This is a genomic window from Methylobacterium sp. UNCCL125, assembly GCF_900116795.1.
Taxonomy (GTDB): Bacteria; Pseudomonadota; Alphaproteobacteria; order Rhizobiales; family Beijerinckiaceae; genus Methylobacterium; species Methylobacterium fujisawaense.
The window spans coordinates 1-56,531 of the sequence record NZ_FPBW01000023.1 but is presented as its reverse complement, the minus strand read 5'-3'; the positions used below and the strand labels follow the sequence as shown (position 1 = coordinate 56,531).

The following is a 56,531-nucleotide window of genomic DNA, read 5'->3' as shown; positions in this document are numbered from 1 at the left end:
ACATCCAGATCACTGGATGCCTCTTTATGCCCCGGAAACCTTAATCGGCAGTTAATACAAATCTTCGGCCGGTGATCTCAGGCCGCCAGACTGTCGAACAGGCCACGCCCGTCGGTTCCGCCGATCAGGTCTTCGACGAAGTTCTCCGGGTGCGGCATCATCCCGAGCACGTTCCCGGTCTCCGACAGGACGCCCGCGATGGCGTTGAGGGAGCCGTTGCGGTTGGCCTCCACGGTGATGGCGCCGGTGGCGTCGCAGTACCGGAAGGCGACCCGGCCCTCGCCTTCGATCCGCGCCAGCGTCTCGGGATCGGCGAAGTAATTGCCTTCCCCGTGGGCGACGCAGACGTCGATGACCTGACCCGGGGCGTAGGCGCTGGTGAAGCGGGTGTCGGTGCGCTCGACCCGGAGCGTCTGGCGGTGGCAGATGAAACGCCGGTCGACGTTGCGCATCAGCACGCCCGGCAGGAGGCCGGATTCGCACAGGATCTGGAAGCCGTTGCAGATGCCGAGCACGAGTCCGCCGCGCGCCGCGTGGGCCCGCACCGCATCCATGGCGGCGGCCCGGCCGGCGATGGCGCCGCAGCGCAGGTAGTCGCCGTACGAGAAGCCGCCGGGCAGCACGGCGAGGTCGGTGCCGGCGGGCAGTTCGTGGTCCGCGTGCCAGACGAGGCTCACCTGCGCGCCGGATCGCCGCAGGGCCCGGACGACGTCCGATTCGCGGTTGGAACCCGGGAAGACGACGATCGCGGCGTGCATCAGAGGATCTCGATCGCGTAATTCTCGACGACGGTGTTGGCCAGGAGCTTCTCGCAGGCCGTGCGCAACGTCGCCTCCGCGGCGGCGCTGTCGACCGCCGAGACCTCGATGTCGAAGACCTTGCCCTGCCGGACGCCGTCGACGCCCTCGATGCCGAGGGATCTGAGTGCGGCCTCGATCGCCTTACCCTGCGGGTCCAGCACACCGGTCTTCAGGGTGACGATGATACGGGCTTTCATGGATCTTCGGGTCTCACGCGTGTCCGGGACGGGAGTGTGACCTGCGACATCGTCACACAGACCGCCGCGGACCGCTTCTAGCAGGAAGGCCGCCGAACTGTCGAACACCCCGCACGCATGGGGATAATTCCGGTATTCGGTGCAACTTGACGAATATTTCTAGAGCAGGCGCGCTCGCTCAGCGATGCGTGGCCGGGCTCCGCAGCGGCTCGATGCTGGTGGCCCGGCGCCAGAGCTGGAGCATGACCCAGGCCGCGAACAGGCTGAACACGCCCATCAGGACATGTCCCACCCGCTCGCCGAGATCGAAGATGCCCGCGATGGCCCAGCCCGCCGCGATGGCCACGGCGAACACCTCGGTGCCGACGAGGACCATCATGCTGATGATGGTGATGGCGTTGCGCCCGTTCACGAGATCCGCCCTCGAATCGATTTCGCGTCCCGGACGCGCCGTCCGGGACGCGCGCAGCTAGCCCGGAGCGGCCGCGTGATGCAACCGACGGGACGGATCCCGCGTCAGCGCGGCGCGCGCTTGGCCAGGATCCGCTGCAGGGTCCGCCGGTGCATGTTGAGGCGCCGGGCGGTCTCGCTCACGTTGCGGCTGCACAGCTCGTAGACGCGCTGGATGTGCTCCCAGCGGACCCGGTCCGCCGACATCGGGTTCTCCGGCGGGTCGGCCCGCTCGCCCGGCTGCGCCATCAGCGTGCCGTGGATCTCGTCGGCATCGGCGGGCTTGGCGAGGTAGTCGAAGGCGCCGAGCTTTACCGCGGTCACCGCCGTGGCGATGTTGCCGTAGCCGGTCAGGATCACGCCCCGGGCCTCGGGACGGCGCTCCTTGAGGCGGGCGATCACGTCCAGGCCGTTGCCGTCGCCCAGGCGCATGTCGATCACCGCGAAGGCGGGGGCGCGCGCCTCGACGGCCGAGACGCCGTCCGCGACGCTGTCGGCCACCTGCACGTGGTAGCCGCGGCTCTCCATGGCGCGGGCGAGGCGGGTCTGGAAGGGCTTGTCGTCGTCAACGATCAACAGGCTGCGGTCGGAGAAGGCGGCCAGCGGATCGGCATCGTCGATCACGGCGGGGTTGGTCGCCGCCACAGTCCCGGGCTGCGTGAGCATCCGACACTCCTTTTGGGTTTTCGTCGTCGGGTTCTTGGTCTGTGCCTCATATAGGTACGGCATCGCGCGGTGGCAGGGGGGCGCGGATACTGAGTTCCGGAGAATGTCGCGGCGCCGCCCCCCGCTCGAAGATGTGGCGGGCCCAGGAGACCCGCACGATCGCCCCATGGGCGTCCGGCGCGGCGACGTTCATCAGGGCGAGCTGCGCCCCCGAGCGCTCGATCAGGGTCTTGGCGATGAACAGGCCCAGGCCGAGCCCGGCCCCCACGGTCTCGCCGGATTGCGGCCGGTCGTGGCTGCGGGTCGTGACGTAGGGCTCGCCGGCCCGCAGCAGCACCTCGCTGGAGAAGCCCGGCCCGTCGTCGCGGATCTCGATCCAGACCCGGTCGGGCGTCCAGCGCCCCTCGACGGAGACGCGGGCCTCGGCGAAGTCCACGGCGTTGTCGAGGATGTTGGCGAGGCCGAACATGACGCCCGGGTTGCGGCGGCAGGCCGGCTCCGGGCCGTCGCCGGCGCTGGTGACGTCGAGGGCGGCGCCCAGCGCCCGCTGGGGCGCCACCAGCTCCTCCACGAGGTGGCTGAACGTGACCGTCTCCAGGAAGCCGACCCCGTCCCCGTCGAGGGAGGTCAGCTTGCCGAGGATGCCGCGGCAGCGGTCGACCTGCTCGCGCAGAAGGTTGAGATCCTCCGCCACCGCCGGCGAGGCGGTGGGGCCGAGCTGGCGGATCAGCTCCTTGGTCACCACCATGATGGTGCCCAGCGGCGTGCCCAATTCATGGGCAGCGGCGGCCGCCAGCCCGTCGAGCTGCGACAGGTGCTGCTCGCGGGCGAGCACGAGTTCGGTGGCGGCGAGCGCCTGGGCGAGGAGCCGCGTCTCCTCCGCCACCCGCCACGCGTAGACGCCCGTGAAGGCGGTGCCGAGCAGGATCGCGGTCCAGACGCCGGAGACGTACAGGAACGGCAGCTCGATCCGCCCGTCGGCGAACCAGGGCAGGGGCCGGTGCACCAGGGCGAGCAGGGTCGCGAGCCCCACCGCCAGGAGCCCCAGCGCCAGCGTCCGCTCGGGCGGGAGGGCGGTCGCGGAGATCAGCACGGGGGCGAGGAACAGCAGCGAGAACGGATTCTGAAGGCCGCCGGTGAGGAACAGCAGAGCCGCGAGCTGCACGATGTCGAAGGCGAGCAGCAGCGCGGCCGAATCGTCGCTGAGACGGTAGCTCGCGGGGAATCGGATCCGCAGGGCGAGGTTCAGCCAGGACGAGGTGGCGATCACCAGGAAGCACCAGCCGAAGGGGAGCGGCAGGCCGAGGCCGAACTGCGCCCCGACCACCGCCGCGCTTTGGCCCGTGACGGCGAGCCAGCGGAGGCGGACGAAGGTGTCGAGCCGCAGGTGTCGGGCGTCGCGGCCGAGGCCGCTGAGATCGGTATCGGGCATGCTGTGTTTCGATGCGTCGCCGGACGGACCCAACCGGCCCGGCTTCTCGCGGATCCCCACCGCATGACGCGGTGGCGGGGATCCCGGCAAGCCGACCCGGACAAGTCGTCGCTGGTGAACGTGGTCACAGGCAAGTCGCCGCGGCTCCGGGATGTTCCACCGGCGTTCAGGGTGGAGCATTATCCTACCGATTCGGGTTGCAGGGGACGGGCCGTGCGGCGCAATGCCGGCGGCCGGACCGAGACCGCGAGGTGACGATGCTGCTGGCCTATTCGATGTACGAGGGCGCCCGCGCCCTGATGGCGCCCGCCCGCGTTGCCGCCGATCTGACGCGCTACGGGCTGCAGCTGCCGGGCAACCCCCTGGCCTACGGCCCCTATGCCCGCGCGGTGAGCGCCGGCTGCGAGATGTTCGAGCGCGTCACCCGCCAGTACGGCAAGCCCGCCTTCGGCTTCACCGAGACGGTCGTCGACGGCGCGCCGGTCCCGGTCACCGAGCGGGTGGTCTGGGAGCGGCCGTTCTGCCGCCTGATCGCCTTCGACCGCGCCTTCCCGACGCCCCCCGCCGAGGCGCAGCCCAAGCTGCTGATCGTCGCGCCGATGTCGGGCCACTACGCCACGCTCCTGCGCGGCACCGTCGAGGCGATGCTGCCGAACCACCGGGTGTTCGTCACCGACTGGACCGATGCCCGGATGGTGCCGCTGTTCGCGGGCCAGTTCGACCTCGACGATTACATCGACTACCTGCAGGAGATGTTCGCGGTCCTCGGGCCGGACCTGCACGTCATGGCGGTGTGCCAGCCGGCGGTGCCGGTCTTCGCCGCGGTGGCGCTGATGGAGGCGGCCGACGAGCCGGCGGTGCCGACCTCCATGACCCTGATGGGTGGCCCGATCGACACCCGCCGCTCGCCCACCGCGGTGAACTGCCTCGCGCAGGAGCGCGGCCAGGCGTGGTTCGAGCAGAACACGATCAGCCTCGTGCCGCCGATCTACCCGGGGGCGTGGCGCCGGGTCTATCCGGGCTTCCTGCAGCTGTCGGGCTTCATGGCGATGAACCTCGACCGGCACGTCACCGCCCATTCGGACATGTTCGACCACCTGGTGAAGGGCGACGGCGATTCGGCCGAGAAGCACCGCGAATTCTACGACGAGTACCTCGCCGTGATGGACCTGACGGCCGAGTACTACCTCCAGACCGTGCAGACCGTGTTCGTCGACCACGCCCTGCCCACGGGCCGGATGCGCCACCGGGACACACTGGTCGATCTCGGAGCCATCCGCCGCTGCGCGATCCTCGCGGTCGAGGGCGAGAACGACGACATCTCCGGCGTCGGCCAGACCAAGGCGGCCCTGGACCTCACGCCGAACCTGCCCGACGCCCGCAAGGCCTACCATCTCCAGGCCGGCGTCGGCCATTACGGCGTGTTCAACGGCTCCCGCTACCGGGCGGTGATCGCCCCCCGCATCGCCGCCTTCATCCGCGCCATGCAGGCGGTGCCCGGCACGCGGGGCAGCCACCTGCGGCAGGTGGGCTGAGGCGTTACGTCCAGCCTCCGCCCGCCGCGCCCGGGACAGGCGCGACGGGCCCCGTCCCCTGCGGACGACGATGCTCACACGGCTCCGACCGCTGCGCGCCGCGCAGTGAGGCCGCACCGGCTCCGGCGAAGTCTCGCCCTGCGCCCGCGCGCGAAAAAATCCCCCGCCGATCCTGAATACATAACGCAGTGATGGCCGGACTGGCGCGGGGCTTGCGAGATGCGCCCCGTGACCTGGATCCGCGCAAGCACCGCCCGCGCACGCACCGCCTGCGCCCAGCCCGACTCCGTCCCCAGACCGGTGGTCGCGCGGGCGCTTGCCCGAGCTCCATTGTCACGCCGGGCCATTGCGCCCCTGCTTAAGAATTGTTCAAACTCGCCCGCAAGGTGTGGGCCGGCGCTTCGGGCCTGAGACCCGCACCGCCAGGGAGAAGACGATGGACCGCAGGACGTTCCTGAAGGGCTCGGCCGCGCTCGGGCTGGCGGCACCGCAGATCGCGCGGCCGGCCCTGGCGCAGGGCGCGAAGGTGCTGCGCTTCGTGCCGCAGGCGAACCTCGCCAATTTCGACCCGATCTGGGGGACCCAGTACGTGGTGCGCAACGCCGGCACCCTCGTCTGGGACATGCTCTACGGCGTCGACGCGCAGCTGAAGCCGCAGCGCCAGATGGTCGAGTCCGAGGAGGTCTCGGGCGACAAGCTGACCTGGACCTTCCGGCTGCGCCCCGGCCTCAAGTGGCATGACGGCGAGCCGGTTCTCGCCAAGGACGTGGTGGCGAGCCTCACCCGCTGGATGGCCCGGGACCCGATCGGCCTGATGATCCGCGGGATCCAGGACGACCTCGCGGCGACCGACGACAAGACCTTCCAGTGGCGCCTGAAGAAGCCCTTCCCGAAGCTGCTCTACGCGCTCGGCAAGACCAACGCGCCGATGGCCCTGATGATGCCGGAGCGGATCGCCAAGACCGACCCGTTCACGCAGATCTCCGAATATGTCGGCTCGGGCCCGATGAAGTTCGTCCGCAACGAGTGGGTGCCGGGCGCCCGGGCGGTGTTCGAGACCTTCACCGACTACAAGCCCCGCGACGAGCCGAATTCCTGGCTCGCGGGCGGCAAGCGCATGCTGGTCGACCGGGTCGAGTGGGTGATCATGCCGGACGCCGCCACCGCCTCGGCGGCCCTGCAGAACGGCGAGGTCGACTGGTGGGAGAACCCGATCTCCGACCTCGTCCCGCTGCTGCGCAAGAACGGCAACCTCAACGTCGATATCGCCGACCCGCTGGGCAATGTCGGCTCGTTCCGGATGAACCACCTGCACCCGCCCTTCGACAATCCGAAGATCCGGCAGGCGGTCATGACCGCGATGAGCCAGGAGGATTACATGCGGGCGATCGTCGGCGACGACGACAGCCTGTGGAAGAAGCTGCCGGGTTTCTTCACGCCGGGGACGCCCCTCTACAGCGAGGCGGGCGGCGGCAACGTCGGCAAGGGCGACATCAAGCTCGGCCAGAAGCTGCTCAAGGAAGCCGGCTACAAGGGCGAGCCGGTGGTCTGCATCGTGGCGCAGGACCAGGGAATCACCAAGGCGCAGGGCGATATCACCGCCGACCTGCTGAAGCAGATGGGCTTCAACGTCGACTTCGTCGCCACCGACTGGGGCACCACCGGCACCCGCCGGGCCTCCAAGGCGCCGCCGTCCCAGGGCGGCTGGAACATGTTCCACACGTGGCACGCGGGCGCCGACTGCATCAACCCGGCGGGCTACCCGGCGGTGCGGGCGAGCGGCGACAAGGCGTGGTTCGGCTGGCCGAACATCCCGCCGGTGGAGACGGCCATCGCCGAATGGTTCGACGCCGCCGACCCGGCCGCCGAGAAGGCCGCCATCGACAAGGTCAACGCCGCCGCCTGCGAGGGCGTGGTCTACGTCCCGACCGGGTTCTTCCTCGGCTACCAGGCGTGGCGGAAGAACGTCTCGGGCATCGTGAAGGGGCCGATCCCGTTCACCTGGGGCGTGTCGAAGGCGTGATGGGGCGGGTGGTGATCATGCCGGCGAACGCGACGCGTTCTCCCTCCCCCCTCTGCGGGGGAGGGTGGCCCTCGCGTCAGCGAGGGTCGGGAGAGGGGAGCGACGATGCAGGATCGGGCTTCGCCCTTCATGCAGGCCGCGCCCCTTCCGGAAGCCGGGTTCCCCTCTCCCGACCCCCTTCGGCTGCCACCCTCCCCCGCAGAGGGGGGAGGGGGTGCGGCGGCGCCCGCCGCGCCCTTCGTCCCACGGCCTAGCGAGGACCCATGCTCGGCTATATCGGCAGGCGCATCCTCGCCACCATCCCGGTCATGGCGGTGGTCGGGCTGTTCGTCTTCAGCCTCCTCTACTTCGCCCCCGGCGATCCGGCGGCGATCATCGCGGGCGACCAGGCGACGCCCGACGACGTCGCCCGGATCCGCGCCACGCTGGGCCTCGACCGGCCGTTCCTGGTGCGGTTCTGGGAATGGTCCTGGCAGATCCTCCACGGGGATCTCGGCACCTCGATCTTCACCAACCTGCCGGTCACCACCATGATCGGCCAGCGGGTGCAGCCCACCGTCTCGCTGATGCTGGTCACCCTGGTCTTCGCCATCGTGGTGGCGGTGCCGCTCGGCGTCGTCGCCGCCTGGAAGGCCGGCAGCCTGATCGACCGCCTCGTGATGGGCCTCGCCGTGACGGGCTTCTCGGTCCCGGTCTTCGTGGTCGGCTACGTGCTCGCCTACGTCTTCGCCCTCGAACTCGGCTGGCTGCCCGTGCAGGGCTACACGCCGATCGAGCAGGGCCTGTGGCCCTGGCTGTCCAACCTGATCCTGCCGGCGGTGACGCTCGGCCTCGTCTACATCGCGCTGATCGCCCGGGTGACCCGGGCGACCATGCTCGACGTGCTCCAGCAGGATTACGTCCGCACCGCCCGGGCCAAGGGGCTGGGGCAGGGGCCGGTCCTGTTCGTCCACGCCCTCAAGAACGCCGCGGTGCCGATCGTCACCGTCATCGGCATCGGCATCGCCCTGCTGATCGGCGGCGCGGTGGTGACCGAGACGGTCTTCGCGATTCCCGGCCTCGGGCGCCTCACCGTCGATGCGATCCTGCGGCGCGACTACCCGGTCATCCAGGGCGTCGTCCTGCTGTTCAGCTTCGTCTACGTGCTGGTGAACCTCGCCATCGACCTCTTCTACACCGTGCTCGACCCGAGGATCCGCTATTGACCGCGACCGTCGCGCCCTTCCCCAGCAGCGCCCCGCAGGCGGGGACCCCGTCCGAGGCGACCGCCCCCAAGGCGCCCCCGCCGCCGGGCCTCGCCATCGCGGCGCCGCTGCCCGACGTGTTCCCGGCCCGCAAGCGCCGGGGCCCGGTCTGGACCTATATCCGCCGCAACCCGACCATCGTGGTCGGGGGCGTGCTGCTCCTCGTCGTCTTCCTGATGGCTTTGCTGGCGCCGTATCTCGGCACCGTCGACCCGACCGCCCTGGCGCCCGCCAAGCGCACCCGGGCTCCGTCCGCGCAATACTGGTTCGGCACCGACATGCTCGGCCGCGACGTCTACTCGCGGGTGGTCTACGGCGCCCGGGTCTCGCTGCTGGTCGGCTTCTCGGTGGCGTTCCTCGCCTCGATCGCCGGGCTCGCGGTCGGCCTCGTCTCCGGCATGGTGCGCTGGCTCGACGGGATCGTCATGCGGATCGTCGACGGCATGATGTCGATCCCGCCGATCCTGCTCGCGGTGGCGCTGATGGCGCTGACCCGCGGCTCGGTCCAGAACGTCATCGTGGCGATCACCATCGCGGAGATCCCGCGCGTCGCCCGCCTCGTGCGCGGCGTGGTCCTGTCCCTGCGCGAGCAGCCCTATGTCGAGGCGGCGGTGACCACGGGCACGCGGATGCCGGCGATCATCTGGCGCCACATCCTGCCCAACACGCTGGCGCCCATGACCGTGCAGGCGACCTACATCTGCGCCTCCGCGATGATCACCGAGGCGATCCTGTCGTTCATCGGCGCGGGCGTGCCGCCCTCGACGCCGTCCTGGGGCAACATCATGGCCGAGGGCCGGGCCCTCTGGCAGGTGAAGTTCTACATCATCCTGTTCCCGGCGATCTTCCTCTCGATGACGGTGCTCGCCGTGAACCTCGTCGGCGACGGCCTGCGCGACGCCCTCGATCCCCGCATGGCGAAAGACGTCTGATGAGGACCGGCAGCATGAGCGGCGCACCCCTCCTGTCGATCGAGAACCTGCAGGTCCATTTCCGCACCCCCGACGGGGTGAACCGGGCGGTGGACGGGGTCTCGTTCGCGATCCAGTCGGGGGAGACCCTGGCGATCGTCGGCGAATCCGGCTGCGGCAAGTCCGTGACGTCCATGTCGATCCTGCGGCTCCTGCCCGAGCCGCCGGCCCGCATCGCCGGCGCCATCAAGTTCGAGGGGACCAACCTCCTCGACCTGCCCAACAGTGCCATGCGCAAGATCCGCGGCAACGACATCAGCGTGATCTTCCAGGAGCCGATGACCTCGCTGAACCCGGTCCTGACGGTCGGCCGCCAGATCGGCGAGACCCTGCGCCTGCACCAGGGCCTCGGCCGCCGGGAGGCCGAGGAGCGGGCAATCGAGATGCTGACGCTGGTCGGTATCCCCGAGCCCCGGCGCCGGGTGCGGGAATACCCGCACCAGCTCTCCGGCGGCATGCGCCAGCGGGTGATGATCGCCATCGCGCTCGCCTGCTCGCCCAAGCTCCTGATCGCCGACGAGCCGACCACGGCGCTCGACGTGACCATCCAGGCCCAGATCCTCGACCTGATGCGCGACCTGAAGGCCCGGGTCGGGGCCGCGATCATGCTGATCACGCACGATCTCGGGGTGGTGGCCGAGGTCGCCGACCGGGTGGTGGTGATGTATGCCGGCCGCAAGGTCGAGGAGGCGCCGGTCCGCGACCTGTTCCGGGCGCCGCGCCATCCCTACACGCGGGGCCTGATGGGGGCGGTGCCGAAGCTCGGCGCCGTCGAGCACGGGGCCGACGCGCGGCTCGCCGAGATCCCCGGCATGGTCCCGAGCCTGAAGGGCCGGATCGAGGGCTGCGTCTTCGCCGGGCGCTGCCCGGACGTCACCGACCTGTGCCGCGCCTACGCGCCGGCCCTGGAGCCGAAGGCGCCGGGCCACCTCGCCGCCTGCCACTACGCGCCGAAGGACGCCCTCGCGGCATGAGCGCCACGCCCGCACCCCCCGCCCGCACCCTGCTGGAGGTCAACGACCTCAAGAAGCACTTTTCCCTCGGCGGCGGCCTGTTCGGCCGGTCGACCCGCGTGCTGAAGGCCGTGGACGGCCTGTCCTTCACGGTGGCCCGGGGCGAGACCCTCTCCCTCGTCGGCGAATCCGGTTGCGGCAAATCCACCGTCGCCAAGGCGCTGATGCGTCTCTACGCGCCCACCGCCGGACAGGTGGTGCTCGACGGGCGGCGCATCGACGACCTCTCGGCCGGAGCGCTCCGGCCCCTGCGGCGCCACATCCAGATGGTGTTCCAGGACCCGTTCTCGTCCCTCAACCCGCGGATGCGGGTGCGGGCGATCCTGGCCGAGCCGATCCGCAATTTCGGCCTCGCCCGCAACGCCGCCGACCTCGAGGCGAAGCTCGCCAGCCTGATGGAGCGGGTCGGCCTGCCCCGCGAGGCGCTGGGCCGGTTCCCACACGAGTTCTCGGGGGGCCAGCGCCAGCGCATCGGCATCGCCCGGGCGCTCGCCGCCGAGCCGGACCTGATCATCTGCGACGAGGCGGTCTCGGCGCTCGACGTCTCCGTGAAGGCGCAGATCGTCAACCTGCTGCGGGATCTTCAGCGCGAGCTCGACCTCGCCATGCTGTTCATCTCCCACGACCTCGCCATCGTCGAGCACATGACCCACCGGGTGGCGGTGATGTATCTCGGCAAGATCGTCGAGATCGGGCCCCGCCGCGATCTGTTCCTGGCCCCGAAGCACCCCTACACGCAGGCCCTGCTCTCGGCGGTGCCGATCCCCGAGCCCGGGGCCGGGCGCACCCGCATCGTGCTCAAGGGCGACGTGCCGAGCCCGATCAACCCGCCCTCCGGCTGCCGCTTCCACACCCGCTGCCCGCACGCCTTCGACCGCTGCCGGACCGAGGTGCCCGGCCTCGACGCGGTGGGCACCGGCCATTTCGCCGCCTGCCACCTCAACGACGCGGCCGCGCCGGCCCGGGCGGCCTGACGGAGCCGTCTTTGCGAGCGCAGCGAAGCAACCCGGTGCGGCGCGCGATCCCCGATCGTGGCGGATCCTGGGTTGCTTCGCTGCGCGCGCGATGACGGATCGGATTCCTGCAGACGGCTTTTGGAGACAACCGTGCAGCACGACCTCATCCTGAAGGGCGCGCGGGTCATCGACCCGTCGCAGAACCACGACGGGATCTGCGACGTCGCCTTCGCGGACGGACGGGTCTCGGGCTTCGGCCGCGACCTGCCGGCCGGCCCGGGCACGCAGGTCCGCGACATGGAAGGCGCGATCGTCACGCCGGGCCTGATCGACCTGCACACCCATGTCTATTGGGGCGGCACGTCGCTGGGCATCGACGCCGACGACTTCTGCCGCACCTCCGGGGTGACCACCTCGGTCGATACCGGCAGCGCGGGACCCGGCAACTTCGCGGGCTTCCGCAGCCACGTGATCGAGCGGTCGCAGGCGCGGATCCTCGCCTACCTGCACGTCTCCTTCGCGGGCATCTTCGGGTTCTCGAAGACCATCATGGTCGGCGAGAGCGAGGATCCGCGGCTGATGGCGCCCCGGGAGGCCGTGGAGGTCGCCGAAGCCAACCGGGACGTGATCGTGGGCATCAAGGTCCGGGTCGGGCGCCACGCCTCCGGCGACCAGGGCACCGCGCCGCTGGACATCGCCCTGCAGGTCGCCGAGGAGACCGGCCTGCCGCTGATGGCCCATATCGACGAGCCGCCGCCGAGCTACGAGGCCGTGCTCGCCATGCTCCGCCCCGGCGACGTGCTGACCCACGCGTTCCGGCCCTTCCCGAACTCGCCCGTGACCGCGCAGGGGGCCGTGAAGCCGGCGCTGCGCGAGGCCCGGGCGCGGGGGGTGCTGTTCGACATCGGCCACGGCAAGGGCTCCTTCGCCTTCCGGACGGCGCGGGCCATGCTGGCGGGGGGCTTCCTGCCGGACACGATCTCGTCGGACGTGCACCAGCTCTGCATCGAGGGGCCGGCCTTCGACCAGGTCACCACCATGTCGAAGATGCTCTGCCTCGGCATGAGCCTCACCGACGTCATCGCCGCCTCCACGGTGAACGCCGCCGTGGCGCTGAAGCGCATGGAATACGGGACCTTGAAGGTCGGGGCGCTGGGCGACGCCACCGTGCTGGCGGTGCGGGACGGGGCCTTCGACTACGTCGACACGCGGGGGGAGACCATGACCGGCGCCCAGCGGATCACCGCCGAGGGCGTGGTGCTGAAGGGCCGGTGGTGGCATCCGGCCTGACCGCGCCGGGGCCGGACCTGCAGGTCCTCGGTCCGATCGCATACAGAATATCGACCTTTACAGCCTCTTCGGCGGCCCGATACACTTTCCCGTGAGGGGCGGGCCATCGCCGGCCCTCTGCGACACGCGGTCGAAGCTGCGGCGCCAGGGAGGATGGATGGACACGGGTCAGCCTCTGCTGGAGGTCGACGGCGTCACACTCCGCTACAAGACGCCCGAGCACCTCGTCACCGCCACCTACCGGGTGAGCTTCCGGGTCTGGCCCGGGGACCGGTTCGTCCTGCTCGGGCCCTCCGGCTGCGGGAAGTCGACCCTGCTCAAGGCGGTGGGCGGCTACATGGCCCCCACCGAGGGCGAGATCCGCCTGAAGGGCCGCCCGGTCACCGAGCCCGGCCCCGACCGGATGATGGTGTTCCAGGAATTCGACCAGCTCCTGCCCTGGAAGACCGTGCGGCAGAACGTGGTCTTCGCGCTGGAAGCCTCGGGCCGGCTCAAGGGCCGGGAGGCCCTGGACCGGGCCAACCTCTACATCGACAAGGTCAACCTCACGAAGTTCGCCGACAGCTATCCCCACACCCTGTCGGGCGGGATGAAGCAGCGCGTCGCCATCGCCCGCGGCATGGCCATGGAGCCCGACATCCTGCTGATGGACGAGCCCTTCGCGGCGCTCGACGCGCTCACCCGGCGGCGCATGCAGGACGAGCTGCTGATGCTGTGGGAGGGCACGCGCTTCACCGTGCTGTTCGTCACCCACTCGATCCCCGAGGCGATCAAGGTCGGCTCCCGCATCCTGCTGCTCTCGCCCCATCCCGGCGAGGTGAAGGCCGAACTCAACAGCGCCGAATCCCCGGAGGCGGCGCTGCAGCTGGAGAGCCGGATCCAGCACATGCTGTTCTCGGAAGAGATCGAGGAGGCCGAGAATGTCTAGCGCGCAAGCCCTGACCGGCGCCCCGCTGACCGGCGTCGCGCCGCGCCTGACGCCCGTGGAATCCGGCCGCCCCGAGATCGTGCGCGAGACCGGCCACGCCCATGGCGCCACGGTGGTGGAGAAGCCCCTGTCGCTCGCCGAGCGGCTCTACAACCAGGCCTGGCTGCGCAAGATCGTGATCCTCGTCCTCCTGGCCGGGATCTGGGAGGCCTACGGGCGCTACCTCGACAACGACCTGCTGTTCCCGACCTTCTCGGCCACCGTGGAGGCCTTCTTTCGGGGTATCGCGGACGGCACGCTGCCGGCCCGCGCCTGGTCGTCGCTCAAGGTGCTGCTCATGGGCTACGCCGCCGGCATCGCCCTGGCGACCGTGCTCACGGGCCTCGCCATCGCGTCGCGGATCGGGACCGATCTGCTCGAGACCCTGACGTCGATGTTCAACCCGCTGCCGGCCATCGCGCTGCTGCCCCTGGCGCTGATCTGGTTCGGCCTGGGCAACGGCAGCCTGATCTTCGTGCTCGTCCACTCGGTGACCTGGGCGATCGCGCTGAACACCCATTCCGGCTTCCTGTCGGTGAGCCGGACGCTGAAGATGGTCGGGCGCAATTACGGGCTGTCGGGACCGCGGCTGATCGGCAAGATCCTGATCCCGGCGGCCTTTCCCGCGATCCTCACCGGGCTGAAGGTCGGCTGGGCCTTCGCGTGGCGCACCCTGATCGCCGCCGAGCTGGTCTTCGGCGTGTCGTCCGGGGCGGGCGGGCTCGGCTGGTTCATCTTCGAGAACAAGAACATGCTCGACATCCCGAACGTGTTCGCCGGTCTGCTCACCGTCATCCTGATCGGCCTCGTGGTCGAGAACCTGATCTTCCAGACGATCGAGCGGCGCACCGTCCAGCGCTGGGGCATGCAGGCCTGAGGCGCCGCGGCGCCCGACGACCGGGAGCGTCCCGGCGCGCGGTCGGGTCCACCGTGTCCTTAGATGCGTCTTCTCGAACGATGCCTGAATAGAGAAGTAAATTCTCTTTTGCGTGGGTGCGACGAACGTTTTCTTCCTATAAGCTCCGTCGACGACCGCGGAGTCCGATCCTGTGAGCCTCGAATCCTCTTCCCAGGCAGCCCCGACGCCGGCGCTTCCCGAGCGGGGCGGCCGGTCGGATACGGCCGCCTCGGTCCTGCCCGGCATCGGCCTGTGCGCGGCGATCACCGCGGTGGCGATGGCCGCGCAGGCGCTGGAGGAGCGGGTCGCCGGCCATCCCTATATCGAGGCCCTGGTCCTGGCGATCCTGGTCGGCATCGCGGTGCGCACCGCCTGGACGCCCCCGGCCCGGTTCCGAACCGGCATCGCCTTCTCGGCCAAGCAGCTCCTCGAAGTCGCCGTCGTGCTGCTCGGCGCCTCCCTGAGCCTCGGGGCGATCCTCGCCTCCGGCCCGGCGCTGCTGGCCGGCATCGTCGGGACCGTGGTCCTCGGCATCGCCGCCAGCGTGGCGATCTGCCGGGTGCTGGGCCTGCCGGCCCGGATGGCGATCCTCGTCGCCTGCGGCAACGCCATCTGCGGCAACTCGGCCATCGCCGCGGTGGCGCCGGTGATCGGAGCGGAGCCGAAGGACATCGCCGCCGCCATCGCCTTCACGGCGGTGCTCGGGGTGCTGATGGTGCTCGGCCTGCCGCTGTTCGTGCCGCTCGCCGGCATGACCGACAACCAGTACGGCGTGCTGGCGGGGCTCACCGTCTACGCGGTGCCGCAGGTGCTGGCCGCGACCGTGCCGGTGAGCCTGCTGTCGACCCAGGTCGGAACCCTGGTGAAGCTCGTCCGCGTGCTGATGCTCGGCCCGGTCGTGGTGGCGTTCTCGCTGATCGCGCCCCGGCTGCCGCAGGCGGCGGGGGCGCCGGGCGCGCCGGCCCGTCCCGGCCTCACCAAGCTCGTGCCCTGGTTCATTGTCGGCTTCCTGGCCCTGGCCACCCTGCGCTCCCTGGGCCTCGTCCCGGATGCCGCGGTGAAGCCGCTGACCCAGCTCGCCGGCGTGCTCACGGTCCTGTCCATGGCCGCCCTGGGGCTCGGGGTCGACGTGCGGGTTCTCGCCCGGGTCGGCGGCCGGGTCACCCTCGCGGTCATCGCCTCCCTCGCCGTCCTGATCGTCCTCAGCCTCACGCTGATCCGCGTCCTCGGGATCGGCTGACGCCGCGCCGTCCTGCGCTCCGGCCGGATGTGGCGCGGTATTTCCCGGCCTGTGCGCGTCCGGCGGCTGTAACCGGGGCGGGATCGGCATCTTTGTGCAGGTGACGGATCCTTTTCGCGGGCGATCGCGCCCGTTCGGATCGAAAAGCCCTTTCGGTGATCGACTGTCTTTCAAGACCGTCTTGACACATCCGTGATTTTTGCTTTGGAACCACGTCCATCGTCGTCGAAAGCTTCGGATGGACTCGCGCAGTGCCTGAACAGAATCCCGAGAGCCGCCTCCGGTTGGTCACGTTGGTCGGCGAGATCGTCGCCGCCTACGTCTCGAACAATTCCGTTCCGCCGACGGCGCTGCCGGAGCTGATGGCGAGCGTGCATGGAGCGCTGGCGGCCCTCGACGGGCAACCGGCTGCCCCGGCGGAACCGGCCGTGGAGCGGCCGACGCCGGCACAGATCCGGAAGTCGGTCCAAGAGGACGGCATCGTCAGCTTCATCGACGGCCGGACCTACAAGACCCTGAAGCGCCATCTCACCGCCCACGGCCTCACGCCGGAGCGGTATCGCGAGCGCTACGGCCTGCCGGAGGATTACCCGATGACCGCGCCCGGTTACGCCGCGCAGCGTTCCGCGCTCGCCAAGGCGATCGGCCTCGGCGTGCCCGGCGGGCGCAGCGATCAGCGCAGGACCGGCACCGGCGGCTGATCGGCGGCGCGGCGGGAGCCCGGTGGCGGCGCGCTCTCGGCCTTGCGGCTCTGGAACGGAAGCACCTGCGCGGGGCCCGGGACGGACCTACCGAGCGCAGCGCGGTCCGGACGCCCGAACGTGTCGGCCCAGCTCAGCTTGATCACATGGCAATCCGGAGCCGCGGACGTGGTCTCCTCCGCGGGGGGCGATGCCTTGCGGTTGCTGGCGCTGATCCAGCGCACGATCCGGTGCTCGCGCCCGCGGCGCAGCGCCGGCGGTCCATCCGGCGCGCTGCGCCGGCGGATCGCTTGCCTGTCGTCGGTCCTGTCTGAGATCGACACGCTGAATCACCCCGTCCGCAGTCGGGGCGGGAGCGAGGACGGATAGCGGGTGCAGCCGTGGATCCGTCGGGGTGCTCCACCCGCGACAACGGCGCTATCCTACTGAACTTGCAGGGGCCGGACAGGGCGGTCCCGTCCAAAAAACTTGTCTCTGCGTCCCAGATTGGCCCGGTCCCGGCCCCGGCGGGCTCAGGAGGCGTGCGCGCCCGGCACCGCCGCGAGGAGGCTGCGGGTGTAGGCGTGCTCCGGCGCGGCGAACAGCTCCGCGGTGCCCCGCATCTCCACGATCGCGCCGCGGTGCATCACGGCGATCCGGTCGCAGATCGTGGCGGCCACCCGCAGGTCGTGGGTGATGAACAGCATCGCCAGGGACAGGCGCTGCTTCAGATCCTCCAGCAGGTCCAGCACCTGCCGCTGGACGGAGACGTCGAGCGCCGAGACCGCCTCGTCGGCCACCAGTACGTCCGGCTCCATGGCGAGCGCCCGGGCGATGCCGATGCGCTGGCGTTGGCCGCCCGAGAAGGCGTTCGGGTAGCGGGCGGCGGCCTTCGGATCGAGGCCGACGAGGTCGAGGAGGTTTCGGGCCCGCTCCCGGGCTTCGGCGGCCGGGACCCCATGGGCGATCGGCCCCGCCGTGATGATCTGCTCCACGGTGCGCCGCGGGTTCAGCGACGCGAACGGGTCCTGGAAGATCATCTGGATGCGGCTGCGCTTGTCGCGCAGGGCCGTCTTGCCGAGGGCCGTGTAGTCGAGGTCCCCCAGCCGGACCGTGCCGCCGTCGGGCTCGATCAGGCGGATCGCGAGCCGCGCCGTGGTCGACTTGCCCGAGCCCGACTCGCCCACGATCCCAAGGGTCTCGCCGCGGCGAACGTCGAACGAGACCTCCTTCACGGCGGCCACGACCCGCGGCTTGCCGAACAGGCCGGAGCGCCCGGAATAGGTCTTGGACAGCCCGGTCACCGAGAGGGCGACCGGGGCCGCCGCGAGGGGCGCGCGCGGCGGCGGCGTGAGGCTCGGGACGGCGGCGAGCAACGCCCGGGTGTAGGGCGCCTGCGGATTGCGCAGCACCGCCTCGGCCGTGCCGGATTCTACTAGTCGGCCGCGCTGGAGCACCGCCACGTAGTCGGCGATCTCCGCGACCACGCCGAAATCGTGGGTGATGAACAGGACGCTCATCCCGCGCTTCCGCTGCAGGTCGCGGATCAGCCGGAGGATCTGGGCCTGGGTGGTGACGTCGAGGGCCGTGGTCGGCTCGTCGGCGACCAGCACCGAGGGCTCCAGCGCCAGCGCCATGGCGATCATCGCCCGCTGCCGCTGGCCGCCGGAGAGCTGGTGCGGGTAGGCCCGCACCGCCTCTTCCGGGTTCGGCAGGCCGACCTCGGTGGCGAGCGCCACTGCCCGGGCCCAGCGCTCGCTCCGGCTGAGCAGGTTGTGCGCCTCGAACATCTCGGCGATCTGGTCGCCGACCCGCATCACCGGGTTCAGCGCCGTCATCGGCTCCTGGAACACCATGGCGATGCGCCGGCCGCGCAAACCGCGCCACGCTGGCTCGTCGAGGGTCAGGAGGTCCCGGCCCTCGAACAGGATCGTGCCGGCCGTCGGCTTCAGGGCCCGGGGCAGGAGGCCGGTCAGCGCGTAGGCGCTCATCGACTTGCCCGAGCCCGATTCCCCGACCACGCACAGGATCTTTCCGGCCTCGAGGTCGAGGTTCAAGCTCTCGACCGCGTGCGGGCGGTCGGCGCCCTTGGGGAGCGCGATCGTCAGATCGCGGATGCGGACGACCGGCGCGCTCATGGTTCAGGCCCTCGCTTTGCGGCGACGGAGGATGTCGGGTCCGGCCTCGCCCAGATCCCAGAACAGGCCGGCCATGATCGCCAGGCCCTCGCGGGTGCTGGAGGCGAGCATGTGCTCGTCGGGCCCGTGCTGGCGGCAGGCCGGGTAGGAATGCGGCACCCAGAGGGTCGGCAGGCCCAAAATCTCCGAGAAGGCGTCGTTCGGCAACGAGCCGCCGAGATTGGGCAGCAGCGCCGGTTTTTTGCCCGAGCTCGCCTCGATCGACTGGAGCGCCCACTCGACCCAGGGGTCCTCCACGGGGAGACGTGTCGCCTGAAAAACCTCCGCGGCGCGGGCCGGACGGACCTCGATCATCCGGAAGCCGTGGGCATCGAGATGGGCGCGGACGTTCGGGATCAGGTTCTGCCAATCGGTGCCGACCACGAAGCGCAGCTGCAGGGTCGCCTTGGCGTGGGGCGGGACGGCGTTGAGCGGGCCGTCCGGATCGCCGGTCTTGAAGGCCAGCACCTCCAGGGTGTTCCAGGCGAAGACCCGCTCGGCCGGACTCAGGCCCGGTTCGCCCCAGTCGGCATCGATCGTGGGCGCGGTCGGGTCCTCGCCGACGCGGATGTCGGCGAGCGCCGCGCGCACGCCCTCGGGGATCGGCGGCGGCCGCAGGGCGTCCACCAGGATGCTGCCCCGCGCGTCGACCATCGAGGCGATCGCCGAGGCCAGCACCGTGCCGGGGTTGCGCAGCAGGCCGCCCCAGTTGCCGGAATGGTGCGGGCCCTCGCGCAGGTTGAGGCTCAGCTCGAAATTGTAGGCGCCGCGGGAGCCCAGGAAGAGGGTCGGGCGCTCGCCGTTGAGGCGCGGCCCGTCCGAGGCGATCAGCACGTCCGAGCGGAGGGAATCGGCCTGTTCCCGGCAGAACGGCCGCAGGCCCGGGGAGCCGGATTCCTCGCCCATCTCGATCAAGAGCTTCACGTTGAAGCCGAGATGGCCCTCGCGGGCCGCGATCACCTGCTCCAGGGCGGCGAGGTTGAGGACGTGCTGGCCCTTGTTGTCGGCGGTGCCGCGCCCGTACCAGCGGTCACCCTCGACCACGATCTCCCAGGGGCCGAGGCCCGCGCGCCACTGCTCGGGATAGCCCCGCACCGTGTCGCCGTGGCCGTAGATCAGCACGGTCGGCAGCTCCGCGCCCTCGCGCCGCTCGGCGATCAGGAACGGTCCGTGCACCCCGTCCGGGTTCGGAAAGATCTTCGGCGTCTCGAAGCCGAGCCGGGCGACGAGCGGCACGATGAAGGCGTCGAGATAGGCGCGGAGCGCCGCCTCCTGGCCGGGGGCCTGGCTCTCGGTGGGCATCGCCACCGCCTCCCGCAGGAGGGCGAGGAACGCGCCCGAATCGAAAGCCTCCGTGGCGCGCGCGATGGCGGCGTCTCGCGTCATGGTGTGTTTCCCGTGAAACATTTTGGTAACCTGTCGACGGGCCCTGGCCCGGCGAAGCCGTCAGTTGCGCGCCTCGGGGGCGGTGATGTCGCGCAGGCCGTCGCCCAGGAGGTTGATCGCCAGCACGAGGAGGAGGAGCGCCACGCCCGGGATGGTGATCACCCAGGGCTGGAAGAACATGTACTGCTTGCCCTCGGCGATCATCAGGCCCCAGGAGGGCAGGGGCGGCTGGACGCCGAGGCCGAGGAACGACAGGGCGGCCTCCAGCAGGATCGCGTGGGCCATCTCCAGGGTCGCCACGACGATCAGGGCGTTCATGATGTTGGGCAGGATCTCCTGGCGGAGGATCCGCAGGTCGGTCAGCCCCGCGGCGCGGGCGGCCGAGACGAAATCCTGGTTGCGGATCTGCTGGGTCGCGGCCCGCGTCACGACGGCGAAGCGGTCCCAGAGCAGGAAGCCCAGTACCAGCACCACCACCTTCAGGGAGCCGCCGACCAGGGCCGCCATGGCGAGCGCCACCAGCACCACCGGCATGGCGAGCCGCGTGGTCACCACGTAGCTGACCACGGAGTCGACCCAGCCGCCGAAATAGCCGGCGCACAGGCCGAGCACCGTGCCGATCAGCCCCGAGATCAGCGCCGCCGAGATCCCGATCAGGAGGGAGATCTGGCCGCCGTAGAGCAGGCGGCTCAGGTAGTCGCGGCCGAGCTTGTCGGTGCCGAGCACGTGCTCCCAGGAGCCCTTGGCCTGCCAGACCGGCGGGATCAGGCGGCGGGACACGTCCTGCGCGTAGGGGTCGTGCGGCGCGATGAGCGGGGCGGCGAGCGCCGCCAGCACGATCAGCCCGAGGATTCCGGCCCCGATCAGGAAGCCGGTGTGGCGCAGGCCCCGCCGCAGGATCAGGCGGGTGGGGGAGGGCACCGCCGCCAGCGCGACCGGCGCGTCCGGGGGCAGGGCGGGAGCGGCGAGCGCCGCCGTGTCGGGGGGGAGGCTCATGGCGATCTCCGTCCTCAGGCCTGGCGCAGGCGCGGATCGAGGAAGGCGTTCAGGAGGTCGGCGGCGAGCGTCAGGCCGATGTAGATCATGGCCAGAACCAGCACGATCGCCTGGACGACCGGGAAGTCGTTGCGGGCGATCGACTCCCAGGCGAGCTGCCCGAGCCCCTGGAGCGAGAACACCGCCTCGATCACGATCGAGCCGCCGAGCATGAAGCCGAACTGCACCGCCGACAGGGCGATCACCGGGATCACGGCGTTGCGCAGCGCGTGCCGCACCAGGATTTTTCTGGGCGGCAGCCCCTTGGCGCGGGCGGTGCGGACGTAGTCGGAGGCCAGCACCTCCAGCATGCCGTTGCGGGTGAGGCGCATCACGGCGGGCATCGCGTAGTAGCCGAGCGCGATTGCCGGCAGGACGAAGTTCTTCCACGTGGCGTTGCCCGAGACCGGCAGCCAGCGGAGGTTGACGGAGAAGATCAGGATCAGCGTCAGGCCGAACCAGAAGCTCGGCATCGCCTGGCCGAGCACCGAGACGGCGAGCGCCGTCCGGTCGATCCAGGTGTCCCGCTTCACGGCGGCGACGACGCCCAGCGGGATCGCCACGAACAGGGCCACGCCGAGCGCAATGATGCCGAGATAGAGGGTGATCGGCAGGCGGGCGGCCAGCAGGTCGATCACGCTCTCGCGGAAATAGAAGGAGTTGCCGAAGTCGAGGTGCAAAGCCCGCCAGCCCCAGGTGAGGAACTGGGTCAGCAGCGGCTGGTCCAGTCCGTAATCCTGGCGGATCTGGGCGATCTGCGGCCCGGTGGCCTCCGGGCCGGCGATGGCGGTCGCGAGGTCGCCCGAGAGGTGGAGGAGCAGGAAGCTCGCCACCGAGACCGTGAAGGCCACCGCCAGGGCGACCAGCACGCGCCGGAACGTGAAGGCCAGCATGGGCTCAGGCTCCCTTTCGCCGATACGGACCGGATCGGCTCCCGCCGTCGGAACCGGGGCGGATCGCGGGTCCCCTCTCCCGTGCGGGAGAGGGACAGGGTGAGGGGTGCGATCTCTCCGGGAAGACCTGATCCCTCACCCCAACCCTCTCCCGCACGGGAGAGGGAGCCGGTCGCGCCACGACCACCATCCTCACTTCCACGACGCCGCGTAGAAGCGCGGCACTTCGTCGGGCTGGGCGGTGAAGTTCAGGTCCGACGTGAAGGCGTAGTTGGTGGAGTAGGAGAACATCGGCAGGGCATAGGCCTCTCCGGCGATCCGCTGCAGCGCCTTGGCGTAGGCGGCCTTGCGGGTCTCCGGATCGGTGGAGCCGTCGCCCTTCTGGAGATCGGCGATCACCTGCGGATCCTTGGTCAGATCCTCCTCGCCGCCGCGGAAATACACCCCGTCGAAGGCCGAGACGTCGTTGACCGAGAACGACCCCCAGGTCTGGTAGCCGATCGAGGTCTTTCCGGCCCGCAGCGCATCCCGGAACGCCGCGTAGCGCAGGTAGTTGAGCCGCGCCTTGATGCCGACGGCGCCGAGATAGCCGATCACCGCCTCGGCGTAGTCGCGCTCGCGATAGGCGCCGAGGTCGATCTCGAACCCGTTCGGGTAGCCGGCGTCCTTGAGCAGCGCCTTGGCCTTGGCGGGGTCGTAGGCGTAGCGCGGCACGCCCTGGTCGGTGCAGCCGAACTGGTCGACGAAGCACAGCGCGTTCATCACCCGCGAGGCGCCGCGCACGAGGTTGTCGACCATCGCCTTGCGGTCGATGGCGTAGGAAATCGCCTGCCGGACGCGCACGTCCTTGAGCGGCGAGTTCTCCTTGGCGCGGCCCAGCGTGTCGAATTGCAGGAAGCCGACCCGCATCGTCTCGGAGTTGAGGACCGTGATGTTGGGCGCGGCGCGCAGCTGCTCGGCCTGGTCGCTCGGCACCCGCCAGATCCAGTCGACGCCGCCGGTCATCAGCTCGGCCATCCGGCTCTCGCCGTCCGGGATGACGCGGAACTGCAGCTTGCCGATCTTCGGCTTACCCAGCGGACTGCCGGCCCAGTACTTGTCGAACCGCTCCATGGAGACGCCGCGGCCGCTGTCGACCTTGGTGATCCGGTACGGACCGCTGCCGATCGGCGCCTTGGCGAAGCCGTCGAGCCCGACCTTCTTGAAGTAATTGGCCGGGAAGATCGGGGTCGGGCCGGCGAGGTATTCCAGCGCTGCCGGGAACGGCGCCTTGAGGTGGATGCGGACCGTATGCGGGCCCGTGACCTCCACCGACTTCATCCAGTCGACGTTCTGGCGGGTGACCGTGCGCGCCTCGGGCGTCAGCACGTAGTTGAACGTGAAGGCCACGTCCTCCGGCCCGAGCGGGTCACCGTTGTGGAAGACCACGCCCTCGCGGATCGTGAGGTCGAGGGTCGTGTCGTCCGCCCAGGTCCAGGCGGTCGCCAGCATCGGCTTGTAGGTGCCGTCCTTCTGGTCGCGGTACAGCAGGGTGTCCCAGCAGTTCCGGGCCAGGATCACGCCCTCGCGGGCGCTGTTGTGATACGGGCTGACATTCTCCGGCTCGCTGTCCGAGGCGTAGACCAGCGTGTCGTCGGCCTTCCCGGCCAGTGCCGGATGCGCGGCGATCAGGGTCGCGAACGAGGCGGCGAGGGTCGCGGCCCGGGTGAGAATCCGTAGCGGCATGCGGTCTCCGACGGCGCGGCGGGCAGGTCCGGCGGATCGATCCGCGGCTGCCGCGTTTTTCACCCTGCCATGGTGTTGTGCATCTGGGATCGCAACAAGTAGAATTTGGCGAGTGCTGCGTTGCCGTATTGGCAATGTGCATGGCAGCATACAGCGTATCGAGCACGATAATGCAGACGACGGGCCTGCGCTACTTCCTGGCCGTGGCCCGCACCGGCTCGATTGCTGCGGCCTCGGCCCAGCTCAACGTGGCGGCCTCGGCGATCAGCCGGCAGATCGCCAACCTCGAAGCCGAGCTCGACTGCGTGCTGTTCGAGCGGCGCCCGCGCGGCATGGTGCCGAGCCCGGCCGGGGAGCTGCTGGCGCAGCACGCCCATCAGGTGCTGATCCGCTCCGAGCAGGTGGTCACCGAGATCCGGGAGCTGGAAGGGCTCGCCCGCGGGCTGATCCGGGTCGCCTGCTCCGAGGGCTTCTCCCTCGACATCGTGCCGAACGCGATCGCGGCCTTCCACGCGGCCCATCCCGGCATCCGCTTCGAGGTCACGGTCCAGCCCCCGGCCCAGGTCACCCAGACGGTGGCAGTGGGGGATGCCGATCTCGGGATCACCTTCGCGCTGACACCCACCGCGCAGGTCGAGGTGCTCTACGACGGGCAGGTCGATATGCTGGCGCTGGCCGCGCCCGACCATCCCCTCGCGCGGGCGCCCGCCCTGCGCCTCGCCGACCTGCTGGACTATCCCGTCGCCCTGCCGACCCGGGACACGACCCTGCGGCAGGTCTTCGACGCCGCCTGCGCGCACGAGGGCATCGCGGTGGAGCCGGTGCTGACCTCCAACAATCTCTCGGCGCTGCTGCCCTTCGTGCGGCGCTCCCGCGGCATCGCCCTGATGTCGGCGCTGTCGGTGCAGACGCCCCTGCGGCTCAACGAGCTTGTCAGCCTGCCGATCCAGTCCCGGACGAGCCTCGCCCGGGGCGTGAAGATCCAGGCGATGCGCGACCGGCGGCTGCCGAAGGCGGTGCGGGCATTCCTGCGCCAGCTGCTCGACGCGCTGCCGCCGCCGCGATCGCCGTGACCCTCGGCCCGCGACCGCTCAGGCGCCGCTCCGGTCAGCCGCGAGCCGACAGCTGTGGTCCATGACGTCCTCGGCGCTGGCACTCGGCGCCCGGTAGGCCAGCAGGATGTAGCCCGACTCGGGATCGCCCGGGGGCGTGGCGAGCGCCGCGAAGCTCGTCCGGTGCAGGTCCGGCCGGGCGCCCGGCAGGGTGTGCAGGGCCGCGAACGGGTTGAACTGCGCGGCCTCCGCCTCCAGCACGCGCAGGGCGTAGTAGCGGTCGCCGGCCAGTGGCACCGGGAAGCGGCTCCAGGTGTGGCGCACCTGCCGGCCGTGCGCCCGGACCGCCTTGAGCACGCTCGGCTTCAGGCAGTCGAGATGGATGTGCAGCTGGTCCTGGCTGCGGCCCCAGGCCGAGTTGACCGCCAGCCCGACCTCCGCGGGGGACAGCTTCCCTTTCAGCACGTCCGACACGAGCGGCCGCGCCGCCAGGGCCGCCCGCCAGTAGGCGGCGCCCCGCGGCCCGCGCAGGACCGGTGCCTCCAGGCCCGCCACGGTGTCGGTGGGCATGACGACGCTGTGGGTCGGCTCGCCGGGGGCGCGCAGCACCGCCGAGCCCGGACGATCCGCGTCGCCCAGGTCGACCGAGAGGCACGGGAAGGTCCGGTTGGCGAGCCGCTTGGCGAGCACGCAGGTCTTCAGCGCCGCCCACAGGACGTCGCGGCTCGGATCGGGGGCGGCCGCGGCCGGGACCGCGGCCATCGCGGAGAGCGCCACGAGGAGGGCGGCGAACGGCGCGCGGCGCATGAGGGCTCCCCGATCGAGCCGACGCGGCGCGTCGGCTTGGCCGTCCCGGAATAGCCGATCCGGGGGCCTGCCGGCAAAGGATCCGGAGACGCTGACGCCGCACCGGAAAACCCGCTATGCCGGCCGCTCCGCCGCCCCGGAGGCCCGCGATGACGCCATGCCCGCGATGACGACCGCGCTCACCCCCGACATCGCCGCGCGCTTCGCCGCGGTCGCCCTGGGCCACGTCGCCCGCGAATATCCGAACAAGCCCGGGCACGTCCTGGCCGGTCCAGCGGATGCCCGCACCCCCGCGGCCCTGCACCCGGCCTTCCACGGCAGCTACGACTGGCATTCCTGCGTCCACGGCACCTGGCTGCTGGCGCGCGTGCTGCGCCTGTACCCGGACGGCCCCCAGGCCCCGGCGATCCGCGCCCGGCTCGACGCGCAGCTGACCCCCGAGACGGTGGCGGGGGAATGCGCCTACTTCGCCGCCCCGACCGCCCGGGGCTTCGAGCGGCCCTACGGCTGGGGCTGGCTCCTGAAGCTCGCCGACGAACTCTCCGCGCTCCCCGAGCGCCGCTGGTCCGAGGCCCTGGCGCCGCTGGCCGGGATGATCGCGCAGCGGTTCCGGGACTTCCTGCCGGTCGCCGTCTATCCGGTACGGGTCGGGACCCATTTCAACACCGCCTTCGCGCTGCGCCTGGCGGCCGATTACGCGGAGGGCGCGGGGGATGCCGGGCTGACCGCCCTGCTGCGCGACACCGCCGAGCGCTGGTACGGGGCGGACACGGACTGCCCGGCCTGGGGCGAGCCCGGCGGCGACGACTTCCTGTCCTCCGCGCTGATCGAGGCCGAATGCATGCGCCGGCTGCTGCCCCCCGCGCGTTTCGCGCCCTGGTTCGACCGGTTCCTGCCCGATCTCCCGGCGTCCCGGCCCGCGACCCTGTTCCGCCCGGCCCGCGTGACCGACCGCTCGGACGGCAAGATCGCCCATCTCGACGGGCTGAACCTCAGCCGCGCATGGTGCTTCCGCGCGCTGGCCGCGGCCCTCGGTGCGGACGATCCCCGCCGGCCGCTCCTGGGCGCGGCCGCGGAGGATCACCTCGCGGCGGGGCTCCCGCACGTCACCGGCGACTACATGGGCGAGCACTGGCTCGCGACCTTCGCGGTTCTGGCCCTGGAGGCGGGGCCGGACGGCGACCCGGGCGGCGGTCCGGATGATCTTCTAAGAGAAACTTGAGAACTCTTCGCCCCGGGCCGGGCTGGGGAAGGGGACCGACAATAAAAAAAGACCGCCCTCAAGAGAACGGTCCGAAAGTCTAGGGAGGAAACGCCCGAGCGGGGCGGCCGGACAATGCGGTCGGCACCGTCTGGCCCGGCATCAACTCGACACAGGTGGTCTTGTTCCTGGATCCGGAACGCCGCGTCGCAACGGCAATGCGCCCGTCACCGGAGCGATTCCGACCGGCCGGCGCAGGTCTCCGGGTCCAAACTCGGCGCGGTAGGTCCGCTCCAGCGTCATCAGGTTCCGCAGGGGCGCTTCGGCGAGGTCGAGGAGCCGCGCATCGCGCCAGCGCAGCTTGCGGCCGAGGTGGCGACGGAACCAGCGCCCGCGCTCCTCCTCGACGAGCAGGATCAGCTTGCCGGTCCAGGTCCGGCGGAACCAGAAGCGTCCGGTCAGCGGCATGGCGGTATCGCGCCCCGATTGTCGAGGCGAATACAATACATCCAGTCCGGTGTGGCCCAAAATGCTTAGGTTAGAACGCGGACGAATTCGGGCGAAGGCGGTTAAGGATCGCGCGCCCCGTCAGCGCCGCCCGGCTGCGGCGCCGGGGCGGCCGGCTGCCCGCCGCGCTTCGCCGTCTCGTAGAGGACCTGGGCGAGCTGCTCGGCGGAGTAGGGCTTGCGCACGAGGGTGAAGCCGTGGGCGTCGTCCGTGGCCAGGATGTGGCTGTAGCCCGAGGTCAGCACCACCGGCAGGTCGGGACGGTCGGCCTGGAGCTGCCGGGCGAGGGCGAAGCCGCCCATCCCCGGCATGACCACGTCGGAGAAGACCACGTCGAAGCGGTCGGGCGTCCGCCCGAGTTCGCCCAGCGCCTCCTCGGCGGATTTCGTCCAGACCGGGGCATGGCCCAGATCCTCCAGGATCTGGGTGCAGAACCGGCCGACCCCGAGATTGTCCTCCACGACGAGGATGCACAGGCCCCGCCGCGGTTCCGCCGCCCGGCGGCGGTCGCGGTCGGCCTCGGCGACCTCTGCGGGCGCCTCGACCTGGGGCAGGTAGAGCGAGAAGGTCGTGCCGCGCCCGAGCGCGCTCGCCACGTCGATGTCGCCGCCCGACTGCTTGGCGAAGCCGATGACTTGGCTGAGGCCGAGCCCGGTGCCCTTGCCGATCTCCTTGGTGGTGAAGAACGGCTCGAAGATCCGCCCCAGATCGGCGTCCGGGATGCCGCCGCCGGTATCGGAAACCCGCACGGCCACGAACGGTCCCGGCGCGCCGGCATGCCCGCGGATCGGCGGCATCGGGCACTCGCCCTCCAGGCGCAGGGTCAGGCTGCCTTCCCCACGCATGGCGTCGCGGGCGTTGACCGCCATGTTGATCAGCGCGGTCTCGAACTGGCTCTCGTCGGCGCGCACGAAGCGGGGCGTCTCCGGCAGCTCGATGATGACGCGGATGCGCGCGCCGGTGACCGAGTCGAGCATGTCGGCGATGCTGCGCAGGCGCGCGCCGATGTCGAAGACCTGGGGCTTCAGCGCCTGGCGCCGGGCGAAGGCGAGGAGCTGGCCGGTGAGCTTGGCCGCGCGGTCCACGGTGTCGGAGACCGCGTCGACGTAGCGGCGGCGGCGCTCCTCGGCGAGGTCGGGCCGGCGCAGGAATTCCATGGAGGACCGGATGATGGTCAGGAGGTTGTTGAAGTCGTGGGCCACCCCGCCGGTGAGCTGGCCGATGGCCTCCAGCTTCTGCGATTGCCGCAGGGCCTCCTCGGCCTGCCGCTGCTCAGTGATGTCGCGCCCGAAGCCGTAGAACAGCCCGTCCTCCGGCACGACGGTCCAGAGCACCCGGCGCCGGTCGCCGGCGCGGGTCAGACAGGAGAGTTCGACATCCTCGACCCGGCTCTCGTCGCAGAGCGGCCGCAGCGCCGCCTGCGCGGCCGCCCGCTCCGGGGCGGCCACGAAGTCGAGGGCGGCCCGGCCCAGGGTCTCGGCCTCCGACCAGCCGAGCGCCCGGCTCCAGGACGGGTTCGCCGACTGGACCCGCCCGTCCCGGTCCGCGACGAGCTTCAGCACCGGCGACAGCGTCCAGACCCGGTCGCGGTCGCGGGTCTGGGCGGCGACCTGCGCTTCGAGGCGCTCCGCCCGGGACTGGAGCAGCGCCTCGATCCGCTTCCGCTCCGAGACGTCGTGGGCGAAGACGTAGAATCCGTCGACCCCTCCGTCCGCTCCCCGGCGCGGCAGGTAGCGGGTGTCGGCGACGCGGGTCTCGCCGTTCGGGAGCGTCCAGGTCCATTCCCGGCGGATCTCCTGCCCGGCCAGCACCCGCTCGAAGGCGGCCTGCCGCATCGCGAAGGCCTCGGGACCGATGAGCATCCGCACGGTCTGCCCGACGACCTCGGAGGGCCTGCAGCCGGTCCAGGACTCGTAGGCGGCGTTGGCGAACCGATAAGTGAGGGTGCGGTCGATGAAGGCGATCAGGACCGGCATCGCATCCGCGACCAGCCGGAGTTCCGCCTCCCGGGCGCGGAGTGCGATCTCGCTCCGGCGGCGCTCGGTGATGTCGTTGAACAGGATCGCGACGCGGTTCCGGCCCGGCCCGTCGACCCGGTAGGCGTGCACGTCGTACCAGCGGTCGAGGGCCTTGGCGGCCTGCTCGACGCGGACCGGCTCGCCGGTCAGGGCGACGCGGCCGTAGAGGTCGAACCAGCATTGCTCGTGATCGGGGGCGATGTCCCGCATCCACCGCCCCACCACGTCCGTCAGGCCGGTCTGCCGCTCGAAGGCGGGATTGGCCTCCAGGAAGCGGTAATCGACCGCCCGGCCGTCTTCGAACGTCAGCTCGACCAGGCAGAAGCCGGCATCGATGAAGGTGAACAGCGAGCGGTAGCGCTCCTCGTTCCGGCGCAGGGCGGCCTCGGCATTCCGGGTATCCAGCTGCGTCATCACCGTCCGGGCGAGCGCCTTGAGGATGAAGATCTGCTGGTCGGTCAGGGTGCGCGGGACGCGGTCGAGGACGCAGAGCGTCCCGATGGCCCAGCCGTCCGGCGTCACCAGGGGCACGCCGGCGTAGAAGCGCAGGTGCGGCTCGCCGGCCACGAGCGGATTGGCGGCGCGGTCCGGCAGCGCGGCCAGATCGGGCAGCACGAGGACGCCGTCCTCGCGCATGGCCTCGGTGCAGAAGCCGAAATCGAGCGGCATCGCCCGCGCGGGGTGGCCGAACGCGGCCTTGATCCACTGCCGGTCGGCATCGACGAAATTGATGTGGGCCATCGGCGTGCCGCAGGCCTGGGCGGCCATCTCGGCGATCTCGTCGAACGCGCGCTCCGGCGGCGTGTCGAGGATGGCGTAGGCGCGCAAGGCGGCGAGCCGCTGGGGATGCTCGGGCTCGAAACCCGACGGGCGGGATATTGTCTCGGTCTGCGACACGGGACCGTCATAGCGTAAGCGCCCGCGCCTCCCTAATGAAACTCTGCCTCACGGGCCCGGCGGCGCGACCAGCCCAAGCATTCCGCGACAGTCCATTAGTCGACATTCGCATCGGATCGTCGGCGACAACATGGTTTCACAGGCGCCGGCCAAGTCTTGTCCGGGCCGACGATCCCGTCCGGGCGCCCGCTGCGGTGTCTTCGTGATCTGTGCCGGCGCGGACCGCACCGGAGGCCGCGCGGTCACGGCTGTGGATCGGATCGCCGCGGCCGGGAGCCCGCGGGGGCGGTGCGGCGTTGCCGGCTCAAGAGGGACGGGTTCGGATCAGGCATGGCCAAGCGCAGGACGAAGGCGGGCGCCCATCAGGGCTTGGAGGACGCGCCGCTGATGCCCACCGGCGCCCTGGCGGTGGCGCTCCTGGCCTATGCCGAGGGCCCCGGTCCGGTGGTGCATGTCGCCCGGGATGCCCGCCGCCTCGAGGACCTCGCCGCGACCCTCCGGGCGCTGGATCCCGACGCGCAGGTCGCGATCTATCCCGAATGGGACTGCCTGCCCTTCGACCACGCCTCGCCGTCGCGGGCCATGATGGGCGCCCGGGCCGCGGTGCTGCGCTGGCTGACCGACCGGGAGGCGCTGCCGGATTTCGTGCTGACGACCGCCCCCGCCCTCGTGCAGCGCGTGCCGCCGCCGGAGACCTGGGCCTCGGCCCGCGTGACCCTGCGGGTCGGCGACCCCCTCGACGTCGCCGCCGCGACCGCCGACCTGAAGCGCCTCGGCTACATCCTCGACGAACGGGTCGACGAGCCCGGCGAGATCGCCGTCCGCGGCCGCACCGTCGAGGTGTTCCCCGCCGCCGCGCCGCGGCCCTGCCGGATCGAGCACGCGGAGGGGCGCGTCACGGCGATCCGCTCCTACGACCCGATCTCGCAGCGCTCGGTGGCCGAGGCGGACGAACTCGTCATCGATCCCGCCACCGAGATCATCCTGGAGCCCGGATCCGGCCAGAGCTTCGAGCCCTTCACCGGCCAGGAGCATCGCCTGGACCGCTATTACCCCCGCCTCGTCACCCTCTTGGACTACGTGCCCGGCGCGCGCCTCGCGGTCGAGGACGGCACGCAGGCCCGGGTCGACGCCTTCTTCGAGCAGATGGACGAGGCGCGGGGCCGGCTGACCGCCCGCGACGCGCAGGGGCAGCCCGGCGCCGCCCTCTATCTGACGCCGGAGGCGTGGCGCGCCATCGTGGCGGCGCACGGCCGGCTTGCCGTCACCGAGGCGGCCGGGGAGCCCCGGGCCATGCCGACCTTCGCCGGCGAGCGCCGGCCGGGAACGGCCTTCGCCAAGGTCCTGCGCGAGCGGCTGAAGGCCGGCGACGTCGTCGTGCTCGCCGGCTCGGTCCGGCCGCTCCGGCGCCTCGTGCGCCAGGCGGGCAAGATCGCCGAGCGCCCGATCCGGCTGATCGACGCCTGGGCCGACGTCGCCGAGGCGGCACCCGGCGACGTCCTCGCCCTGGAGGCGCCGCTGGCGGCCGGCTTCCGGGTGCCCGAGCAGGGCGCGACCGTGATCGCCGCCGCCGACCTGTTCGGCCCGGAGGCCGCCGTCACGGGGGGCGCCCGGGCGATCCTGCCCATGGGCGAGGTCGACCTGCGCCCCGGCGACGTGGCCGTCGACCGGGATCACGGCCTGTGCGTGTTCGAGGGGCTGGAGGCGGTGACGACCCGGGGCGAGGAGCCCTCCGAGGCCCTGCGCCTGCGCTTTTCCGGCGACGCGATCCTGATGGTGCCGGTCACGCAGGCCGACCGGATCTGGCGCTACGGTCCGGAGCCCGACGCCGTCACCCTCGACAAGCTCGACGGCGGCACGTGGCCCCGGCGCCGCCTGGAGGCCGAGGCCACCATGGCGCGAACCGCCCGCCTGATGCTGGAGGCCGCCCGCGCCCGCCGGGAGACGGAGGCGCCGGTCCTGTCGCCCCCGGCCCGGGACATGGAGCGGTTCGCCGCGGGCTTCGGCTTCGCGCCGACGCCCGATCAGGCGGCGGCGGTCGATGCGCTGATGGCCGACCTCGCCTCCGGCCGGCCGATGGACCGGCTGGTCTGCGGCGATGTCGGCTTCGGCAAGACCGAGGTGGCGCTCCGGGCGCTCGCGGCCGCGATCTTCTCCGGCCGGCAGGCGGCGCTGATCGCCCCGACCACCGTGCTGGCCCGCCAGCATGCCGAGACCCTGCGCCGCCGCTTCGGGCGGTTCGGCGTGGAGGTGGCGCAGCTCTCGCGCCTCGTGGCGCCGGCCGAGGCCAAGCGCGTCAAGGCGGGGCTCGCCGACGGCACGATCCGGCTCGTGGTCGGCACCCACGCGCTCGCCGGCAGCGGGGTGTCCTTCGCGGATCTCGGCCTGACCGTGATCGACGAGGAGCAGCGCTTCGGCGCGAAGATGAAGGCCGACCTGCGCCGCCTCGCGGATGGCGGCCACGTCCTGACGCTCACCGCGACCCCGATCCCGCGCACGCTCCAGGCGGCGCTCGTCGGCCTCCAGAGCCTCAGCGTGCTGGCCACGCCGCCGGCGTTGCGCCAGCCGGTCCGGACCGTGGTGGCGCCCTTCGACGCCGAGGCGGTCCGCGAGGCACTGATCCGCGAGCACCGCCGGGGCGGCCAGAGCTTCGTGGTCTGCCCGCGGATCGAGGATATCGGCCCCATGGCCGAGCGGCTGCGCGCCCTCGTGCCGGGCCTCGACATCCTGGTGGCGCACGGGGATCTCAAGCCCTCCGCCATGGACGAGGTCATGGTCCGCTTCGCGGATGGCGACGGCGACGTCCTGCTCGCCACCGCCATCGTGGAGAGCGGTCTCGACGTGCCCCGGGCCAACACCATGCTGGTCTGGGAGGCCGCCCGGTTCGGGCTGGCGCAGCTCCACCAGCTCCGGGGCCGCGTCGGCCGCGGCCAGCGGCGCGGCACCGTCCATCTGCTGAGCGACCCGGCAGCGCCGCCCCCGGCGGCGGCGCTCCAGCGCCTGCGGGCCCTGGAGGCCCTGGACCGCCTCGGCGCCGGCTTCGCGGTCAGCGCCCGGGACCTCGATCTGCGCGGCGCCGGCGACCTCGTCGGCGAGGATCAGGCGGGTCACGCCAAGCTCGTCGGGCTCGGGCTCTACCAGCACCTGCTGCAGCTGGCGCTCACCGCCGCCAAGGGCGAGCGCGCCGAGGATTGGAGCCCCGAGATCGAACTCGGTCTGCCGAGCCGCATTCCCGAGGATTACGTCCCCGAGCCCGAGATCCGCCTCAGCCTCTACACGCGCCTCCTGCGCCTGCAGGATCCCGAGGCGATCGAAGCGTTGGCCGGCGAGGTCGAGGACCGGTTCGGCGCGGCCCCCGCGCCGGTGCTCGCCCTGTTCGACCTCGCGCGGCTGCGCGCATCCTGCTGCGCGCTGGGCGTCGCCCGGCTCCGGGGCGGCCCGCAGGGCGTCGCGGCCGATCTGCGGCCGGACCGGCCGCTGCCCGCGATGGCCGCCGAGGCGGACGTCATCCTGCGCGAGGGACGGGTGGTGTGGAAGCGGCCCTGCCCGGATTCCGCCGGGTGCGCGGCGTTGGCGGCCGACCTCCTGGAGCGCATCCGCGCCGCCCGGGAGCGCGCCGGCTGAGCGCGCCGCCGATCTGCGGTCGATCTTGCGCCGGGCGCTTCAAACCGTCACAGCCTGTCGCGCAGACAACGCGAACGGGAGTGTCCCATGCACGTGACGATCGAGCAGGCCGAGACGGCGATCGCGGCCGCGCGGGCGAAGGCCGTCGAGCTCGGCACCCAGATGTGCATCGCCGTGGTGGATTCCGGCGGCAACCTCAAGGCGTTCCACCGCATGGACGATGCCTGGGTCGGGTCCATCGACATCGCCCAGAAGAAGGCCAAGACGTCGGTGTTCTTCGGCATGATGACCGGCCAGATCGGCCAGCTGTCCCAGCCGGGTGGTCCGCTTTACGGGATCGAGCACTCCAACGACGGGCTGATCACCTTCCCGGGCGGGATCCCGATCGTCGACGCCGACGGCGTGATGTCGGGCGCCATCGGGGTCAGCGGCTCGACGGTGGAGAACGACCACACCGTCGCGGAAGCCGGCGCCAAGGCCATCGGCCAGACCGAACTGCCGGCCCATCCCTGGCGCACCTGAGCCTGCGGATTCCTCAGGGCTCGCGCCGCGCCAGCGCACGGCCGATCCCGAGGAGCAGCATCTCCGAGACCGTCTTCAGATAAGGGTCCCCGTGGCGCTCCAGCGCCGCGTGGACCGCGATGCCGTGGTCGGCCGCGACGTTCAGGTCGGCCCCCTGCGCGGCGCCGCTGCCCTCCGCGTCCCGCACCGACGGCGGATGGAGATCCGTCACGTCGATATAGGCGCCGCGCCCCCGCAGCGCGCCGTCCGCGTCGGGCGTCAGGCAGCCGCGGTTGAGGATCCAGCGGGTCTCGCCCGCCCCGGTCAGGATGCGGAACTCCAGCGAAACCGGGCCCCCGGTCCGACGGACATGGTGGATCCGGCCGAACACCCAGTCCCGGTCCGCCGGGTGGATGCGGCCGAGGGCGGCGTCCAGCGGCAGCGGCGTCCCGGCGAGCCGCGGGTCCCCCGCCAGAAGAGACGCCGCGCCCGTGTCGAGCACCGACCGGCCGGCCCGGACGTCCGTATCCCAGAGTCCGATCAGTCCGGCGGCTTGCAGGGCAGAGGCTGCCGTAGAAGCCAGCATCATGGAATCCTCTCCGAACTGGCTAGTATCGATGATTGTACGATGATGGACAGATTGATCCGCGCCACATGCGCGCGGCAAGCCGGATGTCCAGTATCGTCCCGGTCGACAGCTTCATACGCGGCGTCGCGGCCGCCGAGTTTTGGGTCGCATTGCGGCCGAGGAAGACATCGATGCGGCGCAGGGTGAATCTCGGCGTTCCTCGACAGGTCTCGGTCGTCCCATCACGGCACAAAGACCGGATCCACATCGCTGCGGCAGAGAAAGTTCGATCACAAATGATGGGTAGACCGCGCGATCGGAGAGAATTCCGCACTCCGCCCCGGGCTCCGGGACGGCCGCTGCCGGGCCGCCGGAACGCGCGTCGCCCGACCCTGGTGCGGGTTGCCGGTGCGCCGTAACCTGCACCGTCCGGTCGGCATTCGGCAGAGGCACCATGGAGCGCACGGTGGACCGCATCAACCTCCCGCTCTCGCAGGTCCGGCTCTGGGACAGCCTGATGGACCTCGCCCGGATCGGCGCGCTTCCCAACGGCGGCAACGACCGGCAGGCCCTGACCGACCGTGACGCCGAGGGCCGCGCCCTGTTCCAACGCTGGGGCGAGGCGGCGGGGCTGACGCTCACCGTGGACCGGGTCGGCACCATGATCTTCCACCGCCCCGGGCGCGATCCGAGCCGCAAGCCCGTGGCCATCGGCAGCCATCTCGACACCCAGCCCACCGGGGGCAAGTTCGACGGACCCCTCGGCGTGCTGGCCGGGCTCGAGATCATGCGCGCCCTGCACGAGGCCGGGATCGAGACCGAGGCGCCGCTCCTGCTGATCAACTGGTGCAACGAGGAGGGCGCGCGCTTCGCCCCGCCGATGAGCGGCAGCGGCGTCGCCATGGGCATCGTCCCGGAGGCCGACATCCTGGCGACCCGGGACCTCGCGGGCCACGTCTTCGGCGACGCGCTGCGGCGCATCGGCTGGCAGGGCACGGCGGATCCGGCCGCCCTGCGGGAGATCGGCGCCTATTTCGAGCTCCACATCGAGCAGGGCAAGCGCCTGGAGGAGGCCGGCCTCACCATCGGGGTGGTCGACCGGGCGCTCGCCCAGATCTGGTACGAGATCACCGTGCTGGGCGAGGAGGCCCATGCCGGCAGCCCCATGGCGGGCCGGCGGGACGCGATGATGGCCGCGGCGGCGCTGATCGCCTCGCTGGAGGACATCGCCGAGACGGCGGTCGGCGAGGGGGGCGAGCGCGGCCGCGCCACCGTCGGCGTGCTGAAGGCGGAGCCGGCGAGCCGCAACATCACGCCCGGCCGGGTCTGGTTCAGCCTCGACACCCGCCACGGCGACACCGCGCAGCTGGAGGCGATGGGGACGCGGATCCGCGCCCGGGCCGACGCGCTGGCGGCCGGGCGCGGCGTCACGATCCAGGTCTCGGAGTTCTGGCGGGCGCCCCCGACCCCGTTCGATCCGGTTCTGGTGGATCGCGTCCAGGCGGCGGCGGAGGCGCGGGGCCATGCCTGGACGCGGATGCCGACCGCGATCTACCACGACGCCGTCTACTGCGCCCGCGCGGTGCCGGCGGCCCTGGTGTTCTGCCCCTGCCACGGCGGGATCAGCCACAACGAGGCCGAGAGCATCACGCCGGCCTGGGCCGGGGCCGGCCTGGAGGTGCTGGCCGACGCGGTGCTCGCGACGGCGGGTCTCGCCGCCCCCCGGACCGGGCCGGCCTGAGCCCCGCCCGCACCGGCACCCGCGTACGAACGGAGACTGGGTTCCGCATGTCCGACGACAACGTCATCCGCCCCGCCTTCGGCGTCCCCCGCACCCCCGCGCCGGAACCGGAGCCCGATCCCGCCCAGGCGCCCCTGCGCGTCTTCGGCACGGGGGCCGGCCATCGGGTCGGCCTGATCCGGGACCCGTCGGCGGTCGAGGGCGACGTGATCCGGGTCGTGGTCGGTCCGGAGGACGAGCGGGGGGTCGAGACCGTGGCGCTGCTCCCCGCCGACGCGGAGACCGAGGCCGAGCGGATCGGGTTCGCCATCCTGCGGGCGCTGGAAGTGGTCGAGGGCGCGGTCTGAACCGCCGGGTGGGCGGCGCGCGGTCTCGGAGAGCGGGAGCGGCCGGGGCGAACGGGCGCCGGCGGGAGGGCGGCGGGAGGGCGACGGGAGGAAAGGCATGACGGGCGTTCGGATCAGCAGCACGGAGATCGCGATCCCCGCGCGGGCCGGACTCGTCTGGTCCGTGCTGACGGATCTGGATTCCTACCCGGCGTGGAACCCGTATATCCGCAAGGCGGCGGGCCGCCTGCGCGAGGGCGCGCGCTGGCGCCTGGAGCGGACCCTGAACGGCCGCGCCTACCGGACGCGCCAGGTGACGGTGACCGGCTGGGAGCCCGGCCGGCGCCTCGCCTGGCGCGGCGGCCTCACGATGCCGCCCCTGCTCGTCGGCGAGCACGAGGTCCGGATCCTCGAGACCGCCGACGGGGTCCGCCTCGTCCAGGCGGTGGCCGTCGCAGGCCTGCTCGCTCCCGCCCTGGTCCCGTGGCTGCGGACGCGCCTGCAGGCCCGGTTCGCGGCGATGAACGAGGCCCTGCGCGACGAGGTCCTGCGCCGGCTGGCCGAGAGCGCCTGACCGCTCCGGTCAGACGACCGGCTTCGGCTTGACGACGGGCGAGCGCGTCAGGCTCTCGATCGCGCGGCCCGGCCGTCCGGCCTTGCGGGCGATCTCTTCCTCCTGCTCGGCAATGAGCTGCCGGGCCGGCTCGTCGCCGTCCAGGCCGCCGAGGATCTCGGCCGGCACACGCCGGTTCGAGGCCCGTGAACCGTCCGTGAAGACGATATCGAACAGAACGGAGCCCCGCTCCTGGGGTCTCGACTTGATGCGTTTGGCCATAGGTGCTGATACGCCGCCGGAATCGGTCGCGGCAAGGTGCGTCGCCGGGCAGGGGGGTGCGCGACGCGCACTGCCGGGTCCGGGCGCCGCCTTGCTCCTGCCGCGATCCCTCCGCCGCCCGTACGGGACGGGCGCCGGCAAGCCGAGGACGTGTGCGTGATACCCTGGGTTCATCTCGATACCGGATCCGTGCCCGGGGGCGGCACCGACCTGCGCCTGATGCGGCGCGGCGACGAATTCGCCATCATGGCCGACACGATCGAGCTCATGAACAACCGGCGCAGCGGTTCCGAGGTGGCGCTCGCGGCGATGACCTGCGCGCGGCTCCAGGACCGGCCCCGGGCCCGGATCCTGATCGGCGGCCTCGGCATGGGCTTCACCCTGCGGGCGGCGCTCGAAGGCCTCGGGCCGGAGGCGCAGGTGGTGGTGGCCGAGCTGGTGCCCGCCGTGGTCGCCTGGGCCCGGGGGCCGCTCGCCCACGTCTTCGCCGGCTGCCTGGACGATCCGCGGGTCGACCTGCAGGAGGCCGACGTCAACCGCCTGATCCAGGCCGGCCCGGCGCGCTACGACGCGATCCTGCTCGACGTCGACAACGGCCCGGAGGGGCTGATGCGCAAGGCGAACGACCGGCTCTACGACAATTGGGGCCTGAAGCGCGCCCGCTGGGCCCTGCGGCCGGGCGGCATCCTGGGCGTCTGGTCGGGCGCGCCGGACCGGAAGTTCAAGAGCCGCCTGCAGCGCTCCGGCTTCGCGGTCGACGAGCAGCGCGTCCACGCGAGCGGCCGGGGCAGCGGCCCGAAGCACGTGGTCTGGCTCGGGACCCGGACCGAGGGGCAGGCCGAGGCTCGGGACGAGGCTCGGGGCGAGGGCCGGAGCGAGGGCCGACCGGCGGGCGGCGCCGGACCGCGCGGACCGGCCCAGGGCCGGCGGCGGCCGGCGCGCTAGGGCCGTTCCCGCACGGGGTGCAACCGGGTTCTGTGATTCCCCACCGCGGGTTGACGGGACCGACGATGCGGCCTCTGCGGCGTTCCGATCCACCCCTCTCCGCCTGAGGGGCCCGCGCTCCGGCCCCTCAGGAGGACGGGGGCGGGTCGGACGGCCGGCCCTGGTCCGAAGCGCGCCATAGCAACGCGGGGAGAACGGCTCTCGCGACCGGGGCTGCCGCCCAGGGTCGCACCCCCTGTCCCGATGCGGGACGCTTCCGCACATTCCCAGCATGGGTGCGACGGGCGGGCATCTCTACACGGTCGAGGTCAGGCCGAGCCGGCATGATCCCGGCCGCTTCACCTGGGCGATCCGCGACCGCGGCAAGCTGGTCCGGGGGTCGTTCCGCCCATACACCTCCGAGCACGCGGCACGCGCCGTCGCGGAGGCGGAGATCGAGCGGCTCATCGGCCAGGATGGTCGGTCCGGGGGGGCCTAGATCCCGTTCTCACCCACCCGCCACCGCCAGATCCGCGTGCAGGGCGCCCTGCGCGTCGCGCGGTCCGTCCGCGATCCCGCGCCGTGACATGCTTCAGGTGCATGACTGAACGGCCCGACAGGGGAGCATATGCATATCTCCCCGGCGTCCGATCCGTTGCATGCCGCACTGCGGTATCCTATCTTTGCATTGCGGGATGGCGATGGCGTCGCGATCCCGCTGCCCTTCTTGGGCGTTTCCTCCCTAGACTTCGGGCCGCTCCTTCGGGAGTGGCCTTTTTTGTTTGCGCCGACGCACGGTTCGATGGCGCGGAACCGGGAGCTTGGCGGTACGTTTTTCCGCCATGGAACACTACCGCTCCACCCTCGGTACCACTGCCGTTGCCGTATTCGGGCTGGTGGCGGCCGCGCATATTCTGCATCCGGGCAATTACGAGGTGCAGACACGCCCTGCACGTCCGGTCGTGACGGCTGCGGCACCGGTCGCGCCGGCCGCCTGGGTGAATCCCCCGGCCCACGCGTCCGCACCGGAGACCACCGGAGCGCTGGCGGCTGTCCCGACGCCGCGGATCGCCGCCGCGGTCCCCTCCACGGCGATGCCGACCGCGCCGCTTCCGGCCGAGATGGCACGTCCGGCCGAACCGCTGCGGAAGGCCGTGGCGACGCATCGGCCGAAGGGGGCGGAGCGTGGGTCGCGCCGGACTGCCCGGCTTCGCCACGCCGCACTCGAGCGCACCGCGCAATCCGATCGGCCCGCCGTCGTCGCCGCGGCCCCCCAGACGGCCCCGGTGGCCGCCCCGTCCCCGAAGATCGATCCGATCGGCGACATCATCCGCGGTCTCGGCCTCGGTCGCGACGGCTGAGCCGCGCCGCGATGCCCCGACTCCGACGGGGCGGAAGGGTGCGTCGCGCACGGGATGGCGAGATCCGTCGGCTGGTCCGGGGTCAGGTGCGCATCGCCGGTGCGCATCGCCGGTGCGCAGAGCGATGCTGTCGCCACGGCGCAGATATAAGTCGGTCGTGATGGACCGGCCCGTCGACGGCAGAACGAACCGGGTGGCGGCGGGTCGCTCGGCTTAGGCGGTCGCCCGGGCGATGCCCATTCCGATCGCAGCCCCTGTCATCTTCGGCGCAAGAGAGGGCGTCATCTGTTTGGGTCGTCGCCGTCCAGGGTGGCGCCGGGGCAGTCGCGCGCCGCCAGGGCGCTGCGGACATGCTCACGGAAGACCTGGACGCGGGCGGGCAATTCGCGCCCGGCGAGGGTGACGGCGCGCAGATGCGCGCCGCGGGTCGCCCAGGGGCTGAGCACCCGCAGGATCTCCCCCGCCTCCACGGCGCGGGCGGCGACGAGGCTCGGGAGATGGCCGATCCCGGCGCCCGCCAGGGTCAGCCGGTGCGCGGTGGCGAAGTCGCTGACCCGGATGGCCGGGCTCAAGGCCAGCGGCTCGGTACGGCCCTGCCCGTCGGTCAGCACCAGTCCCGCCGTGCCGATCCGCTCCCGGGCGAGGATCAGGTCGTGGTCGTGCAGGCCCGCGAGGTCCGTCGGGGCCGGGCGGCGCAGCAGATAGGCGGGGGCGGCGTAGAGGCCCAGAGCCAGGGTCGCGAGGACCATCGCGCGGTAGCCGGTCTCCTCCGCGCCGCCGAGACGCAGGGCGAGGTCGATCCGGTTGGCCGCGAGGTCGAGGCGCGCGTCGGTGTTCAGCATCTCCACGGTGATCTGCGGGTAGGCGGTCCGGAAGCTCGCGACGATCTCGGGCATCACCTCGATCCCGAAATCGATCGAGGTCGTGATCCGCAGATGCCCGGTCGGCACCGTGCGGGCGTCGCGGGCGGTCTCGGCCGCCTCGTCGAGGAGGGTCAGGCTCTCCTGCGCCTTGGCGTAGAAGGCCAGCCCTTCGGCCGTCGGCGAGACCGCCCGTGAGGTGCGCGCCATCAGCCGGGCGCCCAGCGCCTGTTCCAGGCGGGAGATCCGCCGGCTGACGCTGCCCTTGGTCTCCTGCAGGCTCGCGGCCGCGGCCGTCACCGTGCCGAGATCGACGACGGCGCAGAAGGCCCGAACATCCTCGAGTCCGCCCCGGAAGGTTTCCGTTCTCGCAACCATGGGGTTCCGGATAGCAGGCTCAACCGGTGCCGTGAACGGGTCTACAGGGCTGCTGCGGCGCAGCGAATCGCGCTCGACCGTCTGCTCTGCAGGAGACACCCTTGAAGTCGATTTTCGCCTCCGGCCTGCTGGCCCTGCTGGTCGCCACCCCGGTCGCCACCTCGGTCGCCACCTCGGCGCTGGCCCAGACCCCGCCGACCCGCGATCCGGCGCAGATCCAGGCCGGTACCTACGCGGTCGATCCCGGCCACACCCAGGTCGGCTGGCGCGTGTCCCATATGGGCTTCTCGAACTATGCCGGCGGCTTCTCGGACGTGTCCGGCACGCTGGAGCTGCAGCCGAAGAACCCGGCGGCGGCCAAGCTCTCGGTGAAGATCCCGGTCGCCTCGGTGACGACCACCAGCGCCAAGCTCACCGACGAGCTCAAGGGCGACCAGTGGCTCGACGCCGCCAAGTTCCCCGACATGACCTTCGTGTCCACCAAGGTCACGCCGGCCGGCAAGGACCACGCGAAGGTGACGGGCGACCTGACGCTCCACGGCGTGACCAAGCCGGTGACGCTGGACGTCACCCTGGTCGGCGCCGGCGTGAACCCGCTGAGCAAGAAGTATACGGTCGGCTTCGAGGCCACCGGCACGCTCAAGCGCTCGGAGTTCGGGGTGAAGACCTACGTGCCGCTGATCGGTGACGAGCTGCACCTCACCATCGCGGGCGCCTTCGAGAAGCAGGACTGACACCGGGGGATCGGCCATGGCGAACGGGGTTTCCGCGCGGCGGTACTCCGCCGTGGCGATCCTGCTGCACTGGGCGAGCGCGCTCGCCGTGCTCGTCCTGATCGGCCTCGGGCTGACCATGACGCACGCGGCCCTGGCGCCGCTGCGCCAGTTCCAGCTCTACCAGTGGCACAAGTCGGTCGGCGTCACGGTGCTGGCGCTGACGGTCCTGCGCCTCCTCTGGCGCCTGACCCACCGGCCGCCACCGCACCCGGTTGGGATGCCGGCGCGGGAGCGGCGGGCGGCCGCGGCGGCGCATCACCTGCTCTATCTGCTCCTCGTCGGGCTGCCCCTGACCGGCTGGGCCGTGGTCTCGCTGTCGCCGTTCAACATCCCGACGGTGCTCTACGGCCTCGTCCCCTGGCCGCACCTGCCGCTGGCGGCCCACGTCCCCGACCCCGCCGCCGCCGAGGGCCTCCTCAAGCAGGTCCATGCCCTGGGGGCGTGGTTCCTGGCGGCGCTCCTCGCCGTCCACGTGGCGGCCGCCCTGCGCCACCATTTCCTCCTGCGCGACGACGTGCTGCGCCGCATGCTGCCGGGGCGCCGGCCGTCGACCGCCCCGATCGTGGAGCCCACCCGATGAACGCGCGTCACCTCTGCCTGCTCGCGGCGCTGCAGGGCGCGTTCTTGTGCGCGTTCCTGGGCGAAGCCCTGCCGGCTGCCGCCGCCGAGTGGGCGGTGGATCCGGCCCGGAGCGCGATCCGGTTCTCGGGCGTGCAGGTCGGCGTCCCGTTCACCGGGCGGTTCGAGCGGTTCACGGCCAGCGTGGATTTCGACCCCGCCAAGCCCGAGGCGGGGCACGCGCTCGTGCTGGTCGACCTCGCCAGCGCGCGGACCGGGGACGTCCAGCGCGACGAGGCCATGCCGCAGAAGGACTGGTTCGACGTCAAGGCGGCGAGCCAGGCGCGCTTCGAGGCGACCCGCTTCGTCGACAAGGGGCAGGGCGACTACGCGGCGGTGGGGACGCTGACGATCCGCGGCACGAGCCGGCCGGTGACGCTGCCGTTCCACCTGACCTTCGACGGCGGCGCGGCGCATGCCGTGGGGCGCGTCGGCCTCGTCCGCACCGAGTTCGGCGTCGGCCAGGGGGCCTGGGCCTCGGGCCAATGGGTGGCGCTCGATGTCGGCGTCGAGGTCGACATCGTCGCGACGGCGCAGCCGGCCTCCGGCCACTGATCCCGGCCCCGGTCGAATCCTTCGGCGGGTGTCACGCGCTCCGTCATCGCGAGCGCAGCGAAGTGACCCAGGGTAGCGCGCCCTCCGTAAGTGTGGCGCTCCTGGATCGCTTCGCTGCGCTCGCAATGACGGCGGCCGGGCGTCGGACGCCGCCCCGTCCCGGCCCGCTACCCCGGCCGGTCCTCCGACCCGGTGCCCAGCGCCCGCTGGACCATGACGCTGTCCGACCAGTGGCCGAACTTGAAGCCCACCGCCCGCAGGTAGCCGACCCGCTCGAACCCGCAGGCCTCGTGGAGCCGCAGGGACGCGGCGTTCTCGGCATCGATGTAGCCGATCATCTGGCGGTAGCCGCCGGCCGCGCAGGCTTCGATCAGGGCCGGCAGCAGCCGGCGGCCGATCCCGGCATGCAGGTGGTCGGGATGCACGTAGATCGAGTGCTTCAGCGTGTAGCGGTAGGCCGGGCGTTTCCGGAACGGCACCGCGTAGGCGTAGCCCGCCACCGCGCCGTCCCGGTCGGCCACGAGGTGGGGCAGGCGCTTCTTGCGCATGGTCTTGCGCCGCCGCTTCAGGTCGTCGGGAAGCAGACGGTCCTCCTCGGCGACGCCGACATCGCTCACGCCCCTGCTGATGTGGTGCTCGTAGATCGCCACCATCGCCTCGACATCCGCATCCGAGGAGGCGCGGATGACGATGTCGGGGCAGGTGCGGGCCGGGATCAGGCCGGGCGTCTCGACCTCGATCTCCATCAGGCCCCCTCGCGTGCCACGTAGGTGTGGAAGCCGATCCGCCCGTCCGGATCGACCTCGCGGTAGACGCCCTGGATCTCGGCCTCGAAGCCCGGGAACAGGTTGGCGGAGGCCTCGAACATCTTGAAATAGTCGAGCATGGGCTTGGCCCGATCGTCCAGGCGCTCGCCCGGCAGCACCGTGCCGATGCCCGGGGGATAGACCAGCATCAGCGTGGTGGCGATCCGCCCCTCAGCCTCGGCGATCGGCACGTAATCGACCTTGTTGCGGGTCAGCAGCTGGGCGGCCTTCTTGGGCGGCATCACCATCTCGGGCAGGTGCTCCGGGGCGAACTGGCGCCGCTGGAGCGTGGAGGTGCCGGCCTCCCGGTGGAAGGCGTGGAATTCGGCGCAGAGGTCGCGCAGGCGCACGCCGCGGTAGCGGTTCGGCCGGCGGTTGACGAATTCCGGCATGGCCTCCTCCAGCGGGACGTTGTCGTCGTGGAGCCGCTTGAAGGCGACGAGGCCCGAGATCAGCGTGCCGGCCTTGGAGGATTCGACCCCCGGGGTCAGCAGGAAGAGCAGCGAGTTCAGGTCGTTCTTCTCGGCGACGATCCGGTTCTCACGCAGGTACTGGGCCACGATCGGCGCCGGCACGCCGTGCTGGGCGTAGGCCCCCGTGTGCCGGTCGAAGCCGGGGGTGAGCACGGTGAGCTTGTTCGGGTCGGTGATCGCGTAGCCCGGCGCCACGTGGGTGAAGCCGTGCCAGCGGGCGCCCGGCTTCAGCTCCCAGTGGCGCGGCGTGGCGGCGAGCTCGTCGGTCGGCACGCTCTCCCACGGCACCTCGGCCCCGTCGGCATTCACCGTCACGTCCGGCACGAAGGGGTCGAAGAACCAGCGCCTTGCGGGATCGCGCTCGTTCTCCTCGAATTCCCGCCGGATCGCCCGGACCTTCTTGCGCCACTCGATCCCGAGCCGGATCGTGTCGTCCCACAGGATCATGCCGGAGCGGCCCTTCATCATCTGGGCGCCGACATCGAGGGAGGCGAAGAGCGGGTAGAAGGGCGACGTGGAGGCGTGGACGAGGAAGCTCTCGTTGAGCCGCTTGTGCTCGACCCGCCGGGTCTGGCCGCGGATATGCCCGTCGCGGGTGTGGATCTGCGAGGCCTGGGAGAAGCTCGCGAGCTGCTTGTGGGTCGATTGCGTGGCGACGATGCCGGGCGAGGTCTCGTCGAGGCCGGTCAGCCCCATGGCGAAGCGGCGGGCGTAGAGCGGGTGGAACTTCATGAAGCCCGCCCAGGCCTCGTCGAACAGGATGTAGTCGCAGAGGTGGCCGATCTTCTCCAGGATCTCCTGGGCGTCGTAGATCGTGCCGTCGTAGGTGCACTGCTCGATCACCGCGACGCGGAACGGCCGCTCCCGGCGCCACGCCTCGGGATCGGTCACCAGCGGGTTCCGGCGGATCTTCTCCCGGATCCGGGTCTCGTCGAGGGCCTCATGATACATGGGGCCGATCAGGCCGTAGGCGTTCCGGTCCGTTTCCAGAAAGATCGGGATGCCGCCGCCCAGGAACAGGGCGCCGTGATGCGCCGCCTTGTGGTTGTTGCGGTCGAACAGGACGAGGTCGTCCTCCGCGATCAGCGAGGACAGGACGATCTTGTTGGAGGCCGAGGTGCCGTTGAGGACGAAGTAGGTCTTCTCGGCCCCGAAGATCTTCGCGGCCTCCTTCTGGGCCTTCAGCGCCGGGCCCTCGTGGGTCAGCAGGTCGCCGAGGTCGAGGACCGAGTTGTCGAGGTCGTCGCGGAAGATCGCTTCCCCCAGGTGCTCCACGAAGATCCGGCCGATCGGCGACCGGTTGTAGAAGATGCCGCCGTTGTGGCCCGGACAGGTCCAGAGCTGGTTGCCCTTCTCGGCGTAGTCGACGAGCGCGCCGAAGAACGGCGTCTTGAGGGTCTGGGCGTATTGCGTGACCCGGCTGACGAGGCCGCGGGCGATGAATTCCGGCGTCTCCTCCGCCAGGAAGATGTAGCCGTCGATGAAATCGAGCAGTTCGACCGGGATGTCCTCCAGCCGCTTGCGGCGGACCATGATGACGATCGGCATCTCCAGGCCGCGCTTGCGCATCATGTCGATGAGGGCGGCGGCCTTGCCGTCGAGGCCGCGCTTGCCCCAATCGACCACGAGGCAGCCCACCGCGGCGTCGGTCTGCACGGCGATGGCCGCGTCCTCGACCCGCCGGGCGCGCACCACCTCGAAGCCGCGCTGCTCCACGGCTGCCACGATCTGATTGACGCGCGCCCCTTCGAGATCGTCCGGATCGAAGGCGGGGGCGCACATCAGGACCGTGAAGCGACGGTGGAAGTCCATGGAGCCCTCTCTGGCCTCGGATGCAGCGCGTGGCTTTCCGGCCCGTCTGCGACGATTGCATGACAACGTGCGCGGCGGGCGGTCGTGGTGCGGACGAAAGGGCGTGATCCGGGCGCGGTCGGAGCCGTTGGACCGCGGCCTTCCCACCCGCGCCCTCATCCTGAGGTGCCGGTCGGAGATCGGTCGCGCGGCCCGCGGCGGCAACCCGTCTCAGGGTATCACAGGGCGCGCCGCCGCGCCCAGACATCCGGATTGACCAGTCCGCCCGGCCGCCGGCCCGCCAGCACGTCGACCACGCGGCCGGCGGCGGTCTCGGCGGTGCGGATCAGGGCCGACCCGGTGGAACCGCCGACATGGGGCGTCAGGATCGCCCGCGCCTGACGGGCGAGGGGGTGGTCGGCCGGCAGGGGCTCCTGGGCGAAGACATCGAGCCCGGCGCCCGCGATCGTGCCGGATTCCAGCGCCTCCACCAGGGCCGCCTCGTCGATCAGGCCGCCGCGGCTGGTGTTGATCAGGAAGGCGTCCCGCTTCATCCCGGCGAGCTGGTCCCGGCCGATCAGGCCGCGGGTGGCCGGGGTCAGGGGCACGTGCAGGGAGACGATGTCGGCCTCCGCGAGGAGCGCGTCCACCGAAGGAGCCCGCAGGGCACCGGCATTGGCGAAGTCGGCGTCCGGCCGGCTCGGGCCGTAGGCCAGCACCCGCAGGCCGAGGGCCGTGCCGAGCCGGGCCGTCGCCTGCCCGATCGCCCCGAAGCCGACGAGGCCCAGCGTCAGGCCGGCCAGCTCGATCAGGCGGGCGGTGAACTTGAAGCTGTCGTCCCCGCGCCGGACCGAGCGGTCGGCCTCCGGCAGGGCCTTGGCCAGGGCGAAGATCAGCGCCAGCGTCTGCTCGGCCACCGAGACGGCGTTGGCGCCGGGCGTATTGACCACCACGATCCCGGCCTCGGTCGCCTCGGCGGTGGCGACGTGGTCGGTGCCGGTGCCGTGCACGCCGATCACCCGCAGGGCCGGGGCCGCTGCGATGGCGCGGGCCGGGAAGCCGGTGTTGCGGGTGATGACGGCGACGCACGGGGCGGCCTCGCGGGCCAGGGTCTCGGGATCGGTGCCGCTCGCCGGACGCGGCTCCAATCCGGCCGCCCGCAGCCGGTCGAGGCCCGCCGCGTGGATCGGCTGGACGATGAGGCACGGACCGGTGATCACGGGAAAACCTCTGCACTAGAGGAGGGGTGACAGGCACGTTTCGCGCCGGGCCCGTCTAGGCGGGGTGGGCAACCCTGGCAACCGGGCGCCCCGGTCTCCGCCGCGGCAACCCGATCGGACGCGCGCGATCCACACCCGATCGCGGCCGTGTCGGGCCCCGCACGCCCCGCCCGGCCCGACGATCCCGGCCGCGCGCCTCAGCCGAGCTCTAACCCGGCCTTCCGCGAAATCGCCTGCTCGACCGTGCGATGATGAGTGAGGCACTGATAATGATGTCGTTCGGCAATGGAAGTCAGTATAGAAAGCAATCAATATCGATCACGTAGATCGACCCTGCGTGCGCTGAATATAATTATAATTAATCCAAATGTATTTTTGACACACGTAGAGATATTTGCTGCCTTGCTCCGTGATTCGGAGCTTTCGTCACGACAATGCGGTCTCAAGATTTCTCGGTGCCGGTTTCCGCGCGGAACCGGCGCCGGCGGCGCGCGGCCCGGCCGGTTCTCCCGATGGCTGTCCTGCTGGGCTTCGTCGGTTCCGGGCTGCACGCGGCCCGCGCGGAGGAGGCCGGGGCCGGCCGGGACGTCCAGCTCGACGAGCTCGCGGTCGCGAGCGCGGCCGCGCCGCGCGGACCGGTCCCGGCCTATGCCGGCGGTCAGGTGGCGCGGGGCGGTCGCCTCGGCCTGCTGGGCGATACCGAGATCCAGAAGGCGCCCTTCAGCATCGCCAGCTACACCGACACGCTCATCCGGGACCGGCAGGCGCGGACGGTGTCCGAAACCCTGGTCCTCGACCCGTCGGTGCGCGCCACCCAGACCACGGGGGCGCCGTTCGACTCCTTCTCCATCCGGGGCTTCCCGTCCAACGAGAACACCAGCGGCGAGGTCGCCTTCGACGGGCTCTACGGCATTGCCCCGAGCTTCCGCATCTTCACCGACTACGTGGAGCGCATCGAGGTCCTGAAGGGGCCGTCCGCCGCCCTCACGGGGGTGTCGCCGAACGGCGCGGTCGGCGGCGTGGTCAATATCGTCCCGAAGCGCGCCGGCGCGGACCTGACCCGCGTCACCCTGGATTACGGCTCGACCGCCTGGGGCGGCAGCCAGGTCGACGTCGCCCGCCGCTGGGGGCCGGGACGGGAATGGGGCGCCCGCGTCGTCGGCAGCCTGCACGGCGGCGCCACGCCCTTCGACCGCCAGACCGAGACGACCGGCGTCGGGGCCCTGGCCCTCGACTACCAGGGTGACCGGTTCCGCGCGTGGCTCTACCTGCTGGCGCAGACGGACCGCTTCAACGCGCCGCTGCGCCCGTTCCTCCTGCGGGCCGGCGTGCCCGTACCGCGGGCGCCCGACGGTCGCCTGAACCTGACCCAGCCCTGGGCATACTCGGACGTCGACGATCGCGGCGGCCTGCTGCGCACCGAGTACGACCTGACCGATCAGGTCACGCTGTTCGCGGATGTCGGCGGCGGGCAGACCGGAGTGGAGCGGTACTTCCAATCGGCACCGACGATCCTCAACGGCCGCGGCGACACGACCAGCACGCCGCAATTCTACGCCCTCGGCGTCGACCGGCTCACCTACGACGGCGGCGTCCGGGCCAGGTTCGAGACCGGATTCATCCGCCACGCCCTCACGCTTCAGGGCTCCGTGTACGACGAGGCGACGGGACGGCGGTTCTCGCCCGGCCGGGGCGCCTATCTGTCGAACCTCTACGTGCCGGCCCTCGTCCCGTACATCGCGCCGATCTACGGCATCGGCCGGCCCCGCCTGTCCGACAGCACCCTGTCGGGGATCGCGGTGGCCGACACGCTGTCGGCCCTCGACGAGCGCGTCCTGCTGACCCTGGGTGTGCGCCGCCAGCGCGTGGAGGCGCACAATTACCTGTCGAATGTCGGCACGCTGGCCTCGTCGTACGACAAGAGCGCCACGACCCCGATGGTCGGTCTCGTGGTGCGGCCCTGGGACTCGGTCTCGCTCTACGGCAACTACATCGAGGGCCTGAGCCGCGGCGACGTGGCTCCGGCGGTGGCGACCAATTCCGGCACGATCCTCGCTCCCTACGTGGCCCGACAGGTCGAGGCGGGTGTGAAGCTCGATCTCGGCCGGTTCGGCGCCACGCTCGGCGCCTTCCGGATCACGAAGCCCGCGGGCGAGCTCGGCCCGCAGGGGCGCTTCGCGGCGACCGGCGAGCAGCGCGTCGGCGGGCTCGAGCTGAGCCTGTTTGGCGAGATCACGCCGCAGGTGCGGGTGGTCGGCGGCGTCACCCTACTCGACGGACGCCTCGTCCGGACGGCGCTCGCCGCCAATCGCGGGCACCGGCCGATCGGCGTGCCTGAGGTCCAGGCGAGCCTGGGCGCCGAGTGGGACCTGCCCGGGTTGCCCGGCCTGACGCTCAACGGCGCCGTCATCTCTACCGGGCGGCAGTTCGTCGACCTCGCGAACACCCAGGCCCTGCCGGCCTGGGCCCGCCTCGACCTCGGCCTGCGCTACACGACCCTCGTCGCCGAGCGGCCGACGACCTTCCGGGCCAGCATCCTCAACGTGACCGACGCGCGGTACTGGACCGGGGTCGCGTCGTTCGGCACCTTCTTCCAGGGCGCGCCGCGCACCTACCTCCTGTCGATGGCGGTGGATCTCTGAGCCGGACCGGAGCGGCCATGCTGCTTCTGACGGGCCGCGCGATGTTTCACGGGAAACATTTTCTTAACCCTGAAGGTCGGGCGTGCGGGGGCCGCCCGCTGTTGCAGCGGCGCCGTCGCGGCGCGGCGCCGGCCGGGTTACCACCGGTCCACCATGACCACATCGAGCTGGCGCACCCTCCGCAACGAGCTGGCCCGGGCGCGGCTGGAGAAAGCCCTGCCGGCCATCTTCCCGGCACCGGTCCTCCAGCACGCTTTGGCGCGCCCGCTGATCCCGCCGACGCCGCGGCTCGCCGTCGAGAGCTACTGGCGTAACCACATCCTCCGCGCCGACCGGCTGGCCCGGGCGCTGGCGGCCCGCTCCGGGACGCCCGAGGGCTGGACCTGGCAGCTCGGGGCCGAGGGCCGGGCCGGAAGCTTCCGCATGCCGCCGGCACCCTACCGCGATCCGGCCTTCGCCCGCGGCCGGGGCGTCTGCTGCATCTGCGGTCAGCCGGTCTACCGGTTCGGCTGGCACCGGGATCTCTGGGCGCGCGGCGCCCCCAACACCAATGCCGGCTGGCACGCAGCCTGTGTCGCGGCCTGGAAGTTCTGGATCGCGCCGCATGCCCAGGTCCGGGCGCTGAAGCTCCGCCAGCGGCATCGCTGCACCACCACCGGCAAACGCCTGCTGAAGACGGCCGAGGTCGACCACACCTTGCCGCTCTACCGGGTCTGGCGGGAACACCGCGACGCGCCCTGGCCGGTGCTGCTCGGCTATTGGGGGGCGCCGAACCTGCAGGTGGTCAACCGCGCCGCCCATGTCGACAAGTGCCGCGACGAGGCGGCCGAGCGCTCCCGGACCGTGCAGCGCGCCCGTTTCCGGGTGGTCGAGGACGAGTCCGGGTTCAGCGTGGTCGAGGAGGAGTGACCGGCCGGCTCAGCCGTCCAGGGACTCGAAGGCCCGCGACAGGTCGGCCAGCAGGTCGGCTTCCGCCTCCAGGCCGACAGAGAGACGCAGCAGCCCGTCGGTGATGCCCGCGATGGCGCGCGCCTCCGGGTCCATGGCCGCATGCGTCATGGTCGGCGGATGGGCGATCAGGCTCTCGACGCCGCCCAGGGATTCGGCCAGCGTGAACACCCGCAGGGCCTCCACGAAGGTCTTCACCGCCGCACGGCCCCCGGCGAGCTCGAAGCTCAGCATGGCGCCGAAGCCCGCCTGCTGCGTCTTCGCCAGGGCGTGTCCCGGATCGGTGGGCAGACCCGGGTAATGCACGCGGGCCACCGCCGGATGCGCCTCCAGGAAGGCCGCCAGGACGGCGGCGTTGCGTTGCTGCTGCTCCACCCGCACGAACAGGGTGCGCAGGCCCCGGAGCGTCAGATAAGCGTCGAGGGGCGAGCCCGTGACCCCGATCGTGTTCGCCCAGGCGGCGAGTTCCTCCCCAACGGCCTTGTCGGCGGCGACCACGACCCCGCCGATGACGTCGGAATGGCCGTTCAGGAATTTGGTGGTGGAATGGACGACCAGATCCGCCCCGAGGGCGATCGGCTGCTGCAGGGCAGGCGACAGGAAGGTGTTGTCCACCACGGCCAGCGCGCCGGCCGCCTTCGCGTCCGCGGTGATGCGTCGGATATCCACCACGCGCATCAGTGGGTTGCTGGGCGTTTCGATCAGCACGACCTTCGGCCCCTCGGCCAGGGCCGCCGCCCGCGCGTCCGGATCGGTCTGGTCGACGAAGGCCACGCGGTAATGCCCGCGGGCGGCGCGGAAGCTCAACAGCCGGTGAGTCCCGCCGTAGCAATCGTGCGGTGCGACCAGGAGATCGCCCGGCCGCAGGCTCGACAGCGCGAGATCGAGGGCCGCCATGCCGCTCGCCACCATGACGGCGCGGGCGCCGCCCTCGAGCTTGGCGATCGTGTCGGCGAGGGCGTCCCGCGTGGGGTTGCCGAGACGCGAGTAGTCATAGGGTCCGGCCTGCTCGAAGGCCGGGAACTTGAAGGTCGTCGACAGGTGGATCGGCGCGATCACCGCGCCGAAGGCCGCGTCCTGGGCCACGCCGTTGGCCGCCGCAACGGTACGGGCTGCAAATCCCTCTGACATCGCCTCGTCCTCCACGCAGAGATCGTCCGCACCGTCCAACCGGAGCGAACGGGCGTTCTTTATGCAGAACGTATCAGACTTTCAAGAGAACGATCCCGCGTTCATGCTGGGACGGTCAGCGCCCGGCGACGCCACGGCCACGGCGCCATGCCGGCGAAGACCTGTCCCGTCGGATCCCCGCGCGCAGCAGGGCCGCCCCCGATAGCCGAGCATCACGGTGGACAGTACGTAGCGCAGGACTGTGTCGCCCCGGCGGTCGGGTCGCCGCCTTGGCCGAGCGTGACGACCGCGTGCCAGTGCCGCAGGCCTTGTGCGCGCTGCGGGGTGAACGCGTCGAACAGGGTGGTCCTGTCGATGGCGGACAGGCGCAGGCACAGGGCGCCACCGGTCATGCCCGGGGGCTCCGGAGGTCGTGCGGCCGCGTCATCGGGTCCTTCGAGATCGGCCACGATGACACCCTTTCGCCCGCCCGCCGCGGCGGAGTCAGGCGGTGCGGGTGTCGCGCACCGCCGCCGGTGGCGTCTCGTCCGCCACGGCCGGTGCGGCGGCCCGCACGCCCTCGGCCTCCTGCGCCAGGGTGCGGGCCAGGAGACCGGCCCTTCCGGCCCACAGGTCCCGTTCGTCGCGCAGGACCTCAAGCCGGTCCGCGGAGGCGGCCAGTGCGACGCGCAGGCCGTCGATCTCCGCCCGCAGGTCGGTCGTACGCTGCCGCTCGCTCGCCAGGGCCGCCTTGAGCACGCTGAGGGCGGCTTCGGCCGCGCCGCGCGTCCCGGCGGGGCGACGCAGGACCGGTGCGGCCCGCGGCGCCCGATCCGACCCGGCAGGAGCCGGCGCCGGGGCCTGGGATGCGGGCTCCGGACGCAGCCGCGCGATCTCGGCCCGCACCTGCGCGACGTCGAGCCCGGCAGCCGCACGCGGCTCGGGCCCGGCCGCCAAGGGCGCGCGCTCCACGGGAGCGCTCTCCAAGGGGGCGGCCTCCACGGGGGCGGTCTCCGAGATAGCTGTCGCCACGGGATCGGCCCCCACGACCGGAAATCCCTCTTCCTCGAGAACGAGCCCGTGCAGCATGGCGAAGACCCGGTCGCCGTCGAGGCGCGCGAGGTCGAAGCCGCTCTCGGCCGAGAGGCTGCTGAAGCGGGCCTGCCCGCTGGACGACTGGCCCACGAACGCCATCGACCAGTTGGCGAAGGCGCGGCTCTCCGCCGGGCCGCATTGCAGGACCGTGACGTCGTCGTGCCGCAGGTCGCGCTGGATCCGCTCGAAGGTCGTCTCGACCCCCCGACGCGGACCTTCGAGCACCTGCGCGAAGGCGCCCGCGTTGAACATCAGGGCGCCAGTTACCCCGAGGGCCGCGTTGTTCCGCTGGGACGCGTCCAGGATCTGGCGGACCGCGGCCATCACCTCCGGCTCCGAGCCCTGCAGCAGGTTCTTGCTGGCATAGACGAGACGGTAGAGGTCGCTCATGGCAAGGCGTTCCGAAGGGGAGAGTGATCAGGTCTGCGGAAAGCCGGCGAAGACCTGGCGTAGGTCCTCGGCGGGTACGGGCTTGCTGATGAGGTAGCCCTGCACGTCGGTGCAGCCCTCCAGGCGGATGCGCTGCATCTGCTCGGCCGTCTCGACGCCCTCGGCGACGGTGGTCATGCCCAGGCTCTTGCCCAGGCCGGCGATCGCCCGGATGATCGCCTCGCCGTCGGGCTTGCTGGTCAGATCCTTCACGAAGGAACGGTCGATCTTGATCTTGTCGAAGGGGAACGAGCGCAGGTAGCTCAGCGACGAGTAGCCGGTGCCGAAATCGTCCATGGAGACGCGCACGCCGAGTTCCCGCAGCCGGTGCAGGGTCTGGAGCGTCCTGTCGTTCTCCTGCAGCAGAACGCCCTCGGTGATCTCCACCTCCAGCCGCCGGGCGGGCAGCCCCGAGCCGGCCAGGGCCGAGATGATCGTCTCCACCAGCCGGTCGCTCTTGAACTGCGCCGGCGAGACGTTGACCGCCACCGACATGTGCTCCGGCCAGGTCATGGCGTCGCGGCAGGCCTGGCGGACGACCCACTCGCCGATCGGGACGATGAGGCCGATCTCCTCGGCGAGCGGGATGAAATCGAGGGGCGAGACCAGCCCGCGTTCGGGATGGCGCCACCGGATCAGGGCCTCGCAGCCGATCAGCGTGCCGCTCGCGAGCTGCAATTGCGGCTGGAAGTGCAACTGGAATTCCCGCCGGGCGAGCGCCTGCCGCAGGTCGAGTTCGAGCTTGCGGCGCGCCTGCATGCGCGCATCCATCTCCGGCTCGAAGAACCGGTAGGTGCCGCGGCCGTCGAGCTTGGCCCGGTAGAGGGCGAGGTCGGCGTTCTTCAGGAGCCGGTCGGCGTCGGTCCCGTCCTCGGGGGCGAGCGCCACGCCGACGCTGGCGCCGATCGTCAGGAGATGGCCCTCCACCATGTAGGTGCGGCCGATCAGGTCGACGACGCGGCGGGCGAGGGCCTGCGTGCCCGCCGCGTCGCGGATCCCGGCCTGGAGGATGACGAACTCGTCGCCGCCGATCCGCGCCACCGTGTCGGTGGGCCGCACCGTCGAGCGCAGGCGGTCGGCGACCGTCTCCAGCAGCGCGTCGCCGATCGGATGACCGAGCGTGTCGTTGACCGGCTTGAACCGATCGAGGTCGATCAGCAGCAGGGCGCAGCACTCGCCCGTGCGCGCGAGACGCGCGAGCGCCTCGGCGAGACGCTCGCGCAGGAGCAGGCGGTTCGGCAGACCGGTGAGGGGATCGCGCCGCGCCATCGCGTCGGCCCGGGCTTCCACGGCCTTCCGGGTGCTGACATCCTCCAGCGAGACGACCCAGCCGCCCGTCGCGAGGGGATGGAGTTCCACCTGGACCGTGTGGTCCCGATGCCGCAACTCGAACACGACCGGCTGCCGCCGGGCCAGCGCGCGGCGGAGGCTGCGCAGCAGGGCGCCCCGCGGCGGGGCGGTCCCGGCCCGCAGGGCCCGCAGCAGCGGGATCGCCGAAGCCTGCACCCGCAGCGTGACATTGAGGCCGGCCAGGAGCTGCCGGGCCGGGGCGTTCGCCGCGATGACCGTCCCGGTGGGGTCGATCATCAGCAGACCCTGCCGGACCGCGTCGAGAAAGGGGAGCAGGGGAGCGCGCCCGACGCCCCGCTCCGGCAGGGGCGGACGCGCCGCCTCCCGGCGCGACAGGTCGGCAGGCTGGGGATCCGCGCGCATGCCAAGGGGCCTCGGAGTGAGCCGCCGGGCAAGCTGCGGCTGGAAACAGGGACTCCATAGATGCGAAGATGCTAATTCCATCTTTAAGGACCAGAAGATCGCGGGCCTGATCTGCGTTCAAGACTGCGAATGCGATCATGCCGCTCGCCGCCGCCCGGTCCGCTGCGCTCAGGCCATGAGCCGGGTGCTCTTCAGGGAGCCGCAGGCGGGGGCGGGCGTCGGCGATCGCGGCGATCCGCAGATTTCCGGCCGGCGCGCCCGGCCTGTCGGCCGCGCGAGGGGGATCGGTTCGGGCGCCCGGACAGGACGCTTGCCAGAGCGCCGGTCCGCGGAGGACCCAGGCGATGCGGCGGCGGCGGCGGCGGTCGGTCGGGCGCGGATGCGGAGGTGTGCATCCCGGGCTTGGCCGGCCTGCGCCCGGCCCCTTGCGTCGCGCGGCGAGCCCCACTACATCCGCTTCACCGGACGCGACGGCACGCCGTCCTCCGGTCCTTCCAGCAGCATCGCCGGCCAGCGACGACCCTCAGGGTCGGATGGTCGTCGGACTTGAGCCTAGGCTCAACCCGCACGCGGCGACTGAGGGAGCGTCCATCGTCCAGCGCTTCACCGAAGGGCCCCCGGGCCGTTCTGCGTTGCGCTTTGTCGACGGAGGCACCGGAAACCGGCTCGACCGGTTCGGTTCTTTCGCCGGGAAAAAGGGCGGTTGACACGGAAGTCTGGGGCGGCTTATACGGCGCCTCCCGACGCGGTCCGGAAGAAAAACGGAGCGGGTCGGACGGACTTCCCGAGGTTTAGAAAAGTAGATCTGGCGAAAGCCGAGGTACTTGACTTCTCCTCGAAAGGTAATTACGAGAGTGATTACTGATCTTTGACAAGTTGGAATTGAGGAAGGGAGACGCGGGCGGCGTTTGTCCTTGCGGCCAGGCCTTAGGGTCTGGCGTGAGAGACTTGTGCCGATCTGTTGTTCTTCTTTCTGAGCTCACCGACGGGTGTTTGGCGCTGTGAAGCGTTGGATGCTTGGTCGATGTGAGGCTCCGTCTGAGAATACACGTGATCGGCCAGATCAATCTCTTCAACGTGAGAGTTTGATCCTGGCTCAGAGCGAACGCTGGCGGCAGGCTTAACACATGCAAGTCGAGCGGACCTTTCGGGGTCAGCGGCGGACGGGTGAGTAACG

Annotated in this window: 50 protein-coding genes and 1 rRNA gene; 27 read left to right on the top strand and 24 right to left on the bottom strand. The window is 71.5% G+C overall.

Annotated features, from left to right (window positions below; translation table 11 throughout):
* Positions 1–77: 77 nt before the first annotated feature.
* The 5 genes from purQ to BM396_RS22305 all read right to left on the bottom strand — a co-directional run bounded on the left by purQ (position 78) and on the right by BM396_RS22305 (position 3,545).
* Positions 78–758 (bottom strand): phosphoribosylformylglycinamidine synthase subunit PurQ, encoded by a 681-nt coding sequence (gene purQ, locus BM396_RS22325; RefSeq protein WP_043384770.1) that lies wholly within the window; start codon positions 756–758, stop codon positions 78–80.
* Complete coding sequence (purS, locus tag BM396_RS22320; protein WP_043350071.1) at positions 758–997, bottom strand: phosphoribosylformylglycinamidine synthase subunit PurS; 240 nt, start codon at positions 995–997, stop codon at positions 758–760. The genes purQ and purS overlap by 1 nt, the downstream gene beginning before the upstream one ends.
* Before the next feature lie 178 nt (positions 998–1,175).
* The gene (locus BM396_RS22315) at positions 1,176–1,409 is read right to left on the bottom strand and encodes a hypothetical protein (RefSeq protein ID WP_043350069.1); all 234 of its coding nucleotides are present in this window, start codon (positions 1,407–1,409) and stop codon (positions 1,176–1,178) included.
* A 104-nt stretch (positions 1,410–1,513) separates the two neighbouring features.
* The gene (locus BM396_RS22310; protein ID WP_043350065.1) at positions 1,514–2,113 is read right to left on the bottom strand and encodes an ActR/PrrA/RegA family redox response regulator transcription factor; all 600 of its coding nucleotides are present in this window, start codon (positions 2,111–2,113) and stop codon (positions 1,514–1,516) included.
* Between the two features lie 46 nt (positions 2,114–2,159).
* Positions 2,160–3,545 (bottom strand): ActS/PrrB/RegB family redox-sensitive histidine kinase, encoded by a 1,386-nt coding sequence (locus tag BM396_RS22305; protein ID WP_043350081.1) that lies wholly within the window; start codon positions 3,543–3,545, stop codon positions 2,160–2,162.
* A 257-nt stretch (positions 3,546–3,802) separates the two neighbouring features.
* Here BM396_RS22305 and phaZ point away from each other — a divergent pair, with 257 nt between their 5' ends.
* The 11 genes from phaZ (at position 3,803) to BM396_RS22245 (ending at position 16,383) form a co-directional block, all read left to right on the top strand.
* On the top strand, positions 3,803–5,080 hold the full coding sequence (gene phaZ / locus BM396_RS22300; protein ID WP_043384766.1) for a polyhydroxyalkanoate depolymerase: 1,278 nt from the start codon (positions 3,803–3,805) through the stop codon (positions 5,078–5,080).
* A 436-nt stretch (positions 5,081–5,516) separates the two neighbouring features.
* Positions 5,517–7,103: an ABC transporter substrate-binding protein gene (locus tag BM396_RS22295; RefSeq protein ID WP_043384764.1), complete on the top strand. Its 1,587-nt coding sequence runs from the start codon at positions 5,517–5,519 to the stop codon at positions 7,101–7,103.
* A gap of 263 nt (positions 7,104–7,366) precedes the next feature.
* Positions 7,367–8,308 carry an ABC transporter permease gene (locus BM396_RS22285; protein ID WP_043350057.1) on the top strand — a complete coding sequence of 314 codons (942 nt, stop codon included), beginning with the start codon at positions 7,367–7,369 and terminating at the stop codon, positions 8,306–8,308.
* A gap of 95 nt (positions 8,309–8,403) precedes the next feature.
* Positions 8,404–9,279 carry an ABC transporter permease gene (locus BM396_RS22280; RefSeq protein WP_051044766.1) on the top strand — a complete coding sequence of 292 codons (876 nt, stop codon included), beginning with the start codon at positions 8,404–8,406 and terminating at the stop codon, positions 9,277–9,279.
* Positions 9,279–10,292, top strand: a complete 1,014-nt coding sequence (locus tag BM396_RS22275; RefSeq protein WP_043350053.1) for an ABC transporter ATP-binding protein — start codon at positions 9,279–9,281, stop codon at positions 10,290–10,292. Before BM396_RS22280 ends, BM396_RS22275 begins: the two co-directional genes overlap by 1 nt.
* Complete coding sequence (locus BM396_RS22270; RefSeq protein ID WP_043350050.1) at positions 10,289–11,305, top strand: ABC transporter ATP-binding protein; 1,017 nt, start codon at positions 10,289–10,291, stop codon at positions 11,303–11,305. Before BM396_RS22275 ends, BM396_RS22270 begins: the two co-directional genes overlap by 4 nt.
* 132 nt (positions 11,306–11,437) lie before the next feature.
* The gene (locus tag BM396_RS22265; protein ID WP_043384843.1) at positions 11,438–12,577 is read left to right on the top strand and encodes an amidohydrolase/deacetylase family metallohydrolase; all 1,140 of its coding nucleotides are present in this window, start codon (positions 11,438–11,440) and stop codon (positions 12,575–12,577) included.
* 157 nt (positions 12,578–12,734) lie between these two features.
* Positions 12,735–13,505 (top strand): ABC transporter ATP-binding protein, encoded by a 771-nt coding sequence (locus tag BM396_RS22260; protein WP_043350049.1) that lies wholly within the window; start codon positions 12,735–12,737, stop codon positions 13,503–13,505.
* Positions 13,498–14,421, top strand: a complete 924-nt coding sequence (locus BM396_RS22255) for an ABC transporter permease (RefSeq protein WP_051976149.1) — start codon at positions 13,498–13,500, stop codon at positions 14,419–14,421. The genes BM396_RS22260 and BM396_RS22255 overlap by 8 nt, the downstream gene beginning before the upstream one ends.
* A 172-nt stretch (positions 14,422–14,593) precedes the next feature.
* Positions 14,594–15,682 carry a YeiH family protein gene (locus BM396_RS22250; protein ID WP_043384759.1) on the top strand — a complete coding sequence of 363 codons (1,089 nt, stop codon included), beginning with the start codon at positions 14,594–14,596 and terminating at the stop codon, positions 15,680–15,682.
* 251 nt (positions 15,683–15,933) lie between these two features.
* Positions 15,934–16,383 carry a Ros/MucR family transcriptional regulator gene (locus BM396_RS22245; RefSeq protein WP_043384757.1) on the top strand — a complete coding sequence of 150 codons (450 nt, stop codon included), beginning with the start codon at positions 15,934–15,936 and terminating at the stop codon, positions 16,381–16,383.
* Here the strand turns inward: BM396_RS22245 and BM396_RS22240 are convergent.
* From BM396_RS22240 to BM396_RS22215, 6 genes are all read right to left on the bottom strand, one after another.
* On the bottom strand, positions 16,356–16,706 hold the full coding sequence (locus tag BM396_RS22240) for a hypothetical protein (protein WP_043384754.1): 351 nt from the start codon (positions 16,704–16,706) through the stop codon (positions 16,356–16,358). The genes BM396_RS22245 and BM396_RS22240 overlap by 28 nt on opposite strands.
* Before the next feature lie 189 nt (positions 16,707–16,895).
* Positions 16,896–18,500: an ABC transporter ATP-binding protein gene (locus tag BM396_RS22235; RefSeq protein WP_043384752.1), complete on the bottom strand. Its 1,605-nt coding sequence runs from the start codon at positions 18,498–18,500 to the stop codon at positions 16,896–16,898.
* A 3-nt stretch (positions 18,501–18,503) separates the two neighbouring features.
* Positions 18,504–19,925 (bottom strand): M20 family metallopeptidase, encoded by a 1,422-nt coding sequence (locus BM396_RS22230; RefSeq protein ID WP_043384749.1) that lies wholly within the window; start codon positions 19,923–19,925, stop codon positions 18,504–18,506.
* Positions 19,926–19,985: 60 nt separating this feature from the next.
* Positions 19,986–20,921, bottom strand: coding sequence for an ABC transporter permease (locus BM396_RS22225; protein ID WP_043384746.1), 936 nt, complete (start codon positions 20,919–20,921; stop codon positions 19,986–19,988).
* Positions 20,922–20,935: 14 nt separating this feature from the next.
* On the bottom strand, positions 20,936–21,853 hold the full coding sequence (locus tag BM396_RS22220; protein WP_043351630.1) for an ABC transporter permease: 918 nt from the start codon (positions 21,851–21,853) through the stop codon (positions 20,936–20,938).
* A 192-nt stretch (positions 21,854–22,045) separates the two neighbouring features.
* Complete coding sequence (locus BM396_RS22215) at positions 22,046–23,578, bottom strand: ABC transporter substrate-binding protein (RefSeq protein ID WP_043387069.1); 1,533 nt, start codon at positions 23,576–23,578, stop codon at positions 22,046–22,048.
* 170 nt (positions 23,579–23,748) lie between these two features.
* Between BM396_RS22215 and BM396_RS22210 the strand changes: the two genes are divergently transcribed.
* A complete protein-coding gene (locus BM396_RS22210) occupies positions 23,749–24,651 on the top strand; it encodes a LysR family transcriptional regulator (protein WP_043351634.1) in 903 nt (300 codons plus the stop codon).
* Positions 24,652–24,669: 18 nt separating this feature from the next.
* On the opposite strand, the gene BM396_RS22205 is transcribed toward BM396_RS22210, so the two are convergent.
* Positions 24,670–25,437 (bottom strand): CDP-diacylglycerol diphosphatase, encoded by a 768-nt coding sequence (locus BM396_RS22205; RefSeq protein WP_043387071.1) that lies wholly within the window; start codon positions 25,435–25,437, stop codon positions 24,670–24,672.
* Positions 25,438–25,603: 166 nt separating this feature from the next.
* Between BM396_RS22205 and BM396_RS22200 the strand changes: the two genes are divergently transcribed.
* Positions 25,604–26,659, top strand: coding sequence for a DUF2891 domain-containing protein (locus BM396_RS22200; protein ID WP_051976230.1), 1,056 nt, complete (start codon positions 25,604–25,606; stop codon positions 26,657–26,659).
* Positions 26,660–26,800: 141 nt separating this feature from the next.
* On the opposite strand, the gene BM396_RS22195 is transcribed toward BM396_RS22200, so the two are convergent.
* The gene (locus tag BM396_RS22195) at positions 26,801–27,106 is read right to left on the bottom strand and encodes a hypothetical protein (RefSeq protein WP_043387073.1); all 306 of its coding nucleotides are present in this window, start codon (positions 27,104–27,106) and stop codon (positions 26,801–26,803) included.
* Positions 27,107–27,207: 101 nt separating this feature from the next.
* Positions 27,208–30,060 carry a PAS domain-containing protein gene (locus tag BM396_RS22190; protein WP_043387075.1) on the bottom strand — a complete coding sequence of 951 codons (2,853 nt, stop codon included), beginning with the start codon at positions 30,058–30,060 and terminating at the stop codon, positions 27,208–27,210.
* 330 nt (positions 30,061–30,390) lie between these two features.
* On the opposite strand from BM396_RS22190, the gene BM396_RS22185 reads away from it, so the two are divergent.
* Together BM396_RS22185 and BM396_RS22180 are read left to right on the top strand one after the other, a co-directional pair.
* Complete coding sequence (locus BM396_RS22185; protein ID WP_170867494.1) at positions 30,391–33,684, top strand: DEAD/DEAH box helicase; 3,294 nt, start codon at positions 30,391–30,393, stop codon at positions 33,682–33,684.
* A gap of 87 nt (positions 33,685–33,771) precedes the next feature.
* Positions 33,772–34,206, top strand: a complete 435-nt coding sequence (locus BM396_RS22180) for a GlcG/HbpS family heme-binding protein (RefSeq protein WP_043355601.1) — start codon at positions 33,772–33,774, stop codon at positions 34,204–34,206.
* Between the two features lie 13 nt (positions 34,207–34,219).
* On the opposite strand, the gene BM396_RS22175 is transcribed toward BM396_RS22180, so the two are convergent.
* The gene (locus BM396_RS22175) at positions 34,220–34,774 is read right to left on the bottom strand and encodes a PAS domain-containing protein (RefSeq protein ID WP_043387077.1); all 555 of its coding nucleotides are present in this window, start codon (positions 34,772–34,774) and stop codon (positions 34,220–34,222) included.
* Positions 34,775–35,207: 433 nt separating this feature from the next.
* On the opposite strand from BM396_RS22175, the gene BM396_RS22170 reads away from it, so the two are divergent.
* The 3 genes from BM396_RS22170 to BM396_RS22160 all read left to right on the top strand — a co-directional run bounded on the left by BM396_RS22170 (position 35,208) and on the right by BM396_RS22160 (position 37,394).
* On the top strand, positions 35,208–36,494 hold the full coding sequence (locus BM396_RS22170; protein WP_043387079.1) for a Zn-dependent hydrolase: 1,287 nt from the start codon (positions 35,208–35,210) through the stop codon (positions 36,492–36,494).
* Between the two features lie 47 nt (positions 36,495–36,541).
* Positions 36,542–36,841, top strand: coding sequence for a hypothetical protein (locus BM396_RS22165; protein WP_043348759.1), 300 nt, complete (start codon positions 36,542–36,544; stop codon positions 36,839–36,841).
* 97 nt (positions 36,842–36,938) lie between these two features.
* Positions 36,939–37,394 carry an SRPBCC domain-containing protein gene (locus BM396_RS22160; RefSeq protein ID WP_043348757.1) on the top strand — a complete coding sequence of 152 codons (456 nt, stop codon included), beginning with the start codon at positions 36,939–36,941 and terminating at the stop codon, positions 37,392–37,394.
* A gap of 9 nt (positions 37,395–37,403) precedes the next feature.
* Here the strand turns inward: BM396_RS22160 and BM396_RS22155 are convergent, their stop codons facing one another.
* Positions 37,404–37,655 carry a hypothetical protein gene (locus BM396_RS22155; protein WP_043348754.1) on the bottom strand — a complete coding sequence of 84 codons (252 nt, stop codon included), beginning with the start codon at positions 37,653–37,655 and terminating at the stop codon, positions 37,404–37,406.
* A 156-nt stretch (positions 37,656–37,811) separates the two neighbouring features.
* On the opposite strand from BM396_RS22155, the gene BM396_RS22150 reads away from it, so the two are divergent.
* The 3 genes from BM396_RS22150 to BM396_RS22140 all read left to right on the top strand — a co-directional run bounded on the left by BM396_RS22150 (position 37,812) and on the right by BM396_RS22140 (position 39,940).
* Positions 37,812–38,600, top strand: a complete 789-nt coding sequence (locus tag BM396_RS22150; protein WP_043387081.1) for a spermidine synthase — start codon at positions 37,812–37,814, stop codon at positions 38,598–38,600.
* Between the two features lie 271 nt (positions 38,601–38,871).
* Positions 38,872–39,078, top strand: a complete 207-nt coding sequence (locus BM396_RS22145; protein ID WP_043348747.1) for a hypothetical protein — start codon at positions 38,872–38,874, stop codon at positions 39,076–39,078.
* A 322-nt stretch (positions 39,079–39,400) separates the two neighbouring features.
* On the top strand, positions 39,401–39,940 hold the full coding sequence (locus tag BM396_RS22140; RefSeq protein ID WP_244538929.1) for a hypothetical protein: 540 nt from the start codon (positions 39,401–39,403) through the stop codon (positions 39,938–39,940).
* Positions 39,941–40,221: 281 nt separating this feature from the next.
* On the opposite strand, the gene BM396_RS22135 is transcribed toward BM396_RS22140, so the two are convergent.
* Complete coding sequence (locus tag BM396_RS22135) at positions 40,222–41,178, bottom strand: LysR family transcriptional regulator (protein WP_043387084.1); 957 nt, start codon at positions 41,176–41,178, stop codon at positions 40,222–40,224.
* A gap of 101 nt (positions 41,179–41,279) precedes the next feature.
* Between BM396_RS22135 and BM396_RS22130 the strand changes: the two genes are divergently transcribed.
* From BM396_RS22130 to BM396_RS22120, 3 genes are read left to right on the top strand one after another with little or no spacing between them, the layout of a single operon-like run.
* Positions 41,280–41,912 (top strand): YceI family protein, encoded by a 633-nt coding sequence (locus BM396_RS22130; RefSeq protein ID WP_043387085.1) that lies wholly within the window; start codon positions 41,280–41,282, stop codon positions 41,910–41,912.
* Positions 41,913–41,928: 16 nt separating this feature from the next.
* Positions 41,929–42,534 (top strand): cytochrome b, encoded by a 606-nt coding sequence (locus BM396_RS22125; protein WP_043387087.1) that lies wholly within the window; start codon positions 41,929–41,931, stop codon positions 42,532–42,534.
* On the top strand, positions 42,531–43,127 hold the full coding sequence (locus tag BM396_RS22120) for a YceI family protein (RefSeq protein ID WP_081948751.1): 597 nt from the start codon (positions 42,531–42,533) through the stop codon (positions 43,125–43,127). Before BM396_RS22125 ends, BM396_RS22120 begins: the two co-directional genes overlap by 4 nt.
* Positions 43,128–43,294: 167 nt before the next feature.
* Here BM396_RS22120 and BM396_RS22115 read toward each other — a convergent pair whose 3' ends face one another.
* The 3 genes from BM396_RS22115 to BM396_RS22105 form a co-directional block, all read right to left on the bottom strand.
* Entirely contained in the window at positions 43,295–43,873 is a 579-nt protein-coding gene (locus BM396_RS22115; protein ID WP_043387089.1) for a GNAT family N-acetyltransferase, read from the bottom strand.
* On the bottom strand, positions 43,873–46,218 hold the full coding sequence (locus tag BM396_RS22110) for an Orn/Lys/Arg family decarboxylase (RefSeq protein ID WP_043387091.1): 2,346 nt from the start codon (positions 46,216–46,218) through the stop codon (positions 43,873–43,875). The genes BM396_RS22115 and BM396_RS22110 overlap by 1 nt, the downstream gene beginning before the upstream one ends.
* 218 nt (positions 46,219–46,436) lie before the next feature.
* Positions 46,437–47,417, bottom strand: a complete 981-nt coding sequence (locus tag BM396_RS22105) for a hydroxyacid dehydrogenase (protein ID WP_043387093.1) — start codon at positions 47,415–47,417, stop codon at positions 46,437–46,439.
* Positions 47,418–47,929: 512 nt separating this feature from the next.
* Between BM396_RS22105 and BM396_RS22100 the strand changes: the two genes are divergently transcribed.
* Both BM396_RS22100 and BM396_RS22095 read left to right on the top strand, forming a co-directional pair.
* Positions 47,930–50,059 carry a TonB-dependent receptor gene (locus BM396_RS22100; protein ID WP_043387109.1) on the top strand — a complete coding sequence of 710 codons (2,130 nt, stop codon included), beginning with the start codon at positions 47,930–47,932 and terminating at the stop codon, positions 50,057–50,059.
* A 153-nt stretch (positions 50,060–50,212) separates the two neighbouring features.
* Positions 50,213–50,968, top strand: a complete 756-nt coding sequence (locus BM396_RS22095) for a hypothetical protein (protein ID WP_043387095.1) — start codon at positions 50,213–50,215, stop codon at positions 50,966–50,968.
* Positions 50,969–50,977: 9 nt separating this feature from the next.
* Here the strand turns inward: BM396_RS22095 and metB are convergent, their stop codons facing one another.
* The 4 genes from metB to BM396_RS22075 form a co-directional block, all read right to left on the bottom strand.
* A complete protein-coding gene (gene metB, locus BM396_RS22090; RefSeq protein ID WP_043387111.1) occupies positions 50,978–52,138 on the bottom strand; it encodes a cystathionine gamma-synthase in 1,161 nt (386 codons plus the stop codon).
* Between the two features lie 212 nt (positions 52,139–52,350).
* Positions 52,351–52,587 carry a hypothetical protein gene (locus tag BM396_RS22085; protein ID WP_139239531.1) on the bottom strand — a complete coding sequence of 79 codons (237 nt, stop codon included), beginning with the start codon at positions 52,585–52,587 and terminating at the stop codon, positions 52,351–52,353.
* A 34-nt stretch (positions 52,588–52,621) separates the two neighbouring features.
* On the bottom strand, positions 52,622–53,602 hold the full coding sequence (locus BM396_RS22080; protein ID WP_043387099.1) for a BLUF domain-containing protein: 981 nt from the start codon (positions 53,600–53,602) through the stop codon (positions 52,622–52,624).
* Positions 53,603–53,629: 27 nt separating this feature from the next.
* Complete coding sequence (locus tag BM396_RS22075; RefSeq protein ID WP_043387101.1) at positions 53,630–55,354, bottom strand: putative bifunctional diguanylate cyclase/phosphodiesterase; 1,725 nt, start codon at positions 55,352–55,354, stop codon at positions 53,630–53,632.
* A gap of 1,073 nt (positions 55,355–56,427) precedes the next feature.
* On the opposite strand from BM396_RS22075, the gene BM396_RS22070 reads away from it, so the two are divergent.
* Positions 56,428–56,531, top strand: a 16S ribosomal RNA gene (locus tag BM396_RS22070); the annotation flags it as partial.

Bases quoted from the DNA above. Each gene is read 5' to 3' on its own strand.
- BM396_RS22135 (WP_043387084.1), bottom strand. From the start codon at position 41,178: ATGGTTGCGAGAACGGAAACCTTCCGGGGCGGACTCGAGGATGTTCGG.
- BM396_RS22255 (WP_051976149.1), top strand. From the start codon at position 13,498: ATGTCTAGCGCGCAAGCCCTGACCGGCGCCCCGCTGACCGGCGTCGCG.
- BM396_RS22305 (WP_043350081.1), bottom strand. From the start codon at position 3,545: ATGCCCGATACCGATCTCAGCGGCCTCGGCCGCGACGCCCGACACCTG.
- phaZ (WP_043384766.1), top strand. From the start codon at position 3,803: ATGCTGCTGGCCTATTCGATGTACGAGGGCGCCCGCGCCCTGATGGCG.
- BM396_RS22165 (WP_043348759.1), top strand. From the start codon at position 36,542: ATGTCCGACGACAACGTCATCCGCCCCGCCTTCGGCGTCCCCCGCACC.
- BM396_RS22120 (WP_081948751.1), top strand. From the start codon at position 42,531: ATGAACGCGCGTCACCTCTGCCTGCTCGCGGCGCTGCAGGGCGCGTTC.
- BM396_RS22260 (WP_043350049.1), top strand. From the start codon at position 12,735: ATGGACACGGGTCAGCCTCTGCTGGAGGTCGACGGCGTCACACTCCGC.
- BM396_RS22270 (WP_043350050.1), top strand. From the start codon at position 10,289: ATGAGCGCCACGCCCGCACCCCCCGCCCGCACCCTGCTGGAGGTCAAC.
- BM396_RS22170 (WP_043387079.1), top strand. From the start codon at position 35,208: ATGGAGCGCACGGTGGACCGCATCAACCTCCCGCTCTCGCAGGTCCGG.
- BM396_RS22110 (WP_043387091.1), bottom strand. From the start codon at position 46,218: ATGGACTTCCACCGTCGCTTCACGGTCCTGATGTGCGCCCCCGCCTTC.
- purQ (WP_043384770.1), bottom strand. From the start codon at position 758: ATGCACGCCGCGATCGTCGTCTTCCCGGGTTCCAACCGCGAATCGGAC.
- BM396_RS22145 (WP_043348747.1), top strand. From the start codon at position 38,872: ATGGGTGCGACGGGCGGGCATCTCTACACGGTCGAGGTCAGGCCGAGC.
- BM396_RS22100 (WP_043387109.1), top strand. From the start codon at position 47,930: ATGGCTGTCCTGCTGGGCTTCGTCGGTTCCGGGCTGCACGCGGCCCGC.
- BM396_RS22230 (WP_043384749.1), bottom strand. From the start codon at position 19,925: ATGACGCGAGACGCCGCCATCGCGCGCGCCACGGAGGCTTTCGATTCG.
- BM396_RS22275 (WP_043350053.1), top strand. From the start codon at position 9,279: ATGAGGACCGGCAGCATGAGCGGCGCACCCCTCCTGTCGATCGAGAAC.
- BM396_RS22125 (WP_043387087.1), top strand. From the start codon at position 41,929: ATGGCGAACGGGGTTTCCGCGCGGCGGTACTCCGCCGTGGCGATCCTG.
- BM396_RS22115 (WP_043387089.1), bottom strand. From the start codon at position 43,873: ATGGAGATCGAGGTCGAGACGCCCGGCCTGATCCCGGCCCGCACCTGC.
- BM396_RS22210 (WP_043351634.1), top strand. From the start codon at position 23,749: ATGCAGACGACGGGCCTGCGCTACTTCCTGGCCGTGGCCCGCACCGGC.
- BM396_RS22310 (WP_043350065.1), bottom strand. From the start codon at position 2,113: ATGCTCACGCAGCCCGGGACTGTGGCGGCGACCAACCCCGCCGTGATC.
- metB (WP_043387111.1), bottom strand. From the start codon at position 52,138: ATGTCAGAGGGATTTGCAGCCCGTACCGTTGCGGCGGCCAACGGCGTG.
- BM396_RS22095 (WP_043387095.1), top strand. From the start codon at position 50,213: ATGACCACATCGAGCTGGCGCACCCTCCGCAACGAGCTGGCCCGGGCG.
- BM396_RS22185 (WP_170867494.1), top strand. From the start codon at position 30,391: ATGGCCAAGCGCAGGACGAAGGCGGGCGCCCATCAGGGCTTGGAGGAC.
- BM396_RS22235 (WP_043384752.1), bottom strand. From the start codon at position 18,500: ATGAGCGCGCCGGTCGTCCGCATCCGCGATCTGACGATCGCGCTCCCC.
- BM396_RS22160 (WP_043348757.1), top strand. From the start codon at position 36,939: ATGACGGGCGTTCGGATCAGCAGCACGGAGATCGCGATCCCCGCGCGG.
- BM396_RS22080 (WP_043387099.1), bottom strand. From the start codon at position 53,602: ATGAGCGACCTCTACCGTCTCGTCTATGCCAGCAAGAACCTGCTGCAG.
- BM396_RS22205 (WP_043387071.1), bottom strand. From the start codon at position 25,437: ATGCGCCGCGCGCCGTTCGCCGCCCTCCTCGTGGCGCTCTCCGCGATG.
- purS (WP_043350071.1), bottom strand. From the start codon at position 997: ATGAAAGCCCGTATCATCGTCACCCTGAAGACCGGTGTGCTGGACCCG.
- BM396_RS22285 (WP_043350057.1), top strand. From the start codon at position 7,367: ATGCTCGGCTATATCGGCAGGCGCATCCTCGCCACCATCCCGGTCATG.
- BM396_RS22195 (WP_043387073.1), bottom strand. From the start codon at position 27,106: ATGCCGCTGACCGGACGCTTCTGGTTCCGCCGGACCTGGACCGGCAAG.
- BM396_RS22220 (WP_043351630.1), bottom strand. From the start codon at position 21,853: ATGCTGGCCTTCACGTTCCGGCGCGTGCTGGTCGCCCTGGCGGTGGCC.
- BM396_RS22180 (WP_043355601.1), top strand. From the start codon at position 33,772: ATGCACGTGACGATCGAGCAGGCCGAGACGGCGATCGCGGCCGCGCGG.
- BM396_RS22155 (WP_043348754.1), bottom strand. From the start codon at position 37,655: ATGGCCAAACGCATCAAGTCGAGACCCCAGGAGCGGGGCTCCGTTCTG.
- BM396_RS22175 (WP_043387077.1), bottom strand. From the start codon at position 34,774: ATGATGCTGGCTTCTACGGCAGCCTCTGCCCTGCAAGCCGCCGGACTG.
- BM396_RS22295 (WP_043384764.1), top strand. From the start codon at position 5,517: ATGGACCGCAGGACGTTCCTGAAGGGCTCGGCCGCGCTCGGGCTGGCG.
- BM396_RS22200 (WP_051976230.1), top strand. From the start codon at position 25,604: ATGACGACCGCGCTCACCCCCGACATCGCCGCGCGCTTCGCCGCGGTC.
- BM396_RS22215 (WP_043387069.1), bottom strand. From the start codon at position 23,578: ATGCCGCTACGGATTCTCACCCGGGCCGCGACCCTCGCCGCCTCGTTC.
- BM396_RS22075 (WP_043387101.1), bottom strand. From the start codon at position 55,354: ATGCGCGCGGATCCCCAGCCTGCCGACCTGTCGCGCCGGGAGGCGGCG.
- BM396_RS22225 (WP_043384746.1), bottom strand. From the start codon at position 20,921: ATGAGCCTCCCCCCCGACACGGCGGCGCTCGCCGCTCCCGCCCTGCCC.